Source organism: Micromonospora sp. WMMD729, assembly GCF_049315225.1.
Classification (GTDB): domain Bacteria; phylum Actinomycetota; class Actinomycetes; order Mycobacteriales; family Micromonosporaceae; genus Micromonospora.
In genome coordinates, this window is sequence record NZ_CP186059.1 from 230,014 (window position 1) to 286,929 (window position 56,916).

A 56,916-nucleotide genomic window follows, 5' to 3' on the forward strand; every position below is an offset into this window, starting at 1 on the left:
CACCAGCCGTCCGGCCGGACGGCCCCGGCCCAGCGGCCGGTCCTGGCGGCGGCCCAGGGCGCGCAGCGCGCGGGGGACACGCTCGGGCGGTTCCGAGTCCGCCTTCGGCGGCAGCCGCAGCGAGATCACCATGCCGATCAGGAAGATCACCGATGCGACGCGCAGCGGCCACTGCGGCCCGAACCAGAAGGCGGCCAGCCCGATCGGGGCCACCAACGCTCCCGCCACCGTCCCGTAGACGCTGGCCCGGGCACCCACCTGGGAGAGGCCCAGCCCTTCCGGCAACAGCCGGGGTACCGCCGCCGAGCGGGCCACGCCGTAGGCGCGCGACAGCGCCAACACGCCGAACGCGGCCGGATAGAGCCCGAAGCCGTGGATGTAGTCGGAGATCAGCCAGGCCAGGAACGCCCGGCCGAGCATGGTGGCGGCCAACGCGTACCGCCGGCCGTGCCGGAAGTGGTCCAGCAGTGGGCCCACCACGGGTGCGAGCATCGCGAACGGGACCATGGTCACCAGCAGGTAGAGGGCGACCTTGCTGCGGGCCTCACCCAGCGGCACGTTGAAGAAGATCGTCCCGGCCAGGCCGATGGCGATCAGGGTGTCGCCCGCGCAGGAGAGTGCGTGCAGGTCGAACAGCCGGACCATGCCGGCCTCGCCGCCGGCACCCCGCGCCCGGGCGTGACCGGCCCGCCGGGTCACCCAGCGGCCGCTGCCCACCGAACCGCGCAGGAGCAGACGGATGGCCCGAATGCCGGTGCCGACGGTCCGCCCGAGGAGGGAACGCCCGGAGTGGGAGTACGGCGGCATGTGCACCATCCTCGCCCATCCGACCCAGGTGTGCCGCATCAGTCGCGGCGAAAGGTTCCCCGGGAGTCCCTGTCACCCCTGCGGGGCGCATGGGGAACAATGGTGAGGTGACCAGGCCCGCCTCCACCCGTGCCGCCCGTCTCGACCAGGTCTGCGCCGCCGCCGTCGAGGTGGCCCGCGCCGGCATCACCGAGGTGGACGCCGACGACGTCGGCGACCACCTGCAGGTCGTGGCCGAGGGCGAACGGCTGGTCACGCACTACTTCGAGTGCCGCCTCGCCGGCTACCGCGGTTGGCGGTGGGCGGTCAGCGTCACCCGCGTCCCGCGCAGCCGTACGGTGACGATCTGCGAGACGGTGCTGCTGCCCGGCCCGGACGCGCTGCTCGCGCCCGGCTGGCTGCCCTGGCAGGAGCGGCTCAAGCCCGGTGACCTCGGCCCGGGTGACCTGCTGCCGACCGCCCCGGAGGACGAGCGGCTGGCCCCCGGTTACCTGCTCTCCGACGACCCGGCGGTCGAGGAGACGGCCTGGGAGTTGGGTCTCGGTCGCGCCCGGGTGCTCTCCCGGGAAGGTCGGGCCGACGCGGCGCAGCGCTGGTACGACGGTGACCACGGCCCGACGGCGGCCATCTCCACCGCCGCCCCGGCCGCCGCCCGCTGCGGCACCTGCGGCTTCTACCTTCCGCTGGCCGGTGCGATGCGGCAGGCGTTCGGCGCGTGCGGCAACTTCTACGCGCCCGACGACGGTCGGGTGGTCAGCGCCGACCATGGTTGCGGCGCGCACTCCGAGACGCTTATCGAGGCCGCCGAGACGGCGGTCGAGGACCTGCCGACCGTGTACGACGACAGCGCGGTGGAGGCCATGTCGGTCAGCCGGGCGCCGGGTTCGGTCGAGGCGGGGGAGCCGGCGGAGCCGTACGGGCACCCCTGATCGCCCGTGCCGGGTCGGGCCGGTGTGCTCAGTTCGCCGCCCGGCGTCGACGTCGGTTGGCGTCGTGACGCAGCATGACGGCGAGGCCGGGGAAGCCCCACAGGAAACCGGCCAGGCAGGTCCAGAGCCAGTTCTCGTGGTGGTGCTCGGTGAGCCAGCCCCGGAAGAACACCAGCAGCACCAGGCCGACGACCGCCCACGCGATCAGACCGGCGACGGCGAACGGCACCATCGGCGGGTCCAGCGGCGCGGGGCGCGGTGGCTGGTCGTTCGGCATTGCGCCAGCGTACGCGATCCACTTCCCCTGCCCGCCGGCGATCTGGGACGATGCGCGCGACAACCGGAAGATCACCTGTGAGGTCCTCATGGCAGTAGCGCCGCCCGAGAACGACACACCTCCCAATCCCGCTCAACCGCGTAACGGCTTCGACCGGTTCTTCGAGATCTCCGCCCGCGGCTCGACGCTGAGTCGTGAGGTACGCGGTGGCCTGGCGACCTTCTTCACGATGGCGTACATCGTCGTGCTCAACCCGCTGATCCTCGGCGGCGCCGTCGACGGTGACAACAAGACTCTCCCGATTCCGGCACTGGCCGCCGCGACCGCGCTGGTCGCCGGCCTGATGACCATCCTGATGGGTGTCGTCGGCCGGTTCCCGCTGGCGCTCGCCGCCGGTCTGGGCGTCAACGCCCTGGTGGCGTACGAGATCGCTCCCGAGATGACCTGGGCCGACGCGATGGGCCTGGTGGTGATCGAGGGTGTGATCATCGCGGTGCTGGTGCTGACCGGACTGCGTACCGCGGTGTTCCGGTCGGTGCCCACGCAGATGAAGACGGCGATCGGCGTCGGCATCGGCCTCTTCCTGACCATCATCGGCCTGGTGGACGCCGGCTTCGTCCGGCGGCTCCCGGACGCCGCCAACACCACCGTCCCGGTCGGCCTGGGCGTCGGCGGCAAGCTGGTGAGCTGGCCGCTGCTGGTCTTCGTGGTGGGCCTGCTGCTCACCCTGGTGCTCGTGGTCCGTCGGGTGCGGGGCGCGATCCTGATCGGCATCCTCGCGTCCACCGTGCTGGCGGTGATCGTGGAGGCGATCGGCAACATCGGCCCGTCGTTCGTCGACGGTAAGCCCAACCCGAAGGGCTGGGCGCTGAACGTGCCGGAGCTGCCCAAGACGGTGGTCGACGTGCCGGACCTGTCGCTGCTCGGCAAGTTCAACGTGCTCGACTCGTGGGGCCGGGCCGGCTGGGTGGTCGTCCTGATGTTCATCTTCACGCTGCTCATCACGGACTTCTTCGACACCATGGGCACGATGGTGGCGGTCGGCCAGGAGGGTGGCCTGCTGGACGAGAAGGGCACCCCGCCGAAGGCCAAGGAGATCCTGCTGGTCGACTCGATCGCGGCGGCGGCCGGCGGTGCGGCCAGCACGTCGAGCAACACGTCGTACATCGAGAGCGCCGCAGGCGTCGCGGAGGGTGCCCGGACCGGCGTGGCCAACCTGGTCACCGGCGCGCTCTTCCTGCTGGCGATGTTCCTGGCGCCGCTGGTGGTGATCGTGCCGTTCGAGGCGGCCTCGACGGCGCTGGTGGTGGTCGGCTTCCTGATGATGACCGCGGTACGGACGATCGACTGGTCGGACTACGAGATCGCCATCCCCGCGTTCCTCACCATCGTGCTGATGCCGTTCACCTACTCGATCTCGAACGGGATCGGCGCCGGCCTGATCACCTTCGTGGTGGTCAAGCTGGCCCGGGGCAAGGCCCGGGAGATCCACCCGCTGCTGTACGGGGTCGCCGCGCTCTTCGTGCTGTACTTCCTGCGCGGGCCCATCGAGTCGCTGGTGCTCTGATCGGCGTCGCCCGGGCGGGGGGTCGAGGGTGATTCCCCGCCCGGAACAGCACAAACATCCCCGTGAGCCTGGTCATAACGGATGTCGTTAGCCAGGCTCATTAGTTAAGCTAACTAACGTGACGGAGCGGACGGTGACGGCGGAACGCGTGCCACCGGCGCAGCTGGCTCCCCAGCTGCGAGATGCGATCACCCGACTCAACCGGCGGGTCCGACGGGCCCGGCCGGTCGGCGACCTCACGGTCACCCAGGTCTCCGCGCTCACCAGCCTGCGGCTGGCGGGCGCGATGACGCCCCGGGAACTGGCCGAGATCGAACGGGTGCAGCCACCGACGATGACCAAGATCGTCGCGAAGTTGGAGGACCGTGGCCTCGTGCGACGGACCCCCCACCCGACCGACGGCCGGCAGGTCATCCTCGCGGCGACCGAAGGAGGGCAGGCCGTGCTCGACCAGTTCGAGCGGGCCCGCGACGAATGGCTGGCCCACCGGCTGGCCGCGCTCGACGAGGACGAACGGGCGACCCTGCACCGGGCCGCCGAGATTCTCCAGCAGCTCGCTCGCGCCTGAGCTCGCGCCCGTGCCACCGGGCCGTGCCGTCACCTGTCGATGACGCGTACGTCCTTGAGGAGGCGCACCGAGAGTGCAGGCCAAGCTGAGCACGATGTTCCAGTCCCTACAGGTCCGCAACTACCGCCTCTTCGCATCCGGGCAACTGATCAAACTGATCGGCGTCTGGATGATGTTCATCGCCCAGGACTGGCTCGTCCTCGAGCTCTCCGACAACTCGGCCACCGCGCTCGGCGTGGTCACCGCCTGTCAGTTCACGCCGGTGCTGCTGCTCACCCTCTTCTCCGGTCGCCTCGCCGACCGGTACGACAAGCGGGTCCTGCTGTTCGCCGCGAACACCTTCTGGACCGTGCTGGCGCTCGTCATGGCGCTGCTGGTCCTCACCGACCTGGTGCGCCTCTGGCACGTCTTCGCCTTCGCCGCGCTGCTCGGTGTGGCCAACGCCGTGGAGACCCCGGTCCGCCAGGCGTTCGTCTCCGAACTGGTCGGCACCCCGCTGCTGCCCAACGCGCTGTCGCTGAACGCCGCCGTGTTCAACTCCGCCCGGATCGTCGGCCCGGCGGTCGCCGGCCTGGCCATCGCCGCCTTCGACGTGGGCCCGGTCTTCCTGTTCACCGCCGTCAGCTCCATCGCGCCGCTGGTCAACGTGGTCCGGATGCGGACCGCCGACCTACACCGCGACGCGCTGCCACCGCGGGACGAGCGGGCCTCCGCGAAGGTCGTCGACGGGCTGCGGTACGTGTGGCGGCGGCCGGACCTGCTGCTGCCGATGGCGGTGATGTCGGTGATCGGCATGTCGCTGTTCAACTTCCAGCTCACCCTGGCCGCGCTGGCCAAGACGGTGTTCAACACCGGTGCCGCCTCCTTCGGCCTGTTCAGCACCGCCCTCGCCGTCGGCGCGCTGGGCGGCGCGCTCAGCGGCACCGGCCGGCGTAGCCGACCGTCGGTGTGGCTGGTGCTCGGCGCGGCGGTCGGCTGTGCCAGCTTCGGCACCCTGGTCGGCTTCGCGTCCACGTACTGGCTGGTCGTGGCGTTGCTGGTGCCCACCGGCTTCTTCATGGTGTTCTTCGCGCAGGCCGCCAACCAGCGGGTCCAGTTGGGCGTGGACGCCGCGTTCCGGGGACGGGTGATGGCCCTGTGGGTGCTGGTGTTCCTGGGTACCAACCCGGTCGGCGCACCGCTGATCGGCTGGGTGGCCGAGCACTTCGGCGCCGGTGCGAGCATCTGGATGGGCGGGCTGATCTCGCTGGCCACCGCGCTGATCGCGCTCACCTGGCAACTGCGCCGCTCCGGTGCGCGACTGCGCTTCCGGGTGCTGCCCATGCCGCGCTTCTACGTCACCTCCACCGACTGCTGACCCGCCCGCTCGGGCCCCCGCCGATCGGCTCGGGGGCCCGGGGCGGGTCCCGATCGACGGATGGCGCGGATGCGGCCAAATCGCTGGCGAGGTGGCACGACGGGGCTTAGCGTCGATATGTGGGAGTCGGACGCGCGCTGATGCTGGCCCTGGCGTTCCTCGCCGTGGCCAGTGTCCCGGCGGTGTTCGCCCTGCTCTTCTGCTACGACGAGATCCTCGACCGGGTGGTCTGCGGCTTCGCCGAGTGGCGTGAGGGTCGGCGGGAACGGCGCACGATCGCCCGCCTCGACCGGGCCATCGAGGCCGACGCGCTGACCCGGGACATCGACCTCAGCGAGTTCGATCGTGCCGACCGTCGTCCCCTGGAACAGCTCGCCGCCGACCTGCGCCGCCTCGGCGGTCAGCGGCTCGGCGGCATCGGCCGGCCAATGGTCTGGCACGGCGCGGTGGTCCAGGCGTACGACGACCGGCTCCGGCTGGCCTGTCGCGCCCTCGGGATCGCCGAGCACCTGGCCGAGCTGACCGGCGTGGACCAGGAGATCGAGCGGGTACGCGTCGAGGGCGTGCTGCACGCCGCCGGCCTGGCCCTGCCCGCCGCCCGGGCCGGGCACCGGCAACGGCACCGCTGACCGGCCCCTGGATGCGGCTCTTCGTGGCGGTCTGTCCGCCCGTCGAGGCGGTCAACCACCTCGGCGCGCAGATCGCGCGGCTGCGGGTCGGCGCGGCGGCCGCCGCCGGCGCCCGGGTGCGGCTCGTCGACCCGGCGGACCTGCACCTCACCCTGGCGTTCCTCGGCGACGTCGAGACCGTCCGGCTGGTCGACGTGGAGAGTGCGCTCGGGCTCGCCGCTGAACATTTCCGAGACGGTCGGTCCGCCGCGCCCCGGCTGAGCCTCGGCGGTGGTGGTCTGTTCGGCCAGGGACGGCGCACGGTTCTTTGGGTGGACGTGCGCGGCGACGTCGAGGCGCTGCACGAGTTGGCCCGGCTCGTTCGGGAGCGGCTAGATGAGGCTGGACTGCCGTGCGACGAGAAGCCGTTCCGCCCGCACCTGACCGTAGCCCGGGCCGGCGACCGCCTTGACCTGGCTGATGCCGAGGCCGATCGGGTCACCCTGGGCGACTACGCGGGCCCGGAGTGGCCGGCGACCGACCTGCTGCTGATGCGTAGCCAGCTCGGGGCCGGACGCCCGCGTTACGAGCGGCTCGCCGCTTGGCCGCTCTGATTCGTCGAGCCGGCTTGAACGGCGGCTGGCGGTAAAACCCTCGGTCGTCTAGTCCGCCTCGATGCCGGCGGCCCTCAGGATCTGGCGGACCCGTTCGCGGCTGTAGCCGGTCCGCTTGACGAGATCGACTTGCCGGGCGCCGGCTCGGAACTCCGCCACCATCGTCCTGTGCAGATCGGCACGGGCCCGCTCAACTCGGTTCCGAGCATCGGCCTTGATCTGCCGAGCGGCATGGGCGGCCTGCTCTTCGGCTTGAGGTAGCGCTTCCTCGGCGGCCCTCAGCGCGCGCATAGCCCCTTCGAGATCCACTTGGCCATCTTTGCTGGCGATCCCCTAGGCCAAATCAGTCGGGCTAGCAAGTAGGCCAACCTGCCATTGATGATGCTAGGCCAAATGCCTTACCATGGCGTTGGGCATAATGAGGCTCGAAGTCCTCCGGGGCCGTCATCTTGTAGGGAAGGTGGGATCCGTGACGGATCTACCATTTCAGCTGGTCAACTGCGCAGAGCGGGCAGTCGTCCGCATCGAGGTCTACACGGCGTTCAGCGAATCAGGCGAGGGGTCACTGGACGGCGCGGTCTACGTCTGCTCCGCGCATCCGCAGACGGCGTCTGACGCGATCGCCATGGCTGGTTTTGCCTCGTCAACAACACCGTTGGGTGAAGATGTCGACCGGCCCTGCGGCTATGTGCACATCTACCCCACCGGCTTGTTGGCCGCCAGCGCCCATCCATCTTGGTGTGATCGGGAGGGCTGCGACGCTCGTGGCGAACATCGGTCCCGCTTCTTCCTGGTCGAGTCACCTCGCCAGGAAGCGTCCATCATCTCGCTATCGCTGGCGCAGACGCGTCAACCGCCAGCCGAGCCGGTGGTGGTGTTGTCGGTCGCCGATCGCACGGCGACTCAGCGAGTGGTGTTCTCTGCCCGCGAGGCGCGGAACCTGCGTCACCGGCTGGGCGATTTGCTTACTGCCTGAGGCGTGATCGACTCGGGTTCGCGGAAACCGGGGTGTCCGGCACGCGTTGACAGCGCGACTTCCGTGAACCCGAGTCGATCACGCAGCGACCGCCCCGCGGAACGTCAGGAGGACTCGCGGGCGGCCGGACCGCTGCCGAAGAGCACGTCGTCCCAGCTCGGCAGGCGCTTGCGCGGCTTGCCGCCGGCCTCGGTGGTCTCGCCACCGGCCGCCGCCGCGGCCGTACCGGTCCGCCGGGGCCGCAGCACCGCGAGCGACGGCACGGCCGGGACCTCCTTGGGCGCGTCCGAGTCGTCGTCGAAGGCCGACCCCTGGCCGCCGCCGAGCAGCGCGGCAGCGCCGCCGCCGACCGGCCGCTGGCGGGGCGCGTCCGGACCGGCAAGAGCAGCCGGGGTACGCGGTTCGAGCCCGCGACCCGACGAGGACCCGAGTGGACGGTCCAGCGAGGCGAGCAGGGCGTCCCGGCCGGCCCGGATCGGATCACGGCCCGGGCGCGGGTGCTCGGACGCCGCCGGCAGTCCGTGCCCGCCCCGACTCGGCTCACCACGCGACGGACCGGGCAGGCCGTGGCCGCTCCGCTCTGGCGCCGGCTCCTGGCCGAGGATCGGCGTGGGCCGCTCGGCGCACAGATATTGCGCCATGTCGTCGTGCGGGGTGACCGCCTGCCGGGTCTTGTCGAGATCCCAGATGGCCTGGGCGGTGGCCTTGCCCGACGGCCAGGTGGCGATGATCCGCCAGGTGCCGTCGTCGCGCCGGTACGCGTCCCAGGAGATCTTCTCGGTGTCGATGCCGTGCTGGCTCAGCCGACCGTTGACCACCTCGGCCAGCGGGGTGGGCTTCTCCGCGCCCTTGAGCCGGGTGCGGCGGGCGTGCTGGGCGAGCATGGCCCGCTCCTGCAACACCGGCCCGGCGTAGCGCAGGACCCGGTCGACCGGCACCCCGGCGATCCGGGCGACGTCCTCGGCCGACTCACCCGAGCGGATGCGGGCCTGGATGTCCCGAGGAGACAGGGAGGGAACGGGATCGGCGGCGGTCGGCGCCACCGCGAGCGGCGTCGCGCCGGGCTCCGCGTGCAGCGCACCGGCGATCCGCTCGTCGATGGGAAGGGCGAGCAGCCGCCCGACCTCGTCGGCGAGAACCAGAGCATGGCCGTCCTCGGAGAGGGCGACGAAGCGTACTGGGCGCATAACGTTGCCTCCGTCCCGCTTCGCTGGCCGCACGCCACGAGTCGGCCACCCAGGCGTCTCGGACCACCGTACGCGCATCTGTCTCAGGGTGGGGGAAGCGACACCCCGCAAGTCGTGACTGAGCTGCGGCAATGATCACGGTGGGTGTCCATCGAGGCGTTGACGGACACCCACCGTGACGAAGCTCAGAGGCGCTCGACCACGTAGTCGATGGACGCGGTCAGCGCCTCGACGTCGGCCGGCTCGACGGCCGGGAACAGCGCCACCCGCAACTGGTTGCGGCCGAGCTTGCGGTACGGCTCGGTGTCGACGATGCCGTTGGCGCGCAGCGCCTTGGCGATCGCGGTGGCGTCCACCCCGTCGGCGAAGTCGATCGTCGCGACCACGTTGGACCGCAGCGCCGGGTCGGTGACGAACGGGGTGGCCACCGTGGACCGTTCCGCCCAGCCGTACACCGTGGCGGCGCTCTCCGCCGTGCGCTTCGCCGCCCAGGCCAGGCCGCCCTGCGCGTTCATCCAGTCGGTCTGCTCGGCGGCCAGGAAGATGGTGGCCAGCGCCGGGGTGTTGTACGTCTGCTCGAGCCGCGAGTTGTCGATCGCGGTGACCAGGTCCAGGAAGGCCGGGATGTACCGGCCGGACGCCTTGATCTCGGCGGCCCGGTCCAGCGCGGCCGGCGACATCAGGGCCAGCCAGAGGCCACCGTCCGAGCCGAAGCACTTCTGCGGCGCGAAGTAGTAGACGTCGGTCTCGCCGACGTTGACCTCCAGGCCACCCGCGCCGGAGGTGGCGTCGACCAGGAGCAGCGAACCCTCGTCCGCGCCGGCCACCCGGCTGATCGGCACGGCCACGCCGGTCGAGGTCTCGTTCTGCGGGGTCGCGTACACGTCCACGCCGGCCTCGGCGACCAGGCTCGGGGCGCTGCCGGCGTCGGCCTTGCGGACGGTGGGCTCGCCCAGGAACGGGGCGTCCTTGACCGACTTGGCGAACTTCGCGCCGAACTCGCCGAAGCTGGCGAACTGGGCCCGGTCACGGACCAGGCCGAAGGTGGCGACCTCCCAGAACGCCGTGGTGCCGCCGTTGCCGATCACGACCTCGTAGCCCTCGGGCAGGGAGAAGAACTCGGCGATGCCGGAGCGCAGCCGGGCCACCTGGTCGCGGACCGTCTTCTGCCGGTGGGACGTACCCAGGTAGCTGGTCGCCACCTCGGCGAGCGCGGACACGGCCGCCGGACGGACCTTGGACGGGCCGCAGCCGAAACGGCCGTCGGCGGGCTTGATCTCGTCGGGAATCCGGATGATCGGTGCGTCAGCCACGGTTCTGAAGATCCTTCCGCAAGGGCGAGGGCGGGCCCGGCGACACTGCCGGCCCTCATCCTCGCACCCTGGGTCGGCGGCGACGGCCGGGGTCCCGACCGGCGGTCTGAGTCCTTCGCCACACCGCCGTGCCCGGGCGGGCCAGCACGCACAAGGGCCCCGACCCGACGTCGTACGTCGGACCGGGGCCCCGGTGAGCAGCTCAGACGCCGTGCGGGACGGCGCCCCAGCCCTCGACGTCGGACGGCTTGCGGGTCTCCGGACCCACGTACCGGGCGGACGGCCGGACCAGCCGCTGGAGGCGCTTCTGCTCCAGGATGTGCGCGCTCCAGCCGCCCATCCGGGCGCAGGTGAACATCGACGTGAACATGTGCGCCGGTACCTCGGCGAAGTCCAGCACCACGGCCGACCAGAACTCGACGTTGGTGGCGAGCACCCGGTCCGGGCGGCGGGCCTGAAGCTCGGCGAGGGCGGCCTTCTCCAGCGCCTCGGCGATCTCGAAGCGCGGCGCGCCCAGCTCCTTGGCGGTGCGCCGGAGCACGCGGGCGCGCGGGTCCTCGGCCCGGTAGACGCGGTGGCCGAAGCCCATCAGCCGCTCGCCGCGGTCCAGGACGCCCTTGACGTACCCCTCGGCGTCGCCGCTGCGCTCCACCGCCTCCAGCATGCTCAGCACGCGCGACGGCGCGCCGCCGTGCAGCGGGCCGGAGAGGGCGCCGATGCCCGACGAGATGCAGGCCGCCGCGTCGGCGCCGGTGGAGGCGACGATGCGGGCGGTGAAGGTAGAGGCGTTCAGGCCGTGCTCGGCGGCCGAGATGAAGTACGCGTCGACGGCCTTGACGTGCCGCGGGTCCGGCTCACCCCGCCAGCGCTTCATGAACCGCTCGACGATGGTCTGCGCCTTGTCGATCTCCTTCTGCGGCACCGCCGGCAGGCCGAGACCGCGAGCCGACTGGGCGACGAAGGAGAGCGCGGTCACCGACACCCGGGCCAGGTCCTCGCGGGCCTGCTCGTCGGAGATGTCCAGCAGCTGGTTGAGACCCCAGTACGGGGCCAGCATGGCGACCGCCGACTGCACGTCGACCCGGATGTCGCCGGAGTGCACCGGCACCGGGAACGGCTCCGCCGGCGGCAGGCCCGGCCCGAAGCGGCCGTCGACGAGCAGCGCCCAGACGTTGCCGAACGAGACCTGGCCGATCAGATCCTCGATGTCGACCCCGCGATAGCGCAGCGCGCCACCCTCGCGGTCTGGTTCGGCGATCTCGGTCTCGAAGGCGACGACGCCCTCCAGACCGGGTTTGAAGTCGGCCATGTCGCTCTCCTGGATCTGGTCGGTACGCCCGATCAGCTGATCCGGCCCGGTCGGCCGAGCGCCTTAGGCGACCCTCAGGGATGTGTTCGGAACATCTTGCCTGCTGTGTAACCGGATACGCGACCCAGTGCGACTGTGCTGCACGCGACATCTCCGGGCGCGCATTCTCCGCGCCGGTCGGTGAGACTGGGCGCAGCGGTCTGGCCAGCGCGGGAGGGCGCCGGTCGGCACGCCGAGAAGGAGTGGGTACGTGACGGGCGACACACCGACCCCGGCCGCGATGCGTAACGAGTACGCCGCGGACCTGGGCCTGACCGAGGCTGACCTGGCCGCCGACTGGTACACCCAGTTCGACAGGTGGTTCGCCGACGCGGTGGCTCACGGGCTGCCCGAACCCAACGCCATGGTGGTGGGCACAGCCGACGCCGCCGGCCGGCCGAGTGGGCGGACGGTGCTGCTCAAGGGGTACGACCCGGACGGCTTCGTCTTCTTCACCAACCACCTGTCCCGCAAGGGCGTCGAGGCGACCGAGAACCCGTACGCCAGCCTGGTCTTTCCGTGGTTTCCGATGCAGCGGCAGGTGGTGGTCGCGGGCTCGATCGCCCCGGTCGACCCGGCGGTGACCGAGTCGTACTTCGCCAGTCGGCCGCGCGGGTCGCAGGTGGGCGCGTGGGCCAGCCCGCAGTCGTCAGTGGTGCCGGACCGGGCCACCCTGGAGGAGCGCTACCGCGAGGTGGCCGAGCGGTACGCCGACGAGAGCGCCATCCCGCCGCCGCCGCACTGGGGCGGCCTGCGGGTCCGGCCGGACTCGGTGGAGTTCTGGCAGGGCCGGGCCGGCCGGCTGCACGACCGCCTGCGTTTTCGTCGCGTCGACGAGGGCGACTGGATCGTCGAGCGGCTGGCGCCGTGACCGGTGTGCAGGAGGCCCGGCCGCGCGGAGCGCGCCGCTGGGCGATCGACGTCCGCCCGCTGCGCGTCCCGGCGTACCGGCGGTTGTGGCTCGGCAACACCGTGGCGATGTTCGGCTTCCAGTTCACCGCCGTCGCGGTCCCGGTCGAGATGTACGCGCTCACCCGGGACTCGTTCTGGGTCGGTCTGCTGGGTGTGGCCGCGTTCGTACCCCTGCTGGTCTTCGGGCTCTGGGGTGGCGCGGTCGCCGACGCCCGCGACCGCCGTGCCGTGCTGCTCGGCGGCTCATTGTTGCTCTGGGCATCCACCCTCGGGCTGCTGGTCCAGGCGCTGCTGGACGTGGGCAGCCCGGTGCTGCTGCTGGTGTTGATGGCGGTGCAGTCGGTGGCGTTCGCGATCACCTCGCCGGCCCGCAGCGCCATGCTGCCCCGGCTGGTCCCGGACAACCTGGTGCCGGCCGCCAGCACCCTCAACTACACGACCTTCACCGCCGCGTCGGTCGCCGGCCCGCTCGCCGCCGGCCTCATCCTCTCCACCTCGTCGGACACGCGGGTGGCGCTGCCCATCGCGTACGGGTTGGACGCGGTGCTGTTCACCGCGATGCTCTGGGCGGCGCTGCGCCTGCCGGCGCTGCCGCCCGAACCGAGCGCCGACGGTCAGGTCCGCCGGGCCGGCCTGGCCAGCGTCATCGACGGCTTCCGGTACCTGGCCACCACGCCCGTGCTGCTGCTCTCCTTCGGCGTGGACCTGATCGCGATGATCCTGGCCATGCCGAGGGCCCTGTTCCCGGAGATCGCCAACGAGCGGTTCGGCGGGGGTGGCTCGGTCGGCCTGCTCTACAGCGCCATCGCGATCGGTTCCATGATCGGCGGGCTGACCTCCGGTTGGATCGGTCGGCTGCGGCGGCAGGGGGTCGGCCTGGTCGTCGCGGTGGTCGGTTGGGGCATCGCGATCGCCGCCGCCGGACTGGCCCAGCAGCTCTGGCTGATGGTCCTGCTGCTCGCCGTGGCCGGCGCCGCCGACCTGGTCAGCGCCGTGCTGCGCCAGTCCATGCTGCTGGTGTACGCGCCGGACCGGATGCGCGGACGACTCCAGGGCGTCAACACGGTGGTGGTGGCCGGTGGGCCGCGCCTCGGTGACCTGCGGGCCGGCACCATGGCGGCCGGGTTCGGCGGCGGGGTGGCCTGGGTCGCCGGCGGACTCGCCTCGGCGGTCCTCGTGGTGGTGCTCGCGGTCGCCTTCCCGGCGCTGCTGCGCTACCGGGCGACCACGGCGTCGAGCGGCGACCGGCCGTGACCGGTTAGGGTCGCCGGCATGGAAAGCCCCGAGCCGCGCCCCTTCTCCGGCGCACAGTGGACCATCGCCGCCGCGGGCCACGAGGCCGTCATCGTCGAGGTGGGCGGCGGGCTGCGGACGTACCGGCACGACGGCGTCGACCTGGTCGACGGGTACGGCGTCGACGAGGTCTGCCCCGGCTGCGCCGGCCAGGTGCTCGCGCCCTGGCCGAACCGGATCCGGGACGGTCGCTACGCGTACGGCGACCGCACGCACCAGCTCGCGCTGACCGAGCCGGCCCGGCACGTCGCCATCCACGGCCTGGTCAACTGGGTGCCGTGGCGACTGTTGGAGCAGTCCCCGGACGCGGTGACCCTCGGCTACGACCTGCCGCCGCAGCCCGGCTACGAATGGCCGCTGCGGCTGGTCAGCCGGTGGAGCGTGAGCGCGGACGGGCTGCGGGCCGAGCACGAGGTGACGAACGTCGGCACCGAGGTGGCCCCGTTCGGCTTCTCCGTGCACCCGTACCTGCAACTGCCCGGTGTCGCCGTGGACGACCTGGTCATGCGGCTACCGACGCGTACCCGGGTGATGGTGGACGGCCGGTTGCTCCCGGTCGGCGTGACGCCGGTGACCGGTACCGAGTACGACTGGACCAGCCCGCGCCGGATCGGCGACGCCGAGCTGGACCTGTGCTTCGGCGAGGTCATCCGGGACGCGGACGGCGGCTCCTCGGTGAGCCTGGCGGCGCCGGACTCCGCATCCGGGGTGAGCATCTGGGCGGACGCGGAGTTCGGCTGGTGGCAGGTCTTCACCGGTGACGCCCTCACCGGTGAGCGGCACCGCCGGTCGGTGGCGATCGAGCCGATGACCTGCCCGCCGGACGCGTTCCGGTCGGGCCGGGACGTGCTCGCGCTCAAGCCCGGCACGACCTGGCGGGGTGCCTGGGGCATCCGTCCCGGGGCCTGATGGAGTTCGCCGAGGTCGTCCGCCGTCGGCGGATGGTCCGCAACTACGACCCGGACCGTCCGGTCCCGCCCGACGTGGTGGACCGGCTGCTCGACCACGCCGTACGCGCCCCATCGGCCGGCTTCGCCCAGGGCTGGGGATTCCTGGTGCTGGAGGAGGCGGCCGACCGGGAGCGGTTCTGGGCGGCCACCACGCCGGACGGCGGCGGACGGGAGCGCTGGCTGGCGGGGATGCGCCGCGCGCCGCTCATCGTGGTGCCGCACGCCAACGAGTCGGCCTACCTGACCCGGTACGCGGAGCCCGACAAGGGCTGGACCGACCGGTCGACGGACCGCTGGCCGGTGCCGTACTGGTACGTCGACACCGGCTTCGCCGCGCTGCTCATGCTGCTCACCGCGGTGGACGAGGGGCTGGGGGCGTGCTTCTTCGGGATCCCGCCGCAGCGGCTGGCCACGTACCGGGAGAGTTTCGGTGTGCCGGCGGAGTACCAGCCCATCGGTGCCGTCACAATCGGTTACCGGGCACCCGACCATCGGTCACCGTCGTTGCGTCGTGGTCGTCGTGGAATCGACGAGGTGGTGCGGCGCGGCCGGTGGAGTTGAGCACGCCGTCCCGTTCGTCCGGTTGAGGATCGGACGAGCGATGGCGAAACTGACATCAGGGAGCAGAACGTCGCGTGCGCGGGGCCGCTAGGCTGGCACGGTCATCGGTGCCGCGCCGCGCGGTGCCCGCCGCGGCCCGGCTCGGCGCCGTCGGTCGGCCCGGTCACGGGGAGGGGAGCGTGCCGTCGTGATCTTCAGAGCGGTCCGGGACGGGCGTCCCTACCCGGAGCACAACCTGACGCTCAAGCAGTGGGCGGAGATCCCGCCGCGTCCGCTGCGCCTGGATCAGTTGATCACCACCAAGCGCGAGTTGGCGCTGGACAAGCTCCTCGCCGAGGACTCGACCTTCTACGGCGACCTCTTCCCGCACGTCGTGCAGTGGAACGGCGGCCTCTACCTCGAGGACGGGCTGCACCGCGCGCTGCGCGCCGCGCTGCAACAACGCAACCAGATCCACGCCCGGGTGCTGGTGCTCTCCGAACCGATCGAGTGAGCGGCGCGGCCGTCGAGCGTGCGACGCCGGCCGTCGAGTGAGCGGCGCGGGCTGAGGCTTCACTAAGGTGGCGGCATGACTGCCCTCGATCTGCTCGACCTGGACCCGTCGCTCACCGAGGAGGAGCGGCAGATCCGCGACGTCGTCCGCCGCCTCGTCGACGACCGGGTCCGCCCGCACGTCGCCGACTGGTACGAGGAGGGCCGCGTGCCGGCCCGCGAGTTGGCCCGGGAGTTCGGCAAGCTCGGGCTGCTCGGCATGCACCTGAGCGGGTACGGCTGCGCGGGCGCGTCCGCCGTCGCCTACGGGCTGGCGTGCCAGGAGTTGGAGGCCGCCGACTCCGGTGTCCGCTCGCTGATGTCGGTGCAGGGCTCGCTGGCGATGTACGCCATCTGGCGCTACGGCAGCGAGGAGCAGAAGCAGCGCTGGCTGCCGCCGATGGCCACCGGCGAGGCGATCGGCTGCTTCGGCCTCACCGAGCCCGACCACGGCTCCGACCCGGGGTCCATGGCCACCCGCGCCCGCCGCGACGGCGACGACTGGATGCTCACCGGCGGCAAGATGTGGATCACCAACGCGCCGATCGCCGACGTGGCCGTGATCTGGGCGCGTACCGACGACGGGGTACGCGGTTTCGCCGTACCCATGGACACGCCCGGCGTCACGGCGCGCGAGATCCGCCGCAAGATGTCCCTGCGCGCGTCGCTGACCGGCGAGATCTCGCTCGACGACGTCCGGCTCCCGGCCGCCGCCCAACTGCCCGAGGCCGTCGGGCTCAAGGCCCCGCTGAGCTGCCTGACCGAGGCCCGCCACGGCATCGTCTGGGGTGCCGTCGGCGCGGCGCGCGACTGCCTGGAAACCACCCTGGCGTACGCCACCACGCGCACCCAGTTCGGTCGGCCGCTCGCCGGGTTCCAACTCACCCAGGCCAAGCTCGCCGACATGGCCGTCGAGCTGGTGAAGGCCCAACTGCTCGCGCTGCACCTGGGCCGGCTCGCCGACGCCGGCCGGCTCCGCCCCGACCAGGTCAGCGTGGGCAAGCTGAACAACGTGCGGGAAGCCCTGGCCATCGCCCGGCAGTGCCGCACCATCCTCGGCGCCAACGGCGTCTCCGGCGAGTACCCGGTGCTGCGGCACGCGAACAACCTGGAGAGCGTGTTGACGTACGAGGGCACCTCGGAGATCCACCAGTTGATCGTCGGCCAGCGCCTCACCGGGCTTTCCGCCTTCGCCTGACCTGCCCGTTTACGCATTCCCGCCGCTCGCCGCGCGCCTGTCGTACGGGGGCCGTACCGTCATTGACAGACGACGTGTCTGACGAGGACGGTGAGTGTGATGGCTCGCGACGCTGACATCAACGAGCCCACGAGGGAGTTCCCCGGTTACCCGACCGGTGACGACCTCCGGGAGCGCTCGGCCGCGACACCCGACCCGACTCCGGGCGGGCCGGATGGCCCCGACGGTCGCGGCACCGGCGGGGGTGCGGGTGGGGGTGCGGCCCGTGGGCTGCTCCTGCTGCTCGGTGCCGCCGCGCTGGCCGTGGTGGTGCTGCTCGGCGTGCAGGCGACCGGTTTCCTGCCCGACTTCCGCAACCCGTTCGCCAAGGAGCAGACCGACCGCAGCCAGCCGCCGCTGCTGAAGTCGATCCAGGATCTGAGCCGTTACGTGGCGGCCGAAGGCAACTTCCAGGTCGTGGTCGACACCCAGAACGACCGGCGCAACGTCCCGGACTTCCTGCTCAACGAACGCACCCTGTTCGTCGGGGCGGGCAGCGTCGAGGCGTACGTCGACTTCACCAAGATCGGTGAGGGGGCCATCGTGCAGTCCGCCGACGGCAAGTCCGTCGAGATCAAGCTGCCCGCCCCGCAGCTCGGTGAGACCAACCTCGACATGGAGAAGAGCTACGTCTTCGCCGAGCAGCGTGGCCTGCTCAACCGGATCGGTGACCTGGTCGGCAACGACCCCAACCGGCAGCAGCAGATCTACCAGTTGGCCGAGGAGCGGATCACCGCCGCCGCCCGGGACAGCGGGCTCTCCGCCCGCGCCGAGGCCAACACCCGCAAGATGCTGGAAGGGCTGCTGCGCTCGTTGGGCTACCAGCAGGTCACGGTCACCTACACGGCCCCCTGACCCAGCCCTCTTACGCAGCGCTCCGGCGCTCTGGTCTGAAGCGGCGCCCGCCCCGACGATGGTCGAGGCGGGCGCTGCCCCGTCCGCCGCCCCGGCTGCCCGGTCCGCCTCCGCTGCCCGGTCCGCCGGGCCGCCGCTGCGCGGTCCGCCGGGCCGTCGATCGGGATGATCCACTCCACTTCGCCGATCTCGGGGTATCACCGCCCCCCGGAAAGCCCGACATCGGCGATGTCGAGTGGATCAAGGGCAGGGCGAGCGATGGGCTGCCAAGATCCGCGCAACTTCGGGGATCCTGCTGCCTCCGACGGTGGGGAAGCAGCAGTATCCCCGAAGTTGTGATTGGCTGCGGCCGGCCGGCCGGCCCCGACGCCAGGGGGTGGGGTCAGTGGCCGGTGGAGGCCAGGTAGCGGTCCTCGTTGGGCATCAGGATCCAGAGGATCAGGTAGACGACCACCTGGGTGCCGGGCAGCAGCAGGGACAGCAGGAACAGCAGCCGGACCATCCCGGCGGACATGCCGAACCGCTGACCGAGGCCGGCGCAGACACCGGCGAGCATGCGCCCCTGGCGGGGCCGAACCAGTTTGCGACTCATCGTCGTACTCCCACTCTGCGGCGGTGCGCCGCGTCTGCAATCCACGGTAGAAAGGGGCAGCCGCTCCGCCCTCGGTCCCGAGGAGGATCGGCGACCCGTGGACCCGTAGGTACTTACCCGTGCGGCACCCGCTCGACGCCCGGCCGGCCGGGCCGCCATGATCGGGTGGCCGGGCTGCCGTGCTGGGGTAAGGGGTGAGCTGGGCAGGTAGGCTGACAGGTCGGGCACCCACACCCCGGGTGACCGGCGGCCACCCGACCGGGCGGCCACGAGCGGGGCTGCCGACCGGCGGCCACGACAGGGCGGAATCCCCACCCGGGCGGACGCCGAGGAAGCGCAGCCATGATCAGTGTTTTCGACCTCTTCAGCGTCGGCATCGGGCCGTCCAGCTCGCACACCGTGGGGCCGATGCGGGCCGCAAGGACGTTCGTCGCCGGGCTCAAGGCCGACGGTCTGCTCGCCGACACCGCACGGGTGCAGGCGGAGCTGTTCGGGTCGCTGGGCGCCACCGGGCACGGGCACGGCAGTGGGCCGGCGGTGCTGCTGGGGCTGGCCGGCGAGGCCCCGGAGACGGTCGACACGGACACCGTCGGTCCGCGCGTCGAGCGCATCCGTGCCGAGCGGCGGATCAGCCTCCTCGGCGCGCACGAGATCGACTTCGACCCCGATCGGGATCTGACGCTGCACCGCCGGCGGTCGTTGCCGTACCACCCGAACGGGATGACCTTCGCGGCCTTCGACGCCGCCGGGGAGCAGGTCCGGGCCCGCACCTACTACTCGGTGGGCGGCGGTTTCGTGGTGGACGAGGAGGCGGCGGGCGCGGACCGGATCAAGCCGGACACGACGCGGGTGCGGTACCCGTTCCTGACCGGGGCGGAACTCCTCGACGTCACCACCGCCACCGGGCTGTCGATCAGCGAGGTGATGCTGGCCAACGAGCGATCGTGGCGCAGCGAGGCGGAGATCCGGGCGGGCCTGCTGGAGATCTGGCGGGTGATGCGGGAGTGCGTGCAGCGGGGTTGCGAGCGGGACGGCGTACTCCCGGGGGGTTTGAAGGTCCGGCGGCGCGCGGCGGAGCTGCGGCGCGGCCTGGAGGCGGACGCCGGGACGGCCGATCCGCTGCACGCGATGGACTGGGTGACGCTGTTCGCCTTGGCGGTGAACGAGGAGAACGCGGCCGGGGGTCGGGTGGTGACCGCGCCGACGAACGGCGCGGCGGGGATCATCCCGGCGGTGCTGCACTACTACAGCCGGTTCGTCGACGGGGCCGACGACGACGGGGTGGTGCGGTTCCTGCTGGCGGCCGGCGCGATCGGGGTGCTGTTCAAGGAGAACGCGTCGATCTCCGGTGCCGAGGTCGGCTGCCAGGGTGAGGTCGGCTCGGCGTGCTCGATGGCGGCGGCCGGGCTGGCCGAGGCGCTCGGCGGCACTCCGGAGCAGGTGGAGAACGCGGCCGAGATCGGGATGGAGCACAACCTCGGGTTGACCTGTGACCCGGTGGGTGGCCTGGTGCAGATCCCCTGCATCGAGCGGAACGCCGTGGCTAGCATCAAGGCGATCACGGCCGCCCGGTTGGCGCTGCGCGGCGACGGTGTGCACGCGGTCTCGCTGGACAAGGTCATCAAGACCATGCGGGAGACGGGCGCCGACATGAAGGTCAAGTACAAGGAGACGGCGCGTGGCGGTCTGGCCGTCAACGTGATCGAGTGCTGAAGCTGGTCGATTCAGGGCATTCGTTCACCGACTGCTAACCTGGCGTCCGTTTTCAGGAGGCGGGAGGCGGCGGTGACCTCTGGCGTCGCGGCCCTGTGGTCGCACCGCAACTCGCTGCGCATCCTGGTCCGACGGGACCTGGCGGTGAAGTACCAGCAGTCGGTGCTGGGGTACCTCTGGTCGCTGATCGAGCCGCTCGGCATGGGCGCGATCTACTGGTTCGTCTTCGGGGTGCTCTACTCCCGCGACACCGGTCGGCACCTCGGCGAGGCGGCCGGGTCGTACCCGCTGTTCCTGATCACCGGCATCTTCGCCTGGATGTGGACCAGCTCGGCGCTGAGCGAGGCGACCAACGCGTTGACCGGCCAGTCCCGGCTGATCACCACCATGAACGTGCCCCGGCAGGTCTTCCCGATCGGCCGGGTCAGCGGTCGGTTCGCCGAGTACGCGGCCGGCCTGCCGATCCTCGCCGCCATCGCGGTGATCTACGCGGCGCACGGGCGGATCCACCCCGGTTGGTCGCTGCTCGCCCTGCCGCTGGCGGTGGCCGTGCAGGCCGTGCTGTTGATCGGGCTGGCCCTGCTGCTGTCGGCCTGGAACGTGCTGATGCGCGACGTGGAACGGCTGATGCGGCTGATCATCCGGGTGCTCTTCTACGCCACGCCGATCATCTATCCGCTCAGCCTGGTCCGGGAGTCCGGCCTGCCGCACTGGCTGAAGGTGGTGTACGAGTTGAACCCGCTGGTCGGGATCTTCCAGCTGCACCACGCGATCTGGTACCCGGACGAGTTCCCGGACGCCCGGCTGCTCGTCACGACGATCGTCGGCAGCCTGCTGGTGCTGGCCGCCGGCTGGTGGTCGTTCCGCCGGTTGGAGCCCGCCGTGCTCAAGGAGCTGTGACGTGGCCGCGCCGATCATCGAGGCGGACGGGCTGGGCATCCGGTTCGTCCGCAACCGTCGCCGTCAGCTCCGGCTGCGGGAGCTGTTCATCCACCGGGGTGGGCGCGGCGCACTGCCCGGCCAGTTCTGGCCGCTGCGCGACGTGTCGTTCACCGTCGAGCCGGGCGAGACGGTCGGGGTGATCGGCCGTAACGGCACCGGCAAGAGCACCCTGCTGCGGCTGATCGCCGGGGTGCTCATCCCGGACGAGGGCGACATCCGGGTACGCGGCGCGGTGGCGCCGCTGCTGGAGTTGTCGGCCGGTTTCTCCAACGACCTGACCGGCCGGGAGAACCTGCACCTGGTCGGCGGGCTGCACGGGCTGTCGACGAGCTACCTGAAGCGGCACTTCGACGAGATCGTCGAGTTCGCCGGCGAGCAGGTGGAACGGGCCATCGACACGTCCGTGCGGCACTACTCGTCGGGGATGAAGGTGCGGCTGGGCTTCGCGATCATCTCGCACCTGCCGCACCCGATCCTGCTGATGGACGAGGTGACCGCGGTCGGGGACGCGGAGTTCCGCAAGAAGTGTTACGCGACGATTGACCGTCTGCTCGGGGAGGGGCGCACGCTCGTGCTGGTGTCACACAACGAAAAGGACCTGACCCGGTTCTGCCGTCGGGGGTTGTACCTCGACGCGGGCCGGTTGACGCTCGACGGCACCATCGCCGAGGCGCTCGACGCGTACCACGCCGCGGTCCCGCGGTGACGCTCGCGATCGTGCTCGCCGCCGGGACGTCCGCGGCGGGCCTCACCACCTCCAGCGGCGAGCCGCTGGCCGACCGGCTCGCCGACCAGTTGCGCCGGGCCGGGGCGACCGAGGTGCGCTTCGCCGCCACCCTGGACGAGCTGGCCACGGTGGCCGACGCCGCCGACGGTCCGCTGCTGATCACCGGCACCGACCTGGTGGCGCACACCGCCGTGCTGCGGCACCTCGCCACCAGCCCGGTGGGACCGACCGTGGCGCTGGTGCTGGGTGACCCGCCGGTGCCCGGCCGCACGGCGGTGCGGGAGGAACGCGGCCAGGTGGTCGACGCCGGACCGCTGGACGCTCTCGACGGCGACGCCACCGGCGTGTTCGGTGGCGCGCTCCGGGTCGGCGTGGACGACCTGCCGACGCTCGCCGCCGCCGCCCGGGCCGCCGCCGTCGGCGCGCGTCCCGTCGCCCCGGTCGGCCCGGCCGGCGACGTCTCGCCGCTGCCGGCGAGCGGGTCGGCCGGCCCGCACGACCCGGGGTCCGCCGTGGACCGGCTCGTCGCGGGTCTCGCGGCCCTCGGCACCCTGATCTTCGCCCAGCGGGTACGTCTGCTCGTGGCGCACCGGGTCGACGACGAGGCCGCGCTGGTCGCCGCCGAGGCGGCGGTGACCGCCGTCGACGAGGACCGGGCCGAGTTGCGGCTCTCGGTGAAGGAGCGGGACGACTTCTTCTCCACCTACTTCGTCAGCACCTGGTCGCCGTACGTGGTGCGGTGGGCGGCCCGACTGCGGCTCACCCCCACCGGGGTGACGGTGATCTCGGTGCTCTTCGCGCTGGCCGCCGCGGTGCTGTTCGGGGTCGGCGGGCGACCGGCGCTGGTCGGCGGCGCGGTGCTGCTGTACCTCGGCTTCGTGCTGGACTGCGTGGACGGCCAGTTGGCCCGCTACACCCGGCACTTCAGCGCCTGGGGCGGCTGGCTGGACACGATGGCCGACCGGGCCAAGGAGTACCTGGTCTACGCCGGGTTGGGTTTCGGGGTGAGCCACGCCGGGCTGGGCAACGGCTGGGCCCTCGCCATCGCCGCGATGACGTTGCAGACCGTCCGGCACATGACCGACACCTGGTACGGCGTGCTGCACGACGAGGCGGCCCGCCGGCCGCGTACCACGACGGGCGGCAGCGGCGGGATCGGTGACCGGTTGAACGCCGCGTCCACCCGGGTGCAGGCGGACACCGGCTCGGTGTCGTACTGGCTGAAGCGGACCGTCGTCTTCCCGATCGGCGAGCGCTGGGCGCTGATCGCGTTGACCGTGGCGCTGTTCAACCCGCTGGTCAGCCTGATCGCGGTGCTGGTGTGGGGTGGGCTGGCGTTCGCGTACACCGGTGCCTTGCGCACGCTGCGGGCCCGCTGGATGTGGGTGCCGGTGCTGGACACGGTCGACGCCACCCTGCACCGCGACGACGGTCCGTTGGCCCGTCGGCTGCCGGTGGTCCGCCCGATGGGGCCGCTCACCCTGGCGGTGATCGCCGCGCTCGGCCCGGCGGCTCTGCTGGTAGCGGCCCTGCTGGGGGACGCGCCGGACGGGCTGCGCTGGGCGGTGCCGGTGGCGTTGCTGGTGCTGCTGGTCGGCGGCCTCGGCGCCGGGGCCGCGCACAACGGGCCGCTGGACTGGCTGGTGCCGGCCGCGTTGCGGGCCGCCGAGTACCTGTTCGCGATCGCGGTCGGGGTGGTCGGTGGTGCACCGGGTTGGTTGATCTTCGGGTACGTCTTCGTGCTCACCGTGCACCACTACGACCTGACCGCCCGGTTGGAGAAGCGCCAGACGGCACCTCCGCTGCACCCCGCCACGCTGGGCTGGGAGGGACGATCGGTGCTGTTGGCCCTCCTGGCGATTGCCGGCACCGTGAGTATCGGCATGGCTACACTCGGTGCGTACCTTCTCGTGGTTTTCGTGGTGAGCGTCGTCCTGGCCTGGTTCGTCCGGCCGGCCCGTCGCGTGCGGGCGTCGGCCGCCGCGCCGGTGGGCGCGGGAGGTGCCGCGCCGCGCTGACGTAAGGGACGGCCGGATGACCTTGATCAGCTTCGTGGTGCCGGCCTTCAAGGTGCAGGGTTATCTGCGCGAGTGCCTGGACTCGATCCTGGGCCAGCCGGAGACCGACCTCGAACTGATCGCGGTCGACGACTGCTCGCCCGACGCCAGCGGCGAGATCATCGACGAGTACGCGGCGCGTGACCAGCGGGTCCGGGCCGTCCGGCTGGCGGAGAACGTCGGTCTCGGTCCGGCCCGCAACATCGGGCTGGACCGGGCCGTCGGCGAGTACGTGTGGTTCCTCGACGGGGACGACTGGCTGGCGCCGGACTGCCTGTCGGAGGTGGCCGAGCGGCTGCGGGCGACCCGGCCGGACGTGCTGCTGGTGGACCACGTCCGGACACACTGGAACAACACCGCCACCCGCAGCGCGATGGCCGAGGTGTTCCCGGAGTCGCCCGGTCCGGAGACGTTCGGGCTGCGGGAACGGCCCGAGGCCATGCGGCTGCTGCACACCGCCTGGAACCGGTTGGTCCGCCGGGAGTTCCTGGTCAACCTGGGCCTGCGCTTCTCGGCCGGGTGGTACGAGGACGTCTCGTTCAGCTACCCGGTGCTGATGGCGGCGCGTCGGATCGGCGTACTCGACCGGGTCTGCGTGAACTACCGGCAGCGCCGCGCCGGCGCGATCACCAAGACCCGAGGGGACCGGCACTTCGAGGTCTTCGCCCAGTGGCACCGGGTCTTCCTGTTGATGGATGCCTGGTCGCCGACGGTGGACGCGCTGCGCCCGGCGGTCTTCGAGCGGATGATCTGGCACTACCTGACCGTGCTCGGCAACGGTCAGCGCATCGCCCCCGAGCTGCGGCCGGCGTTCTTCGCGCAGATCAGCGCGGACTACGCGCGGTGGCTGCCGGTCGGCGGGTACCCCGTGCCGGAGGGTGTCGAAGGGGTGAAGCACCGGCTGGTCGCGAGTGGCCGGTGGCGGACGTTCAGCGCCCTGCGGGCCGCCAGTCGGGCCCGCGACACGGCCCGCCGGCAGGCGCGGACCGCCCGGCGTCGGGTCGGTCCGGTGGCCCGGCGTGGCGCCCGGCTGACCCGCGACGGCCTGCTGCGCGAGTACTACCGGGCGGAGCTGCGCCGGCCGGTGGACCCGACGCTCGCGGTGTACGCGGCGTACTGGTTCCGGGGTTACTCCTGCAACCCGGCGGCGATCTACGAGGCCGCCCGCCGGCTGGCTCCCGGCGTACGCGGGGTGTGGATCGTGCGCCGCGACCGGGTGGACGCCGTGCCGGACGGGGTGGAGTACGTGGTCGCCGGCACGCCGGCCTACTACCGGGTGCTGGCCCGGGCCCGGTGGCTGGTCAACAACGTGAACTACCCGGACTTCGTCCGCAAGCGACCGGAGCAGGTGCACGTGCAGACCCACCACGGCACCCCGGTCAAGGTGATGGGGTTGGACCAGCAGCGCTACCCGATCGGCGCGGGGCGGATGGACTTCCCCGGCCTGCTGCGCCGGGTGGACCGCTGGGACTACAGCGTCAGCTCGAACAGCTTCTCCACCCAGATGTGGGATCGGGCCTACCCGGCCACGTACGCCACCCTGGAGGTGGGTTACCCGCGCAACGACCGGCTGGTCACCGCCGGTCCCGACGAGGTACGCCGGCTGCGCGCCGAGTTCGGGCTCGCCCCGGACGAGCAGGTGGTCCTGTACGCCCCGACGCACCGCGAGCACCTGCCCGGTTACCGCCCGCCGTTCGACCCGGACCGGTTCGTCGAGGCGCTGGGTGACTCGGGTCGGCTGCTGATGCGCAGCCACTACTTCCACGACCGGGAGCGCCGGCCCGGCCGTCCGGCGGCGTTCCGCCGGGTCCGCGACGTCAGCGGCTACCAGCGCGTGGAGGATCTCTACCTGATCGCCGACGTGCTGGTCACCGACTACTCGTCGGCGATGTTCGACTACGCGGTACTGGACCGGCCGATCGTGCTCTACACACCGGACTGGGAGGCGTACCGCCTGGCCCGCGGTGTCTACTTCGACGTCACGGCGGAACCGCCGGGTGCGGTGGCCGCCACCTTCGCCGACCTGCTCGACCTGTTCCGCACCGATGCCGTGCGCTCGGACGCGGCCGGCAAGGCCCGCGAGCGCTTCCGTAGCCGGTTCTGCGGGCTGGACGACGGGCGGGCCGCCGAGCGCGTGGTGCGCCGGGTATTCCTCGGCGAGCCGCCCGACCAGCCGGCAGGCTGCTGACAGCTCCACCTCTCGTACGCCGCGTAATGGTGGCGACATGAGCCGAACATGAGACGTTTACCCGATGTGCGGGACCAATGATCCTGGTCACAGTCATCAGGAGTTCGGCCGAGAGACGTGGGGGACATGACGGTGAGCACCGTCGCGCTTAAAGATGTGACAAAGGTTTTCAAGGACGGCACGCTGGCCGTCGACAGCATAAATCTCGATGTGAACGATGGCGAGTTCATGGTGTTGCTGGGGCCGTCGGGCTGCGGCAAGTCCACCGTGCTGCGCATGATCGCCGGACTGGAGGACCCGACGCAGGGCGCGGTGCTGCTCGACGGGGAGCTCGCGAACGACCTGCCGCCCCGCGACCGTAAGATCGCCATGGTCTTCCAGGACTTCGCGCTCTACCCGCACATGACCGTCGGCGACAACATCGCCTTCCCGTTGCGGCTGGCCGGGGTGGAACCGGAACCGCGCGGCGAGCGGGTCACCGACGTGGCGAGCGCTCTCGGCATCAGCGACGTGCTGGGCCGCAAGCCCGGCCAGCTCTCCGGTGGCCAACGCCAGCGGGTCGCCATGGGCCGCGCGATCGTCCGACGGCCCGGGTTGTTCCTGATGGACGAGCCGCTGTCGAACCTGGACAGCGGGCTGCGCGCCGAGCTGCGGGCGGAGATCTCCGGACTGACCCGGGAGCTGGGCGTCACCACCGTCTACGTGACCCACGACCAGGCCGAGGCGCTGACCATGGCGGACCGGGTGGCCATCATGCGTCGGGGCGTCCTCCAGGACGTGGGCACGCCCACCCAGGTGTACGGCCGGCCGGCGACGCTCTACGTGGCCGCCTTCCTGGGCAGCCCCCGGATGAACCTGCTGGAGGCGTCGGTCTACGTCCACCTCGACCGGTACATCGCGCTCAACCTCGGCGAGCAGTCGCTCTACCTGCCCTGGAACGACATCCGCAGTCGGGCCGTGGCGCACTACCACGGCGAGCGGATCGTGGTCGGGATGCGGGCCGAGGCGCTCACCCCGGTCGCCCCGGACAGCCCCGGTGACGTGCTGCGCGGCCGGATCCGCTACCTGGAGCACCACGGGCACGAGTCGCTGGCGTTCCTCGACATCGGTGCGACCGCGATCATGGTGGACGAGATGGGCGCGCCGCTGGACCCGCCCCCGGTCGGCCAGCGTGGCCTGCGCCGGTTCGGCGCGGTGATGCAGCGGCTCACCGGCAAGCCGGTGGAGCCCGAGGAGACGCCGACCGGCACGTCGCGGTCGACGAGCGTGCTGCCCGACCCGGGTCGGCACCACCGCCGCCCGGCGGAGCTGGCGGTCCGGCTCGCGCCGTACCCGGCGGTCACGGCCGGGCACCCGCTCGCCGTCTCGGTCCGGATGGACGCCCTGCACTTCTTCGACGAGCGCGGCGCACGTATCGACGTGGGGTGGCGGTGACGCCACGCCGGAGCGGGGTGGCGGGCCGTACGTCCGGTGCCCTACCGTCTGCCCACCCAGTCCATTTCGTGCCTGACCGAGAGGGGTGCCCCCGTGTCGGGTGACCGTCCCAGTCCGCTCGTCATCGAGCGCATCCTGCGGGACCGCCAGGGCATCTGGCAGCAGATCGTGGCCGAGGGCGACCTCAACGCCCTCACCGGACGGATGCTGGCCAGCTCCGCCGTCGCTCTCGCCTGTTACGGGGCGGTGCTCGGCGCGTTCCACAGCCCGCTGATGGCGTTGACGTCCGCACTGAAGCTGCCCCTGCTGTTCCTGGTGACGCTGGCCATCTGCCTGCCCACGCTCTACCTGTTCAACCTGGTGTTCGGCGCCCGGCTCTCGGTGCGTCAGTCGTTGGCACTGGTGATGGTGGCGATCACCGTCACCTCGATGCTCGCGGTGGCCTTCGCGCCGATCAGCCTCTTCTTCCTGATCACCGCGCCTGACTACGGCTTCTTCAAGCTGCTCAACGTGGCGATCCTGACGCTGTCGGCGCTGGTCGGGCTGCGCTTCCTGACCGGCGGCATGCAGGTGCTCAACGACCACGGTCTGCTCGCCCCGGCGGCGGACGCGACGGCCACGGCCAACGCCCCCGCTCAGGTCGGCGCCGCTGCGGCGGTCAGCGCTCCGGCCCAGGTCAACGCCCCGGTCGCCGTGCCCGCCGGGGCCACTGCGGCCACCGCGACGGCGGGTGCGGCCGAGCCGGTCGCGGTTCCGGCCGGCGCGGCTGTCGTCTCGACGGCGAACGGTGCCGCGCCCGACGGCACGAGCGCCACCACCACCGCGCCGAACCAGCCGGCGGTTCCGGCGCAGTGGAGTGGGCAGCAGCCCGGCGTCGCGTTCCCGCCCGGCGCGGTGCCGCCGGGCTACCCGGTGCAGCAGCGCCCGTGGGCCACCCCACCGGTCCGCCGCGGTGAACCCACGCAGCGCCCGGCCAGCATGACGCTGCTCTACATCTGGATCCTGCTCTTCGGCTTCGTCGGCACCCAGCTGGCGTGGACGCTGCGCCCGTTCTTCGGCGACCCGGGTCAGGATTTCTCCCTCTTCCGCAGCATCGACGGCAACTTCTACGCGGAGATCCTGCGCACGATCTCCAACCTCTGACCGTGGCACAGGAAAAACCCTGGTTGCCGGGCTGGTTACCGAGAAGTAGCGTCGGGTCATGACCATCGACTCCCGCCAGGTGGCGGCCGGCATCCTGCAAGCGGTGCCGTTCGCCCGCACGCTCGGCATCGAGTTCGTCGAGGTGGCGCCCGAGGCGGACGGCGGCGTGCGGGCCGTCGTCCGGCTCCCTGACACGCCGGCCACCCACAACCACGTGGGTGGCCCGCACGCCGGGGCGATGTTCACGCTCGGCGAGACGGCCTCCGGCGCGGTCGTGCTGGCCGCCTTCGGGCAGCTGCTCGACCGGGCCGTGCCGCTCGCCGTCCGGGCCGAGATCGCCTACCGCAAGTTGGCCCTGGGTGCGGTGCTGGCGACCGCGCGGCTCGGGCGCCCGGCGTCGGAGGTGGTCGCCGAGCTGGAGTCCGGCCAGCGGCCCGAGTTCGGAGTTGAGGTGGAGATCGCCACGGAGGACGGCACGCCCACGTCGGCCATGACGGTGATCTGGACCCTGCGGCCGAACTGAGCCGGCCGGACGGCGGCGCAAAACGGGTTTGCGGACCCAACGGGGTGGTTAGATTCGTACCGTGCTGGGCCTACCTGCTCATGTGACCGCCTGTCTCTTCGATCTGGACGGTGTGCTGACGCAGACCGCCCGGGTGCACAACGCCGCCTGGACCGAGACGTTCGACGAGTTCCTGCGCAAGCGCGCCACGGAGACCGGAACGCCTTTCCAGCCGTTCGATCCCGGCCCCGACTACAACCGCTACGTCGACGGCCGACCCCGTGCCGACGGCGTCCGGTCGTTCCTCGCCTCCCGGGGGATCGTGCTCCCCGAGGGCAGCCCGGACGATCCGCCGGACGCCGACACGGTCAACGGCATCGGCAACCGCAAGAACGTCCTCCTGCTGGACCGGCTGCGCACCTCCGGCGTCGAGGTGTACCCGGGCTCGGTGCGCTACCTGCGGGCGGCAACCACCGCCGGGCTGCGCCGGGCGGTGGTCACCGCGAGCGCCAACGGGCGCGAGGTGGTTTCCGCCGCCGGGCTGGCGGACCTGCTCGAAGCGCGGGTCGACGGGATCGTGGCCCGGGAACAGCAGTTGCGCGGCAAGCCGCACCCCGACACCTTCCTGGCCGGCGCCAAGGCCCTGGGCGTCGACCCGACGCAGGCCGCCGTCTTCGAGGACGCGCTCTCCGGAGTGGCCGCCGGCCGGGCCGGCGGGTTCGGGTACGTGGTCGGTGTCGACCGGGTCGGGCAGGCCGACGAGCTGCTGGCCCACGGCGCCGACATCGTGGTGCAGGATCTCGCCGACCTGCTCGACGCGGGCGACGCCGCCCCGCCCGGCCCTCGGGGGCACGCGTGATCCGGGAGCGGGCCTATCCCGTCGAGCCGTGGCACATCCGGGAGACCCGCCTGGACATGGACGTGCTGGCCCAGTCGGAATCGGTCTTCGCGCTCTCCAACGGGCACGTCGGCCTGCGTGGCAACCTCGACGAGGGCGAGCCGCACGGCCTGCCCGGCACCTACCTCAACTCGTTCTACGAGCTGCGTCCGCTGCCGTACGCGGAGGCCGGCTACGGCTTCCCCGAGTCCGGGCAGACCATCGTCAACGTCACCAACGGCAAGCTGATCCGGCTGCTGGTCGACGACGAACCGCTTGACGTCCGCTACGGCGAGCTGCTGTCCCACGAGCGGATCCTCGACATGCGGGCCGGCACCCTGCACCGGGAGCTGCACTGGCGTTCCCCGGCCGGCCGTGAGGTCAAGGTCCGCAGCACCCGGCTCGTGTCGTTCACCCAGCGGTCGGTCGCCGCGATCAGCTACGAGGTCGAGGCCGTCGACGGCCCGCTGCGGCTGATCGTGCAGTCCGAGCTGGTGGCCAACGAGTCGCTGCCCGCGCAGAGCAAGGATCCCCGGGTCGCGGCCGTGCTGGAATCGCCGTTGCAGGCCGAGGAGGAGCTGACCACCCCGGACGGCGGCCAGCTCATCCACCGTACGAAGGTGTCCGGGCTGCGGGTCGCCGCCGCCATGGAGCACGAGGTGCACGGCCCGGACCACACCACCATCGAGTCCGAGGGGTACCAGGACTGGGTGCGCACCACCATCGGCTGCGTGCTCAAGCCCGGCGAGAAGCTACGGGTGGTCAAGTATCTGACGTACGGGTGGTCGAGTCGACGTTCGTTGCCCGCGCTGCGCGACCAGGTCGGCGCGGCGCTGGCCGGCGCCCGGTTGGACGGCTGGGACGGGCTGCACCGGGAGCAGCGCGCCTACCTGGACGAGTTCTGGGACGCGGCCGACGTGCTGGTCGAGGGCGATCCGGAGATCCAGCAGGCGGTGCGCTTCGGGCTGTTCCACGTGCTCCAGGCCGGCGCCCGCGCCGAGCAGCGGCCGATCTCGGCGAAGGGACTGACCGGCCCCGGGTACGACGGGCACGCCTTCTGGGACACCGAGATGTTCGTTCTGCCGGTGCTCACGTACACCCAGCCCAGCGCGGTGCGCAGCGCCCTGCAGTGGCGGCACAGCACCCTGGAACAGGCCCGGGAACGGGCGGCGACGCTCAACTTCGCGGGCGCCGCCTTCCCGTGGCGGACCATCGAGGGGCCGGAGTCGTCCGGGTACTGGCCGGCGGGTACGGCGGCGTTCCACATCGCCGCGGACATCGCGGACGCGGTACGACGCTACGTGCTGGTCACTGGGGACACCGCCACCGAGCGGGAGATCGGGCTGGAGCTGCTGGTGGAGACCGCCCGGCTGTGGCGCTCGATCGGGCACCACGACCGGCACGGCCGGTTCCACATCGACGGGGTGACCGGTCCCGACGAGTACACCGCGGTGAAGAACGACAACATCTACACCAACCTGATGGCCCAGCGGAACCTGCTCACTGCCGCCGACGTGGTGATGCGTTACCGGGACGAGGCGTTCCACCTCGGGGTCACCGACGAGGAGGCGGCGAGCTGGCGGGACGCCGCCACGTCGATGCACGTGCCGTACGACGACGAGTTGGACGTGCACCAGCAGGTGGAGGGGTTCACCCGGTTGCAGGAGTGGGACTTCGCGCACACGCCCGCCGAGAAGTACCCGCTGCTGCTGCACTATCCGTACTTCGACCTGTACCGCAAACAGGTCGTCAAGCAGGCCGACCTGGTCCTGGCGATGCACTGGCGCGGGGACGCGTTCACCCCCGAGCAGAAGGTCCGCAACTTCCTCTACTACGAGCGTCGGACGGTGCGTGACTCGTCATTGTCGGCCTGCACCCAGTCGGTGCTCGCCGCCGAGGTGGGCCATCCCGACCTGGCGCACATCTATCTGCGCGAGGCCGCGCTGATGGACCTGCACGACCTGAACGAGAACACCCGCGACGGCGTGCACATGGCCTCGCTGGCCGGCGCGTGGCTCGCCCTGGTGAGCGGGTTGGGCGGGCTGCGCGACCACGACGGTGGGTTGTCGTTCGCGCCCCGGCTGTCCAGCCGGCTCACCCGCCTGGAGTTCTCGCTGCAGTGGCGGGGTCTGGCGCTGCGGGTGGACGTCCGCCCGCACCAGACGACGTACTCGCTGCGCCACGGCGGCCCGGACGACGTCGTGGAGCTGCGGCACCACGACCAGATCGTGCGGGTCACCTGCGACGAACCGGTGACCGTGCCGGTGCCGCCGGCCGAGCCCTCGGGGCCGCCGCCGGAACAGCCGCCGGGCCGGTCGCCCCTGCTCCGGCTGCCCGAGAACAAGGAGCAGTGACGGCCGGGGCGGGAGTGCTCCCGCCCCGGCCGTTCCGCGCGTACGTCAGACCGGCTCGCCGGTCGAGGGGCGTCCGATCGCGTCCCGCGGCGCAGCCGCCTTGGGATCGTCGGGGAGACGGGCCGAGGCGGCCTGGTCACCGAAGTCCTGGTCCCCGAAGTCCTGGTTGCGCTCGGCGTCCTGTTCACGCTGGGCGCGTTCGGCCAGCTGCTGCTGTCGGGAAATCTGCTGCTTGGCCATGGTGGTCCTCGCGATCCGTCGGGGGCGCGGCTGCGCCTACACGGTCTGCGGTCTCTCGCCGCGTACCCGGCTGCCCACCCGGCAAACGCCGCCCACCGGCCGCCGCCCGGGGCGCGTGCGACGCGACCGGCGGGGTAACCGGAGCGCAGGCGAGTACGGAGGTGCGGCATGGACGAGCAGCGCAGCACGGTGACCATCCCGGTTCGGGACGCCCAGCTCCCCGCCGACCTGCTCCTGCCGGCTCAACCGGTGGGCGTGGTGCTGTTCGCGCACGGCAGCGGTAGCTCGCGGCACAGTCCGCGCAACGTCGCGGTGGCCCGCACGCTGAACTCCCGCGGCCTCGCGTGCGTCCTGGTCGACCTGCTCACCCCGGCCGAGGAGGAGGTGGACACGCGCACCGCCGAACTCCGGTTCGACATCGGGATGTTGGCCAGCCGGCTGGCCGGGATCGTCGACTGGTTGGCGGCCGAACACCCGGCGGGTGACGTGCCGATCGGTCTCTTCGGTGCCAGCACCGGTGCCGCCGCCGCGCTGGTGGCGGCCGCGTCGCGTGCCGACCGGGTGGGTGCGGTGGTCTCCCGAGGCGGCCGACCCGACCTGGCGGGCACCGCGCTGGGCAAGGTGCGTACTCCGACGTTGCTGTTGGTCGGCGGCGCGGACGAGGAGGTGCTGGCGCTCAACGAGCGGGCGCTCGTCGAGCTGGGGGACGTGGGCGAGCTGTGGGTGGTGCCGGGCGCCACCCACCTCTTCGAGGAGCCCGGCACGCTCGACCAGGTCGCCGAGCACGCCGGCGCCTGGTTCACCACCCATCTCGCCCGGATGACGACCGCGTCCCGCCGTTGGTGAGCGGGCTCATCACTCCGTGAGGTCGGCGGTAGCGCGGCGGCGTTGGACGGTGTCGACGACGCGCCACAGCACGGCGGTGATCGGGACGCTGACGAAGGCGCCCGCGATGCCCGCGATGAGGGTGCCGGCGGTGACCGCCACCAGGATCACGGCGGGGTGCAGGCGTACCTGACGCTTCATCACCAGCGGTTCCAGCAGGTTGCCCTCGATCTGCTGCACTGCGACCACGGCGGCGAGGGTGAGCAGCGCGGTCGTCGGCCCGTTGGCGGCCAGGGCCACCAGCACCGCGACCGCGCCCGCGACCGTCGCCCCGATGATCGGCACGAAGCCGCCGAGGAACGTGATCAGTGCCAACGGCAGGGCCAGCGGCACCCGCAGCACCACCAGGGCCAGGCCGATGCCGATCGCGTCGATGGCCGCGATGATCATCGTCCCTCGGCTGTACGCGCCGAGCGTCTGCCAGCCGGCCCGGCCGGCCTCGGCCGCCACGGAGCGGTTCGGGCCGGTCATCCGGGACAGCGTCCAGTGCCACATCGACCGACCGTCCTTCAGCAGGAAGAAGAGCAGCACCAGGGCGAGCAGCGCGGAACCGACGACCTCGCTGGCCGTCCGGGCGCCGGACACGGGGTCCGGAGAGCTGCCGCTGAGCCCCTCCCGGGCCTGGTCGACGAGTTTGTCGAGTTGGGCCTCGCTGACCGGCAGGGTGGACGTCACGAAGTCGCGGCTGCGGTCGAGACCCTGGGTGAGTTCCTGGCTGAGCTGGTCGAACTGGCTGGCGGTCCGGTTCCAGACCAGCGCGCCGACGCCGACCAGGATGCCGAGCAGCAGCAGCACGGTGAGCAGCGCGGCCAGCGCGGCGGGTAGCCGCAGGCGGCGCAACCGGACCAGCACCGGGTCCAACAGCGCGGTGAGGAAGATGGTGGCGGCCAGGGCGATGGCGAGCGGGGCCAGCAGGACGGCGATCCGACCCAGCAGGTAGAGCCCGGCGACGATCACCACCAGGCAGGCGCTCCACGACACCGCGGTCCGTACCAGCCAGGGCAGCGCCGCCCACGCGTGCCGGGGCCCGGTGTCACCGGCCGGGGCCGTGCCGCCGAGTGCCGCCGTGCCGCCGGCCCGCGCCGCCGTGGTGCCCGCCTGCTGCGCGCCGCCGGTTGTCGGCGCGGCGTCCGCCCCGGGTTCGTCTGCCGTCATGTCGGCCCTCCTCGATCTCGGCGAGGTCGGTACCCGGCCGGCCGTGCGCCGACACCCGGCCGTCCGCGCGGATCGTACGCCGGCCCGGGTCCGCTGTTCGGGCCTTCGCGGTCTACGCCCCACCGGAGGCGTTTGCGCGGTCGGGACCAGGGAACGCGAAAGGGGACTACCCGAGGAGGAGGAACGCCGTGGGTGACTTCATGGACAAGGCCAAGGATTTCGCGGACAAGCACGACAAGCAGGTCGACCAGGGTATGCAGAAGGCTGGCGACATGGCCGACAAGCGCACCGGTGGCAGGTACGACGACCAGATCGACAAGGGCGTCGACCAGGCCCAGGCGCGTACCGGTGAGGGTGACCAGGTCCGCTGAGGTACCGGACGTGTCCCGGGTCGTCGAGAACTCGGCGACCCGGGACTGTCAGGTCCGGACCGTGTGTCGATCAGCGCTGCTGTTGCTCGCGTAGTTCGTCCATCGAGCTCGGCCGGTCACTGAGCGCGTCCCGCATCCGGTCGATCATCCCGGTGCCGGGGGCGAGCAGCTTGTTCGCCGGCGGGTGGTCCGGCGCGCTCGGGTGCGGGCGGGTCGGGGCGATCTTCTTGAACGCCGTCACCTTGCCGGCCAGCTCGACCAACTCCTCCCGGGCGGTGGCGGCGCGCAACCGGGGGAACAGGTCGTTCTCCTCGTCCCGCACGTGGTGCCGGATGGTGCTGGTCAGGTGGGCCAGCAACTCGTCGAAGCGGGGGTCGGACACCTCGACCGACTCCAGGTCCTTCATCGTGCGCTCGGCGTCGGCATGCTCGGTGATCTCGTGGTCGGCGATCTGGTCGCCGTCGGGCAGGACCTTGCGGGCCGTCGGATAGACGTACGCCTCCTCGGCCACGGCGTGCCGCACCAGTTCGGCGATCACCACGTCGGCGAGCTGACGACGGTACTCGGGCGTGCCCTGGCGCGTCTCCAACTCGACGAAGAGGGTCTCGACCTCGTGGTGGTCGGCGACCAGGATGTCGACGACATCCTGCTCCCCGGTGCTCTGTGGACTGCTCATCTGGGCCCCTTACCGGTTGCGGATCGGTGGGTGTGAGGCCCCTGGTACCCCCGAGCGGTCGGGCAAACCTACGAACGCCGATGGATCGCACTCCGGTGACGGCGGGTGCCGCCGGTGCCGTTGGGACGGGCGGGGCGCGGCGGCACGGTTGACCGCGCCTCCGGGGGGTAACCGCCGCCATGCCCGACGACCGTCCACCCGCCGGCCACGACCGGTCGCGGCTCGACGAGGCTGCCGAGCGCAGCGGTCAGGCGGTCGACCGGGTGCGGCACCGCGGCGGCCAGGCCGGCCGGGTCCGTGCCCGGCAGTGGGAGGTCACCCTGGTGATCGCTGCCCAGGCCGGGCTGGCGGCGGCGCTCGCGGCCCTGATCGCCAAGCACTTCCTCGGCCCGGGTTCGCACGTCTTCGCGCCGGCCGCCGCCGTCGGTACGATCGCCACCGCCATCGGGCAGCGGGCCCGGCGCACCTTCGAGCTGCTGTTCGGCGTCGGACTGGGCATCGTCATCGGCGACACGCTGCGCTTCTTCCTCGGTTCGGGACCGTGGCAGACCGGGGTGGTCGTCGGCCTGGCCATCGCCAGCGCCCTGCTGGTGGCCGGGAAGGGCGGCCCGCTGGTCGGTCAGGCCGGCGGTACCGCCGTACTGATCGCCACGCTGGCCCCGATGGACCGGAGCCTGGAGGTGCCCCGGATCTTCGACGCGCTCGTCGGTGGGCTGGTCGGTCTGGTGGTGGTCGCGCTGTTGCTGCCGGTCAATCCCATGCGGGTGCTGGACCGGGCCGCCACACCGATCTTCACGATCCTGTGTGAACAACTCGACAAGCTGGGGCATGCGCTCCGGCAGCGCGACAGCGAACGGACCAGACACGTACTGGACACGCTGCGCGGCACCGAGGGGGATCTCGGCCGACTGCACGACGCGCTGAGCGGCGCGGAGGAAGTGGTGACGATTGCGCCCGTCCGTTGGCACCGCCGCCAGCAGTTCCACAGGTACGCCCGCAGCGCCGAGAATCTCGAACGGTTGATGCTGGACAGCCGCGTCCTCGCCCGCTGGTCGACGACGGCCCTGCAGTACGACGAGCCGATCCCGACCGAGCTGCCGGACGCGATCGGCCGGCTGGGACAGGCGGTGGCGAGGATGCGGACGGAGTGCCGGCTCGGCGACGACCCGCAGTGCACCCGCAAGTTGGTCGAGGAGTGTGCCGAGTTGGCCGGCCGGGCCGCCGCGAGGGGAGTCCGGTCGTTCGGCGACGCGATCGTCACCGGCCTGCGTACCGCGTCGAGCGACCTGCTCCGGGCTGCCGGCTGCGAACCGGACGACGCCAACCGGATGGTGCGCCGGGCGGCCGGCGCCGGCGAGTCGGCCATCGCTCCGCCGGTCCGGCGTGAGCTGCACCGTGCCCGGCCGACACGGGCCGTCCGCGCGCGTCGCCGGGCACACCTGGCCAGCCGCGGACGCGACAGCAGGACCGGCCCCTCCGCCCGGGAGAGGCCGGCCCGGTGAGCATCCGATCAGGAGGAGTAGCCGCGCTCGGCGATCCAGTTGGCGACCTTCGGCAGGGTCATCCAGTACTCGCCCAGCGCCGGGTCGGCCGGGTCGGCGACCCGGACGAGGTCGCCACCGTCGCGGTAGCCGACGAGGGTCAGGTAGTGGCCGCCCTCGTACGAGTGCGGGTTGCCGTCGGTGTCCACGGTCGTGCCCTTGATGTTGGCCACCACCGGGCGGCCGGCGTCGATCGCGGCCAGCACGTCCCGGCGCAGCTGCTCGACCTGGTCGGGGCGGGCCACCGAGTCACGGATCTCGGTGGTCCGGTAGTGACCGCCGGTCAGCTCGTTGAGCACGCGGGTGGTGTCCAGGGCGGACGGGGTGCCCGCCTCGGTGGTGCCGAGCCGCTTGGCCACCTCGTCCTGGGAGAGCGCCTTGCCCTGGGCCGAGAGCGCGATGCGGGTCGCGGCCGGGCCGCAGTAGAAGAAGTTCGGCTGCGCCTGGTAGTCGACGTCGAGGACCCGCTCGGCGCTGCGGCCGGTCTGGCTCGACGAGGACGGGGTTGCCGGCGCGGGTGCGGCCTGCGCGGCGACGGCGGGGCCGAGGGCGCAACCGCCGGCGACCAGCAGGCCGACGACGGACAGGCCACTCTTCTGCACGATCGGGTTCATGGTCGAGTCTCCGTTCGGGGGTAGCCGCCTCCGTGGCGGTCTCGGCCGTGGTTACCGGGGACGTAACGGCCCTGCTCCGGGCGGCATTCCGCCGCCGGCTGCCGGTGTCGGCGTCGCGACCTGGCGTAACGACCGCCGACGGTGGGGGATTCCGCACGGCGTGTGGCGCACGGCAGCGCGGGGCTAACCCGACATAGGTGACGGGACGGACGTCAGAGACTGCCGAGCAGTTTCGTCACCGTGATCTCGATGACCACGCGCTCCGAATTCGGGCGTGGGGTCCGATAGCGCTCGGCGTACCGGCGTTCCGCCTCCGCGACGGCCGCCCGGTCCGATCGGAGCACCGCCCGGCCCTCGATCGTCAACCAGCGGCGGCCATCCACCTGGCAGACGGCCACCGGGGTGCCCTCCGCGCCGGCGGCGGCCACCTGCCGAGCCTTGCGGGACGTTCCGGAGGTGATCACGCGGGCCAGCCCGGCCGCCGGATCGAGGGTGACCCCGACGGGTACCACATGTGGGGTGCCGTCGGCGCGCAGCGTGGTCAGCGTCGCGAGGTGCCGCTCGGCACAGAAGGCGGCCACCCGGTCGTCGTGGACGTCCAGTCGATGATCACCGGCCACCTGTGTCTCCCGTCCTGCGCGCCAACCTGATCATCGTACGGAGCGGGTGCGGTCCGGGGCCGGCGGAGCATCCGGCTGCCCGGGCAGCCGACGGTCCGCCGCCCGACGCTTGTGGACGAGCCGGGTGAGATAGATCAGCGCGGCGGCCAGGACACCCATGTCGTCCAGGTAGATCGGGTCCGGGAGGATGTCCACCGGGAAGATCGTGTAGATCAATGCCCCGTAGAAGGCCACCTTGCCGCCCGCGCCGAGCCCGGTGAGCAGCCGCCTCGTACGCACCACCCGCACCGCCAGCACCACCGCACCGACAAGTGTGGCGAGCGCCAGGATGCCGGCGACCACCACGAGGACCCACGACTGTCGGGACATGCCGTCACGCTAACCCACCGACGCCGACCCGGCCCGGAACGTCCACCGCCACGGCTGCCCCGTACCGGTCAGAACGCCGGGACCGCCGCCCGGCCCCGGGCGACCACCACGTTCTCCCGGGTCTGCTCGACGGCCGGCCGGAGCACCTCGCTGAGCGGCAGTACCGAGGCCGACTCCGCCCGGCGCCGGCCCGTCGCCGCGTGGGCCTCCGTACGGAGACTGCGCGCCGCCGCCACGGCCAGCTCCGCGGCCCGCCAGGCTGCCTGCTCGGCCTGCACGGCGGCGGTGTGCCGGGCCGCCAGGTTGTCGCGGACGGCCCGTTGCAGCACGAGTTCCTGCTCCACCGGGTGCAGCCGCGGATCCCAGCCGCCGCGGTGTGCGAAGACGTCACTGAGCTGCTCCACCGACAGTTCCCGCCGCCAGTACGCGTCCAGCGCGGCCCGGTGCAGGTAGCGCTCGCGGTCCGCGTACTCGGCCGGCGTCCGGACCGTCTGCGGCAATGGCATCGCGGCTGCCGCGACGAGGCGCCGCACGCCCGCCTCGGCCACCTCCAGCGCCTGCCAGGCGGCCTCGACCGTCTCCTGCGCGGCCACCCACTCGGCCCGTCGGCGCTGGGCGGTGGCGGTGGCGCGTTCGGCGGCCACCGCGATCTCCTGCGCGTAGCGGCTCTGCTCGCGCTCCCGGAGCGCCTCTTCGAGGTTGCTGGGCATGGCCGCGTCGCGGATGCGGGCGGCCGGGTCGAGGCGGAGACGACCGGGTCGTACCAGGAGTGCGGCGACGGCGAACACCACCACCCCGAGCAGGCTCAGCCAGATGGCGGCGGCTCGGGGTACGTCGGGCAGGACGGCGGAGAGGACGGTCTGCATGATCAGCACCTCGCGGTCGGATGACGGTATCGAGGGACGGGTCCCGACCGGACCGGGCCGTCGCTCGACGCGTCGGGCTCCCGGTGGTCGGGGTGAGCTGTGCGGAGGGCTCGCCGGGGCGCAGCGCCGTCACCGAGCCGATGGGCCGGAGCGGATGCGGCTGCGCGGCGGGCACCCGGCTGCCGACCCTGCGGCGGGTCGGACGGAGCGTCGGGTGACCGGGCGGCCCGGGGTCAGCGGGTGGGCGGGCCGCGTCGGGAGGGGACGCCCCGGCCGGGCTCGCCGGCCGGCGTGTGCGCCACGCCCGCGAGGACCGCAAGGGCCGGTACGGCGGCGTTCCCGTCGGCCGGTCGGGCCGGGGCCGGCTGGCTCGTACGCTCGACGGTCGGGGCGGCGTCGGGTCGGACGGCGTCCACCCGGCTGCTCACGGCACTCGGTCGCAGTTGCGTCGCGGTGGGCGGCGGGGTGGCGGCGATAGCGCCGCCGAGGCCGACCGCGAGCACCAGCGCGGTGACCGCCAGCCGGGTCAGCTCCCGCAGCGACCGCAGCACGGCCCAGCGGGCCGGGCGGACCAGAGCTGCGGATGACACACCACCAACCTATCGCCCGGCGGTGCGCGGCGCAGCACGGCGGTGGCCACCACGGGCGTGACCACGGCCACCGCTGACACTGTGGACGGTGCTGGCCCGCTCTCTCCCGCTTCGGGGCCGACGTGCGGCGACCCCCGCCGGAGTGAATCCGGCGGGGGTCGCCATCGTCTCGGGTGCGCTGTCCGGGCGGTCAGCCGCCGGTGCCGAGCACCGGCGGCGCGGCGTCTCCGCCGTCCCGCCACACCATCTCGTCCTCGGTCAGCCAGGTCAGCCGGTCGTCGGACTCGTCGTCCTCGCCACGGCCGTGCCCGCCGAGCACCCCGGGACGACCGCTCGTCCGACCGTTGCCCGTGAGGCCCTGCCGACCGCCCGCGGCAGCCCGACCGGACTCGCCACGCCGGCCGTCGATGCTCCGCCCGACGCCGCTGGCCGACCGGCTCTCGGCTGCGGCGGCCCCACCGGTCGGCCGGGCCGACGTGGTGGGCGTACTGCTGGAACCGGCGAGCGCCGAGGTGCGCAGCACCCCACCGGCCGGTGCGCCGCCGGGTGCCCCGAAGAGCAGGCTCGGGCCGCCCGTGGCGCTCGCGGGCATGGTGGTCGGCCCGGACAGGCCGGCCAGCCCGGCCGCCCCGCCGGCGAGCAACGCCCCGCTGACCAGCGGGTCCGCGCCGGCCAGGGAGGTGGTGCCCGACGGGTCGCCGTCGACGCCCCCGGGGCCGACGGCGACGACGGACGTGCCGCCGTCGTGGCCGGGAACGGAGCCGCCACCGGTGGTCGGCACCGGGGCCACGCCGTCGGGTGTGGCGATGGTCGCGCCGCCCGGGTGCCCGGCGAGACCGGTGGCGGTCGGAGCGGCCGACGGTGTCGTGCTGGCCGGACCGCTGCGGGGCGGCGGCCGGTCGTCGTTGACCGTGCGCGGCGTCTCCGGATCCGGCGGAGGCGGGTCCACCACCCGGTCGTAGGCGGAGAGGTCGTAACCGGCGGCCAACTCGGCCACCAGGTTCACCATCCGCTGGTGGGCCTTCTCCTGCTCCTCCTTGTCCTGCTGGTGGCCCATGATGCCGCCGACCACGGCGCCGGGCAGGCCGAAGGCCGCGCCCTTGAGCGCGCCGGAGATGGCCTGGTCGTTGTCGTCGGTCTCCTCCGGGCTCTCCGCCTTCTTGTGCGCGGTGCGCAGTTGACCGGCCATCATGGTGAGACCCTGCTTGACGCCGGACATGCCCTCGCCGAGGGCGTCGGAGTGGTTGACGATCAGCGTCAACCGGCGCTGGAACTCCCGGCCCGCCGAACCCGTCCAGGTGTTGCCGAGCTTCTCGAGGTCGCCCTTCAGCTCGCGGCCGAGGCCGTCGAGGATGCCCTTGAGCGAGGCCCACTGGGCGGCGATCCCCTCGATCTGCTCGGGCTTGCCGGCCATCACCGCGTCGTACAGCTCCTGGTGGCTCCGGCCCTGGTAGCGCTGGGTGTACTCAGACACGCCCATCCCCCTTCGGCTGCAACGCCCGGTCGACCCCGGTCAGCGCCGCGGTGATGTCGGTGGCGTTGGCCGCGTTACGCGCCTCGGCGGTGCGGTAGTTGGCGAGGATGGTGCCGGTCGCCTGCTGCGCCGCCAGCACCGCCTGCCGCAGCCGCTCGGCCTGCTCCACGTACGACTGATGAACCTCGCTGTAGCGGCGTGAGTTCTGTGTCGCGTCGGCGAACGAGCCCAGAGCCGGTGGACTGCACTGCATCTCGGTGTTGAGCTTGCGCAGCACGGACTCGGCCTGACTCAGCCGCAACGCGAGGTGTTGGTGGAAGTCCTCAAGGGACAGCAGGTCGACTTCCGTACGCCCGGTCATGGCAACATCCCCGTCGTTCTGGTTGACAACCGTCAGCGGACCCAGGTTAGTCCACCTCGGCGACCCGGGGCGACCCGTCCGACCCGCTCAGTCGTCGGCGCCGGTCGATCCCTCGGGGACCCCGCCACCAGTGCCGTCACCCGCCGGGGCGCTCGTGCCGGGCGTCGGTGCGGTCGGCTGCGCCGTCGCCGCGGCCGCCGCCGTGTCGCCGGGCGCGAACTGGGTGAGCGCGGTCTGCTGGTCCAGGGTCGGCCCGGTGGGAATCAACGCGAGCAGCGAACCGGGCACCGCCAGCGGGGTGACCCCTTCGTAGCCGAGGGCGGCCAGCGTCTCGGGCGACCCGAGCGGGTACCGGACCCCCTGCGGGCTGATCAGGTAGACCGTCGCGCCGGCGGCGCCGGACCCGCTGGTGCCGGCGCCGGGCGCCGCCTGGGCCAGTACGCCCTTGCCGCCGGGCAGCAGCACCGACTCGGCCGTCCGCACCGCGTCCCGGGCACCCTGTCGTACCGGTACCGAGCCCGGCTCGTCGCCCGCCAACTCCGCCGGCACCCGGTCGAAGACCTCCACGGTGGTGGTCGGCGGTCCACCGGCGGTGCCCTCCCGGTAGGTGGCGCAGAGCAGCGTCTGTCCGGCCCGGGCCGGATACAGGGTCGGCAGCGTCCGCGGCATGCCGTCCGGGTCCAGGCGCTGCTCGGTCAGCAGCCGCCCGGCCTGATCGGGGGTGATGTCGGTGATCCGACCGCCGCCACTGATCAGCAGCAGCGCGGTGATCTCACTGATCGAGACGAGACCCTCGCGCGCCAGCACGTAGTGCTGGCCGGCCGCCTGGAAGACCTGGCCGATGGCGGCGGGCCGACCGGCCACGCTCAGGCCGCTGCGCTCACCCATGTCGGGCAGCGCCGGCTTGCGCAGCGGCGGTCCGGCCGGTACGGCGTTGAGGAGCTGCTGCCCGACCGGCAGCGGCGCCGTACCCGTCATCCGCAACGCGGCGACGACCTGGTCACCGCCACGCATCTCGAGCCGGGAGTTGCCGGCCAGCAGATGCCGCTGACCGTCCACGGTCACCAGCACCGCGCGCTCGCCGAGCGGCGTGCCGCCGGGCAGCGCCCGGTTGATCACCACGCGGGTGGTGGAGTGGCGCGGGTCGACCGGGTCGGGCACGTCGCAGACCGACCAGGGCAGGCCGGTCAGCGACTTACGGTCCGGCAGCGCGTCGGGTGCGCCGACGATGCCGACGGTCCGGCCCCGGGGTCGGTTCCGCAGCGACGCCTGCGACATGGTGCGCACCGTGGGGTCCGGCTCGTTCAGGATCAGCCGGGCGGAGGTGTAGTTCAGCGTCGGGTGCAGTTGCCCCTGGGCGTACACGTAGGTGGCGCCGGTCTCCCGCTCGATGACCAGGGTGTTCTCGTCCAGCGGAGCGGTGTTGCCGGTCAACTGGCCGTACGCGCCCACGCCGCCGAGGACCACCGCGGCGGCGATCACGCTGCCGAAGACCGCCATGCCGAGCCGTCGCATGGGCAGGTTGGTGGTCTCCGGGTCGCCCGACATCAGCGCGGAGACGATCCGGCGGGTGACGAAGCGGTACGCCTGCACCTGATCGCGGCGGGTCCGCATGACTTACCTCCGGCGGGGTGGATCCGCGACGATGTCCTCGGGGTGCCGTCGCGGGCTTCCCTACGATAAGGGGCCGACGGCCGGTCCTCGGGGCCACCGCCGGACCACCCGGCACAGGAGCCGTACCGTCCAGGAGGGACAGTCAGCGATGACGCAGGTTCAGGCGCCACCCGCGGATGCCGTCGCCAGGCCGTCGGGTCCGCCGGCACGGGTCACCCCGGCGGCCGACCGACCCGGTCGGGGTCGCATCGGTCCGGTGCTGGTCGGCCAACTCGTCGTACTCGAGGTCTGTGCCGTCGCCGTCTGGGCCGCGACGGCCGGTCCGAGCTGGCTGCTCGCGACGGTGGCCGTCGTGGCGGCGGTGGTGGTGCTGTCCGTGTTCGCCCGCCGGGGTGGTCGCTGGTGGTACGAGGACGTGCTGCTGCGCCGCCGGCTGCGCCGTCGCCGCGAACGGGCCGCGGTGATCCTGGAGAGCGGTTCGGCGGCGGAGCCCCGGCTGGCCGCGCTGGCATCCGAGCTGGGCGTGATCGAGCTGACCGACCGGGGCACCCGGCTGGGCATCGGGCAGGACGACCAGGGTTGGTTCGCGGCGGTGGCGTTGCAACCGGCCAACGGCGCCGCGGTCGGCTCGGTGGACGCGTCGACGGTCGACCGCGCGTTGCGGGTGCTCGCCGACTTCTCGGCGCCGATCTCCCGGGCTCAGGTGGTCGCGCACACCCTGGTCTGGTACCCGGCGGCGGGCGCGCCACCGGCGGCGCACCGTACCGTCTGGGTGGCGCTGCGGCTCACGGTCCGCGACGCCCGGGTCGAGACGGTGACCCGCGGTGGCGGGCTGCCGGGCGTCCACCGCACGCTGGCCGCCGGGATCGGCCGGTTGGGCAAGGCGTTGACGGCCGCCGGTCTGTCCCACCGGCCACTGGGCCGCGACGAGCTGCGTGCCGCGGTGGTCTCGGCCGCCGGCCTGGACCTGGTGCCGGAACCGCCGACGGAGACCTGGTCGGGGCTGCGGGGCGGCGGCTGGACGCACCGCTGCCTGACCCTGCGGGGTCGGCCGGACGCGCCACTCGGTCCGCTGGTGGACGCGATCACCGCCACCTCCGCGCCCTCGCACACGGTGGCGGCGGCGGTGTCGCCCGACGGGCGCGTGGCGGCCCCGCTGCTGCGGGTCGCGGCCATGGACAACCACGTCGAGGCGCTGGTCAAGGTCGTCCGGGAGGTGGCGCAGCGCGCCGGCACGCCCGCCCGGCCGATGGACGGCCAGCACGGGCCGGGCGTCTACGCCAGCGCGCCGGTCGCCTCGGCGTTCGGCGGCGTCGGCCGGCGGCAGCCCCGCTGACCGTCCCGTCAGGGACGCAGGTTGACGATCCAGTCGTACATGCCGCAGACCCAGACGGCGAGCGGCACCAAGGCGATGATCAGCAGGATCTCGACGATGTCGAGCAGCCGACCCCACACCGGTGAGATCCGCTTACCGGCGACGGAGAGGCCGTAGATCAGGCTGACCACGGCCGCCAGCAGCAGGCCACCGAGAACCAGGCCGAGCCGGACCGCCAGCGCGCCGCCGGCGAAGGTCGCGGCGGCCGCCAGGCCCAGCCCGACGGTGCCGGCGAGCAGCACCGGGACGCGCTGCGCCCGGCCCAGCAGCGGACGCGCCCGCAGCAGCGACAACAGTGCCAGCACCAGGCACAGCAGCACGGCCGCCAGCCTGCCGTCCAGGGCCAGCACCAGCTCCGCGCCGAGCACCAGCAGTGACACCGTCCACAGCAGAGCGGTGAGGAACGAGTCCGCGCGATCGCTGCGCTCCAGCACCCGCCGTCCGTCCACCGTCTCGCTGTCGGTCTTCAGGTCGTCCGGGCCGGTGGGGATCGACGGCACCGGCAGCCGGGCCAGCCGGTAGGCGACCATCGGCAGCGCCGGCACCATGCCGAAGGCGACCGCCGCCACCACCGCCGCGCCGGCCGCCGCGTCCAGGTCGAGGAGCAGGCAGAGCAGCGCGCCCACGCCGGTCCCAGCGGCCAGGCCGATCGCCGCGAAGAAGAGCGGGTACCGGTCGTCACCGACGGCCAGCACGGCCACCGCCCCGGCGACCACCACGGCGGTGGCCGCGAGCAGGACGTGCGGGCTGGCCAGCTCGGTCAGCTTCCGGTCACCGGCGAGCAGCAGCAGGCCACCGGTACCCGCGTAGAGCAGCCCGGCCAGCGCCAGCACCGAGCCCGTCCGGCTGTCGCCCACGGCCCGGGCGAGCACCGCCGCGCCGACCAGCAGCGCCACCGCGACGAGTTGGGCGGCCAGCGCCGCGGGCAGGTGCGGAGGGCCGGTGAACAGGGCCGCCACCGCGCCCGCGCCGAGGGCCGCCGCCGCGAACAGCACGGCGAACGACCGGGTCGCGTCGACCTGCCAGGAACCGGGCCGCTGCGTGGTGGCGGTGGCGACCGCGTCCACCACGTCGTCGAAGACGATCTCCGGGGCGGCGGCCGACCGTGGGTTGAAGTACAGCACCTCGCCGTCGCGGACACCGAGCTGAGCGGCGGTACGACCACCGTCCAGCGGTGCTGCGCCCAGGCGGGACAGCGCCCAGCCGCCGTGCCGCACCCCGTCGTCGGCCAGGTCCTCCCCCGCGTAGCGCAGCAGGGTGGGCAACAGGTCGGCCAGCGGTACGTCCGACGGCAGCGCCAGGTCCATCCGGGTACGGGGGGCCACAATGGTGATCCGGCTCAGACCGCCGGTCGCCGACTTCGTAGCCACAGTGGCCTCCTGGTGTCCATCTACGATCAGCGGGCCGCGGTGCCACGGTGCGGGTGCACCGCGCCCACGGGAGATTACCTACGATGACGGGCACGTACAGTGCCCACCCGCGAGCTTCGCGCCGCGCCGGCACGACGGCAGGGCCGCTTCTGGGGAGGAGACAGCCGTGAGCACGGTGGTGTTCCGCCGACCTCCGCGCCAACCGGGGCCGGCCTTGCCGCGCGGTGAGGTGGTGCTGGAGTCCCCGCCCGAGCTGCCCGAGCCGACACCGCGCGGGATGGGGCAGCTGCTCATGATCCTGCCGATGGTCTGCGGCGTCGGCGCGATGGCGTTCCTCTACGCCGGCCGGGGCGGCGGCATGATGACGTACGTCGCGGGTGGACTGTTCGGTGTGTCGATGCTCGGCATGGCCATCGGCTCGCTCAGCAACGGCGGCAACGACAAGGCCGAGCTGAACGCCGACCGCCGCGACTACATGCGCTACCTCGCGCAGATGCGCAAGCGCACCCGGCGTGCGGCGGCCCAGCAGCGCGACGCGATGGACTGGCGGCACCCCGAGCCCGACGCGCTCTGGTCGATCGCGGCGTCGCGCCGGTTGTGGGAACGGCGGATCACCGAGCCCGACTTCGGCGAGACCCGGATCGCGTTGGGCCCGCAGCGGCTCGCCGTGGAGATCGTCCCGCCGGAGACCAAGCCGGTCGAGGACCTGGAACCGATGAGTGCCATCGCGCTGCGGCGGTTCGTCCGCGCGCACACCACCGTGCCCGACCTGCCGACCGCGCTGTCGCTGCGCGCGTTCAGCCGGGTGGTGCTGCGCGGTGACCGGGATCCGGTGCTCGACCTGACCCGGGCCGCCCTGGGCCAGTTGGTGACCTTCCACGCCCCCGACGACCTGGTGGTCGCGGTGGTCGCCGCGCCCGACCGGCAGCCGGCCTGGGAGTGGGTGAAGTGGCTGCCGCACGCCCACCACAGTGGCCGGACGGACGCCGCCGGAGCCCGTCGTCTGGTCTTCGCCAGCCTGGCCGAGGCCGAGGACTCCCTCGCGGCGGATCTGGCCGGGCGACCCCGGTTCGCGGCCGAGGCGAAGCCGCTGACCACCGCGCCGCACCTGGTCGTGGTGGTCGACGGTGGCGAGATCTCGCCGACCTGCCAACTGGTGGGTCAGGGTCTGCTCGGCGTCACCATGATCGACCTGTCCGGGACGGTGCCGCGCGACGCCGGCCGCTGGTTGCTCTGCCTGGACACGGGCGACGGCCGTGCGCTCGACCTGGTCCGGGGCAACTCGACGTCACGGCTGGGCCGGCCGGACCGGCTCTCCGTCGATGCGGCCGAGGGGCTGGCCCGACAGATCGCGCCGTACCGGCTGTCGCAGCAGCAGACCAGCAATGAGGAGCCGCTGGCCCGCAGCATGGAGTTGCCGGACCTGCTCGGCGTCGGCGACGCCGCGGCGGTGGACGTGCACCAGACGTGGCGACCACGCGGTCACCGGGACCGACTGCGCATCCCGCTGGGTGTCGGCCCGGACGGCAACGTGGTTGAGTTGGACTTCAAGGAGTCCGCGCACGAGGGCATGGGTCCGCACGGCCTGGTCATCGGCGCGACCGGTTCCGGTAAGAGCGAGCTGCTCCGTACGGTGGTGGCCGCGCTGGCGGTGACCCATTCGTCGGAGGAGCTGAACTTCGTCCTGGTGGACTTCAAGGGCGGCGCCACGTTCGCCTCGTTGGAGGCGTTGCCGCACACCAGCGCGGTGATCACGAATCTGGCCGACGAGTTGCCGTTGGTCGACCGGATGCGCGACGCGCTGGCCGGCGAGATGGTGCGCCGGCAGGAGTTGCTGCGGGCGGCGGGCAACTACGTCTCGCGGTTCGAGTACGAGAAGGCGCGGGCGGCGGGTGAGCCGCTGGCGCCGATGCCGAGCTTGCTGATCATCTGTGACGAGTTCAGCGAGTTGTTGGCGGCGAAGCCGGACTTCATCGACCTGTTCGTGATGATCGGCCGGCTGGGCCGGTCGCTGGGTGTGCACCTGCTGCTGGCCTCGCAGCGCCTCGAGGAGGGCAAGTTGCGGGGTCTGGACACGCACCTGTCGTACCGGATCGGCTTGCGGACCTTCTCGGCGGTGGAGAGCCGGATCGTGCTCGGCGTGCCGGACGCGTACGAGCTGCCGAGCGCGCCGGGCCACGGCTACCTGAAGACCGACACCAGCACCATGCTGCGGTTCCGGGCCGCGTACGTGTCCGGGCCGTACCGGGCGCCCGGTCAGCAGGCCACCGCGTCGCAGGCCCTCGTGCAGCGGCGGATCGTGCCGTACGGCGTCAACTTCATCCCCGCCCAGGTGCCGCAGGTGTCGGTGGACACCGCGCCGGAGCCGGAGCAGTCCTCCGACGGCAAGGCCGTGGCCATGCTGGACGTGCTGATCGACCAGCTCAAGGGGCGCGGCCGCCCGGCCCACCAGGTGTGGCTGCCGCCGCTGGCCGACCCGCCGGGCCTCGGCGAGCTGCTGGGTCCGCTGGCCGTCGACCCGACCTACGGGTTGTGCACGGCGTCCTGGCCGGGCCGTGGGCGGCTGACGGTGCCGGTCGGCGTGGTGGACCGCCCGTACGAGCAGCGCCGCGATCCGATGATGGTCGAGTTGGCCGGCGCGGGCGGCAACGTGGTGATCGTCGGCGGTTCGCTCAGCGGCAAGAGCACCATGCTGCGGTCGCTGCTGGCCTCGCTGGCGCTCACCCACACCCCCCGTGAGGTGCAGTTCTTCTGCCTGGACTTCGGTGGCGGCGCGCTGCGCAGCCTGGAACGGCTGCCGCACATGGCCGGGGTGGCCGGTCGACGGGATGTCGAGGCGGTACGCCGCACGGTGGCCGAGGTGGTCGCGGTGCTGGACGAGCGGGAGACGCGCTTCGCCCAGCACGGCATCGACTCGGTGGCGAGCTACCGACGTCGGCGGGCGGCCGGCGAGTTCGCCGACGACCCGTTCGGCGACGTGTTCCTGGTGGTGGACGGCTGGAACACGCTGCGCCAGGACTACGAGGAGCTGGAGCAGACCATCACGACGCTCGCCAACCGGGGCCTCGGCTTCGGGGTGCACGTCGTGCTCACCGCGGTCCGGTGGGCGGAGATCCGGATCAACATGCGGGACCTGCTCGGCACCAAGCTGGAGCTGCGCCTGGGCGACGCCGCGGAGTCCGAGATCGACAGGCGCTCGGCGATGAACGTGCCGGAGAAGTCGCCCGGTCGCGGCCTGACCCGGGACAAGCTGCATTTCCTCACGGCCATCTCGCGGATCGACGGTCGCCGCGACATCGAGGACCTGAGCGAGGCGTCGGTCGCGCTGGCCGGGCACGTCGCGGCGAACTGGCCGGGGCGTCCCGCGCCGAAGGTACGGCTGCTGCCGCGCCGGCTGCCGGTGTCCGAGCTGGCCCGCATCATCGACCGTTCGGCGCCCGGCCTGCCGATCGGTGTCAACGAGTCGGCGCTCGCGCCGGTCTACCTGGACCTGGCGAACGAGCCGCACCTGACCGTCTTCGGCGACGCCGAGTGCGGCAAGACCAACCTGCTGCGGCTGATCGCCCGGGGCATCGCCGAGCGGTACACGCCGGCCCAGGCCCGGCTGGTGATCGCCGACTACCGGCGTGGCCTGCTGGGCGCGGTCGAGGGTGATCACCTGCTCGACTACGCGCCGTCCAACCAGGCGTTCGCGCAGGGGCTCGGTTCGATCCGCAGCGCGCTCTCCAACCGGCTGCCGGGCCCGGACGTGACCACCGCCCAGCTGCGGGACCGTAGCTGGTGGAAGGGCCCGGACCTGTACATCCTGGTCGACGACTACGACCTGGTGGCCTCCGGCGGCAGCAACCCGCTGAGCGCCCTGCACGAGCTGCTGCCGCAGGCGCGCGACATCGGGCTGCACCTGATCATCACCCGTCGGGTCGGCGGGGTGGCCCGGGCGCTCTACGAGCCGGTGCTGCAACGGCTGCGTGAGCTGGACTCGCCCGGCCTGCTGATGTCCGGCAACCGGGAGGAGGGCGCGGTGTTCGGCACGTTGCGTCCGAGCCCGCAGCCACCCGGTCGGGGCACGCTGGTCCGGCGGCGGGACGGCCAACAGCTCATCCAGACCGCCTGGTCCGAGCCGGCCTGATCGAGCCACTCGGCTGGTCCGTGTCCGCCGGTACGGGTCGAGCCGCCGGTCCGATCCACCACCATCCATCGAATGGCCCCGGTCAGGGCTGCGGTGGCTGGACCGGTTCCGCTACCGTCTCTGGTGGAGTGTCCGTCGGTGGGGTGTTGCTGCCTTGCCGCGGGGGAGGGGCGCGGCAGAGCCGACGCCACACAACATGACGGAAGGGTGTGAAGCATGGCGTTCGAGGTCGAAGCTGCGACTCTGCATACCGCCGCGAGTGACGTGCGGTCCACGCGCAGCGAGGTCGACGGCGAGCTGAAGAAGCTGTGGAACGTGGTCGACGACCTGGCCATGGCGTGGAAGGGTCAGGCGTCCACGGGGTTCCAGTCGCTCATGACTCGCTGGAACGAGGACACCGTGAGTCTGCTGACCGCGATGGACAACATCGCGGACCTGCTCGACAAGTCGGGTACGACGCACCAGGTCAACGACGAGGAGCAGCAGCAGATGCTGGACAAGTTCCACTCTGCTCTCAACCCGTGATCCGTAGCCAGCAGAGGAGGAAATCGTGACGATCAAGGTTGACTACGCGGTCCTCGAGAGCAGCAACCAGCAGATGCAGGCCATCTCGAAGACCATCGACGAGAAGCTGGACACGCTGCGGTCGATGCTGTCCAAGCTCCAGTGGGAGGGCGAGGACCGCACCGCCTACGAGCAGCACCAGGCAAAGTGGGACTCGTCGGTCCGGGACATCAACCGGATCCTCAACGAGATCGGTGGTGCCGTCGGCATCGCCCGCGAAAACTACGTCTCCACCGAGATGAGCAACTCCAAGGTGTGGGGCTGACACAATCACCGATGCGGCTCCGGTCCGGCTCGACCGGGCCGGAGCCGCATCGTGTTGGCGTCGGCGAGATACGGGAGAGCGATGCGTACGGGGAAGCCTTTCCGATCGGCACGCGCCGTGGGTGCGGCCGCGCTGGCGCTCTGCGCCGCGCTGACCCCCGCGGTGACCGTCGCGCCGGCGTCGGCCCGGGCCGCTGACACGGTCCGTGGCCTCCAGTGGTACCTGGACTACCTCAAGATCCCGGCCGCACACCAGATCACCAAGGGTGCGGGCGTCACGGTCGCCGTCGTCGACAGCGGAGTCGAGGCCAGTCACCCCGACCTGCGCGGCCAGGTGCTCGCGGGGCACGGCACCAACGCCACCGCCGCCCGGGACGGCCGGCGGGACGACGACAACGAGAAGGGGCACGGCACCTCGATGGCCGGCATCATCGCCGGGCGCGGCGGTGGCGCGATGCACGAGTTGGGCATCGCCCCGGCCGCGAAGATCCTCCCCGTCTCGACCGGCGCCAACTTCGACAGCCAGGACGTGCTCCTGGGCGTCCGGTGGGCCGCCGACAACGGCGCCGACGTCATCAACCTCTCGCTCGGCGACGAGAGGGCGGCTTCGCCGGAGCTGGTGGACGCCATCAACTACGCGCTGAGCAAGGACGCCGTCGTGGTCGCCTCCGCCGGCAACGTCGAGCAGGGCGATCGGGAAATCATCGCGCCGGCCAACATCCCCGGCGTCGTCGCGGTCACCGGATTCGACAAGCGGGGCGGCTTCTTCTCCGGCTCGGTGCAGGGCCCGGAGGCCGTCATCGCCAGTCCGATGGAGAGCATCATCGCGCCGGCGCCCAAGGCGGTCTCGCCGAATGGTTACACGGTGGCCAGTGGCACCAGTTCGGCGGCGGCCATCATCTCCGGCGTGGTGGCGCTGATCCGCGCGAAGTACCCGAAGCTCGACGCGCCCAACGTCATCAGCCGCCTGATCGAGACCGCCCGCGACGCCGGGCCGGCCGGCCGGGACCCGCAGTTCGGCTTCGGCCGGGTCGACCCGGTCGCCGCGCTGACCCGCTCGGTGCCCGCCGTGACGGCGAACCCGCTGCTCAAGGGCGAGGCCGCCGGGCCGACCCGCGCCGGCGGCGCGACCCGACCGGGCGACGACGGCGGCCCGGCGGTCGAGTTCGGCGTCTCGAACAAGACCGGCGCGATCGTCCAGGCGGGACTCTGTCTGGGTGTGCCGGTCATCGGGTTGATCGTGCTGATCGTGGTGCTGCGACGCCGCAAGCGGCGCACCCCACCGGCGGCCGTCGGCCCGTACCCGGGCGCACCCGGCGTGCCGCCACCCGGCTGGCCCGCCACCCAAACGCCACCGGCGGGTTACGGCCCGCCGCAGCAGCCCGTCTCCGGGTACGGCCCGCCACCGGGCCAGCCTGGGTACCCGCCGCCCGGTCAGCCGCCCGCGTCGACCGGGCCGGGCCAGTCCGGCTGGCCGGGCTCGGGCCCGCCGTCGCCGGGCCCGCATCAGCAACAGTGAGCGCACACCACCAGTCAGGGTTTCGGGGAGGGGACCGATGACGGACGACAGGACCACCCAGCCGGAACGGTACGTGAACGACGACCTGTACATCCCGGTCCCGGTGGGCGGGATGCCGACGTCGGGTCTGGCCGTGACCGGCCTGGAGATCGACAACGTCAACCACGCCGCCACGCCGGAGGGCCTGATCGCCGCGCCCGGTGAGGCCGGCGTCAAGACCGAGTGGGACGCGACCAGCCTGGACTCGGCCATCACCTGGTTGGAGACCCACGCCGCGTATTTGAACAAGCTCTCCTACGACATGGTCGACATCCAGGACCTGATGGGTGGCGCGGCCAGCGGCGTGGCGGGTGGGGCCGGCGGTCAGCCGAGCCCGCTCGGCGGGTTCGACTGGGCCAACCGGTTGGCCGCCAAGCACCAGGGGCTCTACCAGGGCACCGAGTCCGGTGTCCGCAAGCTCTCGCAGAGCCTGTACGACGCGGCGGAGGCGCTGCGCCAGGTGAAGCAGAACTACGAGACGGCGGAGGAGCAGAACAGGATGTCCGCCGCCGACATGCAGCGTGTCTTCGGCGACGTGGCCGGCAACGGCGACGGACGCTAGGACGGGGGAGGGCGACAGATGGGCCTGAGCTGGGAAGAGATGTGCCAGAAGGTCGTCATCGACGGCCGGCCGGGCGACGTGGAGAGCGCCGCCCTCGGTTGGGAACAACTGCTCAAGAATCTCAACCACGTCAAGGAGAGCCTCGACAAGAACATCAAGGACCTGGGTACGACCTGGAAGGGGCCAGCGTACGAGGCGTTCAAGGGTCACATCGAGCAGATCTCCAAGGACACCGGGCAGATCGTGGCGGACGCCGAGAAGGGCAACGGCATCGTCCAGTCGCTCAAGTCCGCCGCCGCCGACCTCACCGCGGCCCAGCGGGACTTCCCGATCCCGGCGACCTGCGTGAACGACGTGCTGGAGGCGCGCAACGCCAAGCTGACCCTCGGGGTCGGCTTCTTCGAGGCGAAGGTCTCGCCGGATTTCCTCGGCTGGTTCGACCCGGTGACCGCCATCGCCGACTGGATCAACGACCAGTCGGAGGACGCGGCCCGAGTCTACGAGAAGGTGAGCGGCGACTACCAGGCCACCGCGCCCGGCACCCCCGGCGAGGCTGACGGCTCCCAACGAAAAGCTCCGACAACCGAGATCCCCAACCTGGACAACGGTGGCGGCGGGGGCGGCGGTGGTGGTGGCGTGCCTAAGCTCGGCGGTGGCGGCGGCGGTGGTGGCCTGGGTGCCACACCCTCGATCGGCACCGGCGACATGCCGGGCACCGGCAACCTGCCCAGCGGGTCCGGCACCCACCCCGACCTCTCCGGCGGGTACGACACCGGCACCGGTGACTACCCGGGCACCGGGGGCGTACCCGGCGTGGACGACGGGTACAGCAGCGGCCTCGCGGGCGCGGGCGGTGGCGGCGCTCCCGGGCTCGGCTCCGGTCTGGGCGGCGGCCTCGGCTCCGGTGGCCTGGGATCTTCTCCCGGACTGGGCGGCGGTGGCGGCCTGGGCAGCGCCGGGGGAGGCGTGGGCGCTCTCGCGGGCGGCGGCGCGCTCGGTCGGGCGGTCTCCCCGGGCATGGGCCCGATGATGGGCGGCGGCGCGGCGGGCGCGGGTCGCGGTGGCGGCCGCGGCGCCGGTGGTCGACTCGGCGCGGGCGGCAAGCTGGCCGGTGGCATGGCACCCGGTATGGGCGGCGTCGCCGGTGGCGGCGGTGCCGGCCGGGGCGGTGCCGGTCGCGGCGCGGCAGGCGCCGGTGGGCGTGGCGCGGGTGCGCGCGGCGCCGGTGGTGTGGCCGGGACGGGTGGCGGCGCCGGCTACGGCGAAGAGGAATCCGCTCGCAACACCTGGCTGGAAGAGGACGAGGACGTGTGGGGCGCGGACGGCGGCGGCACCTCCGGCATCCTGCGTTGAGCGACGCGGCACGGCGCTGGTGCGCGACCGCGCCAGCGCCGTGCGCGCGATGACCGGGCTCAGCCGGTGACCGGTTCGTCGGTGCGGTGGTCGGTACGCCAGCTGCGTCGGCGGCCCCGCGCCACGATCGGTCGGGTGATCAGCAGCAGTACGGTGAGCAGGGCGCCGACCACGGCCGCCCAGATCGCCGCGGTGCGCTGCCAGCTCAGCGGATCGGCTTCGGGAGCGGGTGCGGCGAGCGCGCCGATCGGCGGGTTGGTGCGGGTGCCCAACAGACTCGACACCGCCCGGTACGGGTTGACCACCCCGTAGCCGACCTCGGCGTTGCGCCCCTGCGGCGGGTTGTCCGCCGTACGCTCCAGCCGGTCGGCGACCTGCTCCGGGGTGAGGTCCGGGTAGGCGGCCCGGACCAGCGCCGCCACCCCCGAGACGTACGCGGCGGCGAAGCTGGTCCCACCGGTCGGTTCGGCGCGGTAGCCGGATCCACCGGGCGCGGGACCGACGATGTTCAGGCCCGGCGCGGCGACGTCGACGTAGCTGCCACTGACCGAGGTGCCGACGTGCCCGCCCTGCTCGTCCACGCCGGCGACGGCGATGACGCCCGGGTAGGCGGCCGGGTACGCCGGCTTGTCCTCCTGTGTCTCCTGCCGGTTGCCGGCGGCGGCGACCAGGATCACCTTCTTGGCGAGGGCGCGTTCGACGGCCCGGGCCAGTTCGGGTCGGGGCAGGGTCACCAGGGACAGGTTGATCACGTCGGCGCCGTTGTCGACGGCCCAGTCGATGGCGGCCGCGATCTGCCCGGGCAGCGCCTCGTCGTTGGTGCCCTTGGCGTCGGGCAGCACCCGGATCGGCAGGATCCGGGCACCCGGAGCGACACCGCTGAACGGTGCTCCGGTGCCGTCCTGGCCGGCGATGATGCCGGCGACCATCGTGCCGTGACCCGCCAGGTCGCACTGGCCCTGGTTGGCGGGCAGGTTGTTGAAGTCGCGCCCGGGGAGCACCCGGCTCTTCAGGGTGGGGTGGATGGCCGAGACCCCGGAGTCGATGACCGCCACCGTCACCCCGGCCCCTCGGGAGATCGGCCAGGCCGAGGCCGGGTCCACCCGGCGCAGCGCCCACGGCATCTCCACCAGGCCGTCCTCACCGGCCGGGCCGCACACGGGCGCCGCCGCTGCGGCCGGCCCGCCGGGCGTCACCACCAGGGCGGCCCCGAGCAGGGCCGCGAGCGTTCCACTGAGGACGGCGCGGACGGTACGGCGGGGAGGCTCGGTCGCGCTCGGCGGCAGGCATTCGCGCACCCGCAGAGATTACCGCTGCGCCGCGTCGGGCAACGGCCCGGCGACGCCGGCCCGGGTCGGCTACGGCGTCGGACAGCCGCCGGCCGATGTCGCCGTGGCGGGGGCCGGTCAGGGAACATGGCCGAGGCCAGTCAGGGAGCGTGGGCGAGGGTCGGTCAGGGAGCGTGGGCGAGGCCGGTCAGGGAACATGGCCGAGGGTCGGTCACGGAGCGTGGGCGAGGCCGGTCAGGGAGCGCGGCGCAGGCCGATCAGGAAGCGTCCTCGGCGGCGGGTGTGGTGAACAGGGCGAGCAGGTCGCCGACCTGCACCTCGGCCTCGGCGGGGTGCCGGAACCGGCCGGCGGGGTTGAGGGTGTACTCGTTACGCCGCCCGACCCGGGTGCGGTGCAGGTAACCGCCGGCCTCCAGGTCGGCGACGATGGCCTGGGCGGCCCGCTCGGTGACGCCCACCTCCGCCGCCACGTCGCGGAGCCGGGCGGTCGGATCGCGGGCGATGGCGAGGAGCACATGCCCGTGGTTGGTGAGGAATGTCCAGTTCCGGCCGTCGCCGGCCGCCGTGCTCGCCATCGTGGGGTCGCCTCTCGGGGTCAACGTATGAAATCTAAATCACGCATATCTTGACGCATCTTGCGGTGCGTGTGACCGTTGA

General features: G+C 72.5%; 55 protein-coding genes (1 of these 55 only partly in view). 34 read left to right on the plus strand and 21 right to left on the minus strand.

Going from position 1 to position 56,916, the window contains the following annotated elements; translation table 11 throughout:
- A protein-coding gene (locus tag ACN263_RS01040; RefSeq protein ID WP_422737961.1) for an MFS transporter crosses the window boundary here: on the minus strand, positions 1–807 show its beginning. Its footprint begins 810 nt before the window's first position; 807 of the gene's 1,617 nt are visible here — the first part of the coding sequence; it begins with the start codon at positions 805–807; the stop codon falls past the left edge of the window.
- A gap of 89 nt (positions 808–896) precedes the next feature.
- On the opposite strand from ACN263_RS01040, the gene ACN263_RS01045 reads away from it, so the two are divergent.
- Positions 897–1,736: a DUF3027 domain-containing protein gene (locus ACN263_RS01045; RefSeq protein ID WP_422737962.1), complete on the plus strand. Its 840-nt coding sequence runs from the start codon at positions 897–899 to the stop codon at positions 1,734–1,736.
- A 28-nt stretch (positions 1,737–1,764) separates the two neighbouring features.
- Here ACN263_RS01045 and ACN263_RS01050 read toward each other — a convergent pair whose 3' ends face one another.
- On the minus strand, positions 1,765–2,013 hold the full coding sequence (locus tag ACN263_RS01050) for a DUF2530 domain-containing protein (RefSeq protein ID WP_422737963.1): 249 nt from the start codon (positions 2,011–2,013) through the stop codon (positions 1,765–1,767).
- Between the two features lie 88 nt (positions 2,014–2,101).
- On the opposite strand from ACN263_RS01050, the gene ACN263_RS01055 reads away from it, so the two are divergent.
- The 5 genes from ACN263_RS01055 to thpR all read left to right on the plus strand — a co-directional run bounded on the left by ACN263_RS01055 (position 2,102) and on the right by thpR (position 6,727).
- Positions 2,102–3,580, plus strand: a complete 1,479-nt coding sequence (locus tag ACN263_RS01055) for an NCS2 family permease (protein ID WP_422737964.1) — start codon at positions 2,102–2,104, stop codon at positions 3,578–3,580.
- 118 nt (positions 3,581–3,698) lie between these two features.
- On the plus strand, positions 3,699–4,148 hold the full coding sequence (locus ACN263_RS01060; RefSeq protein ID WP_422737965.1) for a MarR family transcriptional regulator: 450 nt from the start codon (positions 3,699–3,701) through the stop codon (positions 4,146–4,148).
- Positions 4,149–4,221: 73 nt separating this feature from the next.
- Entirely contained in the window at positions 4,222–5,505 is a 1,284-nt protein-coding gene (locus ACN263_RS01065) for an MFS transporter (protein ID WP_422737966.1), read from the plus strand.
- A 119-nt stretch (positions 5,506–5,624) separates the two neighbouring features.
- The gene (locus ACN263_RS01070; protein ID WP_422737967.1) at positions 5,625–6,134 is read left to right on the plus strand and encodes a hypothetical protein; all 510 of its coding nucleotides are present in this window, start codon (positions 5,625–5,627) and stop codon (positions 6,132–6,134) included.
- A gap of 11 nt (positions 6,135–6,145) precedes the next feature.
- Complete coding sequence (gene thpR, locus ACN263_RS01075; RefSeq protein WP_422737968.1) at positions 6,146–6,727, plus strand: RNA 2',3'-cyclic phosphodiesterase; 582 nt, start codon at positions 6,146–6,148, stop codon at positions 6,725–6,727.
- Positions 6,728–6,775: 48 nt separating this feature from the next.
- Here thpR and ACN263_RS01080 read toward each other — a convergent pair whose 3' ends face one another.
- Positions 6,776–7,036, minus strand: coding sequence for a hypothetical protein (locus ACN263_RS01080; protein ID WP_422737969.1), 261 nt, complete (start codon positions 7,034–7,036; stop codon positions 6,776–6,778).
- A 160-nt stretch (positions 7,037–7,196) separates the two neighbouring features.
- Between ACN263_RS01080 and ACN263_RS01085 the strand changes: the two genes are divergently transcribed.
- On the plus strand, positions 7,197–7,703 hold the full coding sequence (locus ACN263_RS01085; RefSeq protein WP_422737970.1) for a hypothetical protein: 507 nt from the start codon (positions 7,197–7,199) through the stop codon (positions 7,701–7,703).
- 104 nt (positions 7,704–7,807) lie between these two features.
- On the opposite strand, the gene sepH is transcribed toward ACN263_RS01085, so the two are convergent.
- From sepH to ACN263_RS01100, 3 genes are all read right to left on the minus strand, one after another.
- A complete protein-coding gene (gene sepH, locus ACN263_RS01090) occupies positions 7,808–8,890 on the minus strand; it encodes a septation protein SepH (protein ID WP_422737971.1) in 1,083 nt (360 codons plus the stop codon).
- Positions 8,891–9,075: 185 nt separating this feature from the next.
- A complete protein-coding gene (gene serC / locus ACN263_RS01095; protein ID WP_422737972.1) occupies positions 9,076–10,203 on the minus strand; it encodes a phosphoserine transaminase in 1,128 nt (375 codons plus the stop codon).
- A gap of 202 nt (positions 10,204–10,405) precedes the next feature.
- On the minus strand, positions 10,406–11,512 hold the full coding sequence (locus tag ACN263_RS01100; protein ID WP_088986659.1) for a citrate synthase 2: 1,107 nt from the start codon (positions 11,510–11,512) through the stop codon (positions 10,406–10,408).
- 280 nt (positions 11,513–11,792) lie between these two features.
- Between ACN263_RS01100 and pdxH the strand changes: the two genes are divergently transcribed.
- The 7 genes from pdxH to ACN263_RS01135 all read left to right on the plus strand — a co-directional run bounded on the left by pdxH (position 11,793) and on the right by ACN263_RS01135 (position 17,890).
- Positions 11,793–12,422: a pyridoxamine 5'-phosphate oxidase gene (gene pdxH / locus ACN263_RS01105; RefSeq protein ID WP_422740902.1), complete on the plus strand. Its 630-nt coding sequence runs from the start codon at positions 11,793–11,795 to the stop codon at positions 12,420–12,422.
- Positions 12,419–13,717, plus strand: coding sequence for an MFS transporter (locus tag ACN263_RS01110; protein ID WP_422737973.1), 1,299 nt, complete (start codon positions 12,419–12,421; stop codon positions 13,715–13,717). Before pdxH ends, ACN263_RS01110 begins: the two co-directional genes overlap by 4 nt.
- 18 nt (positions 13,718–13,735) lie before the next feature.
- Positions 13,736–14,665, plus strand: coding sequence for an aldose 1-epimerase family protein (locus ACN263_RS01115; RefSeq protein WP_422737974.1), 930 nt, complete (start codon positions 13,736–13,738; stop codon positions 14,663–14,665).
- Positions 14,665–15,267 (plus strand): nitroreductase family protein, encoded by a 603-nt coding sequence (locus ACN263_RS01120; RefSeq protein ID WP_422737975.1) that lies wholly within the window; start codon positions 14,665–14,667, stop codon positions 15,265–15,267. The genes ACN263_RS01115 and ACN263_RS01120 overlap by 1 nt, the downstream gene beginning before the upstream one ends.
- Positions 15,268–15,454: 187 nt before the next feature.
- Complete coding sequence (locus ACN263_RS01125; protein ID WP_007454850.1) at positions 15,455–15,760, plus strand: type II toxin-antitoxin system VapB family antitoxin; 306 nt, start codon at positions 15,455–15,457, stop codon at positions 15,758–15,760.
- Positions 15,761–15,835: 75 nt separating this feature from the next.
- Positions 15,836–16,996, plus strand: a complete 1,161-nt coding sequence (locus ACN263_RS01130; protein WP_422737976.1) for an acyl-CoA dehydrogenase family protein — start codon at positions 15,836–15,838, stop codon at positions 16,994–16,996.
- A 99-nt stretch (positions 16,997–17,095) separates the two neighbouring features.
- The gene (locus tag ACN263_RS01135) at positions 17,096–17,890 is read left to right on the plus strand and encodes a DUF4230 domain-containing protein (RefSeq protein WP_422737977.1); all 795 of its coding nucleotides are present in this window, start codon (positions 17,096–17,098) and stop codon (positions 17,888–17,890) included.
- Between the two features lie 382 nt (positions 17,891–18,272).
- On the opposite strand, the gene ACN263_RS01140 is transcribed toward ACN263_RS01135, so the two are convergent.
- Entirely contained in the window at positions 18,273–18,482 is a 210-nt protein-coding gene (locus ACN263_RS01140) for a PspC domain-containing protein (protein ID WP_355049178.1), read from the minus strand.
- 342 nt (positions 18,483–18,824) lie between these two features.
- On the opposite strand from ACN263_RS01140, the gene ACN263_RS01145 reads away from it, so the two are divergent.
- The 10 genes from ACN263_RS01145 (at position 18,825) to ACN263_RS01190 (ending at position 32,419) form a co-directional block, all read left to right on the plus strand.
- Entirely contained in the window at positions 18,825–20,195 is a 1,371-nt protein-coding gene (locus tag ACN263_RS01145; RefSeq protein ID WP_422737978.1) for an L-serine ammonia-lyase, read from the plus strand.
- A 72-nt stretch (positions 20,196–20,267) separates the two neighbouring features.
- Positions 20,268–21,095 (plus strand): ABC transporter permease, encoded by an 828-nt coding sequence (locus ACN263_RS01150; RefSeq protein WP_422737979.1) that lies wholly within the window; start codon positions 20,268–20,270, stop codon positions 21,093–21,095.
- Position 21,096: 1 nt separating this feature from the next.
- Complete coding sequence (locus ACN263_RS01155; protein ID WP_354973251.1) at positions 21,097–21,843, plus strand: ABC transporter ATP-binding protein; 747 nt, start codon at positions 21,097–21,099, stop codon at positions 21,841–21,843.
- Complete coding sequence (locus ACN263_RS01160) at positions 21,840–23,882, plus strand: DUF5941 domain-containing protein (protein ID WP_422737980.1); 2,043 nt, start codon at positions 21,840–21,842, stop codon at positions 23,880–23,882. The genes ACN263_RS01155 and ACN263_RS01160 overlap by 4 nt, the downstream gene beginning before the upstream one ends.
- 16 nt (positions 23,883–23,898) lie before the next feature.
- Positions 23,899–26,109, plus strand: coding sequence for a bifunctional glycosyltransferase/CDP-glycerol:glycerophosphate glycerophosphotransferase (locus ACN263_RS01165; protein WP_422737981.1), 2,211 nt, complete (start codon positions 23,899–23,901; stop codon positions 26,107–26,109).
- 132 nt (positions 26,110–26,241) lie between these two features.
- Positions 26,242–27,543 (plus strand): ABC transporter ATP-binding protein, encoded by a 1,302-nt coding sequence (locus tag ACN263_RS01170; protein WP_422740903.1) that lies wholly within the window; start codon positions 26,242–26,244, stop codon positions 27,541–27,543.
- Between the two features lie 93 nt (positions 27,544–27,636).
- Complete coding sequence (locus tag ACN263_RS01175; protein WP_422737982.1) at positions 27,637–28,686, plus strand: hypothetical protein; 1,050 nt, start codon at positions 27,637–27,639, stop codon at positions 28,684–28,686.
- Between the two features lie 58 nt (positions 28,687–28,744).
- Complete coding sequence (locus ACN263_RS01180; protein WP_422737983.1) at positions 28,745–29,209, plus strand: DUF4442 domain-containing protein; 465 nt, start codon at positions 28,745–28,747, stop codon at positions 29,207–29,209.
- Between the two features lie 61 nt (positions 29,210–29,270).
- Complete coding sequence (locus ACN263_RS01185) at positions 29,271–30,047, plus strand: HAD family hydrolase (protein ID WP_422737984.1); 777 nt, start codon at positions 29,271–29,273, stop codon at positions 30,045–30,047.
- Positions 30,044–32,419: a glycoside hydrolase family 65 protein gene (locus ACN263_RS01190; RefSeq protein ID WP_422737985.1), complete on the plus strand. Its 2,376-nt coding sequence runs from the start codon at positions 30,044–30,046 to the stop codon at positions 32,417–32,419. Before ACN263_RS01185 ends, ACN263_RS01190 begins: the two co-directional genes overlap by 4 nt.
- Positions 32,420–32,464: 45 nt before the next feature.
- Here the strand turns inward: ACN263_RS01190 and ACN263_RS01195 are convergent, their stop codons facing one another.
- Complete coding sequence (locus tag ACN263_RS01195) at positions 32,465–32,659, minus strand: hypothetical protein (protein ID WP_422737986.1); 195 nt, start codon at positions 32,657–32,659, stop codon at positions 32,465–32,467.
- Positions 32,660–32,827: 168 nt separating this feature from the next.
- Between ACN263_RS01195 and ACN263_RS01200 the strand changes: the two genes are divergently transcribed.
- Positions 32,828–33,505 (plus strand): dienelactone hydrolase family protein, encoded by a 678-nt coding sequence (locus ACN263_RS01200; RefSeq protein WP_422737987.1) that lies wholly within the window; start codon positions 32,828–32,830, stop codon positions 33,503–33,505.
- A 9-nt stretch (positions 33,506–33,514) separates the two neighbouring features.
- Here ACN263_RS01200 and ACN263_RS01205 read toward each other — a convergent pair whose 3' ends face one another.
- Positions 33,515–34,699: an AI-2E family transporter gene (locus ACN263_RS01205; RefSeq protein WP_422737988.1), complete on the minus strand. Its 1,185-nt coding sequence runs from the start codon at positions 34,697–34,699 to the stop codon at positions 33,515–33,517.
- Between the two features lie 200 nt (positions 34,700–34,899).
- Here ACN263_RS01205 and ACN263_RS01210 point away from each other — a divergent pair, with 200 nt between their 5' ends.
- The gene (locus tag ACN263_RS01210) at positions 34,900–35,070 is read left to right on the plus strand and encodes an antitoxin (RefSeq protein ID WP_422740904.1); all 171 of its coding nucleotides are present in this window, start codon (positions 34,900–34,902) and stop codon (positions 35,068–35,070) included.
- Positions 35,071–35,140: 70 nt separating this feature from the next.
- Here ACN263_RS01210 and ACN263_RS01215 read toward each other — a convergent pair whose 3' ends face one another.
- Positions 35,141–35,746 carry a hemerythrin domain-containing protein gene (locus tag ACN263_RS01215; RefSeq protein ID WP_422737989.1) on the minus strand — a complete coding sequence of 202 codons (606 nt, stop codon included), beginning with the start codon at positions 35,744–35,746 and terminating at the stop codon, positions 35,141–35,143.
- Positions 35,747–35,925: 179 nt separating this feature from the next.
- On the opposite strand from ACN263_RS01215, the gene ACN263_RS01220 reads away from it, so the two are divergent.
- Positions 35,926–37,248, plus strand: a complete 1,323-nt coding sequence (locus tag ACN263_RS01220) for an FUSC family protein (protein WP_422737990.1) — start codon at positions 35,926–35,928, stop codon at positions 37,246–37,248.
- 8 nt (positions 37,249–37,256) lie between these two features.
- On the opposite strand, the gene ACN263_RS01225 is transcribed toward ACN263_RS01220, so the two are convergent.
- From ACN263_RS01225 to eccB, 8 genes are all read right to left on the minus strand, one after another.
- Complete coding sequence (locus ACN263_RS01225; protein ID WP_422737991.1) at positions 37,257–37,901, minus strand: C39 family peptidase; 645 nt, start codon at positions 37,899–37,901, stop codon at positions 37,257–37,259.
- 212 nt (positions 37,902–38,113) lie between these two features.
- Positions 38,114–38,521, minus strand: coding sequence for a pyridoxamine 5'-phosphate oxidase family protein (locus ACN263_RS01230; RefSeq protein WP_422737992.1), 408 nt, complete (start codon positions 38,519–38,521; stop codon positions 38,114–38,116).
- 30 nt (positions 38,522–38,551) lie between these two features.
- Positions 38,552–38,890: a hypothetical protein gene (locus ACN263_RS01235; RefSeq protein ID WP_422737993.1), complete on the minus strand. Its 339-nt coding sequence runs from the start codon at positions 38,888–38,890 to the stop codon at positions 38,552–38,554.
- A 68-nt stretch (positions 38,891–38,958) separates the two neighbouring features.
- The gene (locus ACN263_RS01240; protein WP_422737994.1) at positions 38,959–39,756 is read right to left on the minus strand and encodes a hypothetical protein; all 798 of its coding nucleotides are present in this window, start codon (positions 39,754–39,756) and stop codon (positions 38,959–38,961) included.
- 233 nt (positions 39,757–39,989) lie between these two features.
- A complete protein-coding gene (locus ACN263_RS01245; RefSeq protein ID WP_422737995.1) occupies positions 39,990–40,346 on the minus strand; it encodes a hypothetical protein in 357 nt (118 codons plus the stop codon).
- A 190-nt stretch (positions 40,347–40,536) separates the two neighbouring features.
- On the minus strand, positions 40,537–41,820 hold the full coding sequence (locus ACN263_RS01250; protein WP_422737996.1) for a WXG100 family type VII secretion target: 1,284 nt from the start codon (positions 41,818–41,820) through the stop codon (positions 40,537–40,539).
- Entirely contained in the window at positions 41,813–42,181 is a 369-nt protein-coding gene (locus ACN263_RS01255; protein ID WP_422737997.1) for a hypothetical protein, read from the minus strand. Before ACN263_RS01255 ends, ACN263_RS01250 begins: the two co-directional genes overlap by 8 nt.
- A gap of 87 nt (positions 42,182–42,268) precedes the next feature.
- Positions 42,269–43,795 carry a type VII secretion protein EccB gene (eccB, locus tag ACN263_RS01260; RefSeq protein ID WP_422737998.1) on the minus strand — a complete coding sequence of 509 codons (1,527 nt, stop codon included), beginning with the start codon at positions 43,793–43,795 and terminating at the stop codon, positions 42,269–42,271.
- A 148-nt stretch (positions 43,796–43,943) separates the two neighbouring features.
- Here eccB and ACN263_RS01265 point away from each other — a divergent pair, with 148 nt between their 5' ends.
- The gene (locus tag ACN263_RS01265; RefSeq protein ID WP_422737999.1) at positions 43,944–45,131 is read left to right on the plus strand and encodes a type VII secretion protein EccE; all 1,188 of its coding nucleotides are present in this window, start codon (positions 43,944–43,946) and stop codon (positions 45,129–45,131) included.
- Positions 45,132–45,139: 8 nt separating this feature from the next.
- Here the strand turns inward: ACN263_RS01265 and eccD are convergent, their stop codons facing one another.
- Entirely contained in the window at positions 45,140–46,540 is a 1,401-nt protein-coding gene (gene eccD, locus ACN263_RS01270) for a type VII secretion integral membrane protein EccD (RefSeq protein WP_422738000.1), read from the minus strand.
- A 166-nt stretch (positions 46,541–46,706) separates the two neighbouring features.
- On the opposite strand from eccD, the gene eccCa reads away from it, so the two are divergent.
- The 6 genes from eccCa (at position 46,707) to ACN263_RS01300 (ending at position 54,970) form a co-directional block, all read left to right on the plus strand.
- Entirely contained in the window at positions 46,707–50,669 is a 3,963-nt protein-coding gene (gene eccCa / locus ACN263_RS01275) for a type VII secretion protein EccCa (RefSeq protein WP_422738001.1), read from the plus strand.
- Between the two features lie 216 nt (positions 50,670–50,885).
- Positions 50,886–51,194: a WXG100 family type VII secretion target gene (locus tag ACN263_RS01280; protein WP_355049151.1), complete on the plus strand. Its 309-nt coding sequence runs from the start codon at positions 50,886–50,888 to the stop codon at positions 51,192–51,194.
- Between the two features lie 25 nt (positions 51,195–51,219).
- Positions 51,220–51,498: a WXG100 family type VII secretion target gene (locus tag ACN263_RS01285; protein WP_354855539.1), complete on the plus strand. Its 279-nt coding sequence runs from the start codon at positions 51,220–51,222 to the stop codon at positions 51,496–51,498.
- A 117-nt stretch (positions 51,499–51,615) separates the two neighbouring features.
- Entirely contained in the window at positions 51,616–53,016 is a 1,401-nt protein-coding gene (locus ACN263_RS01290) for a S8 family serine peptidase (protein WP_422738002.1), read from the plus strand.
- A 37-nt stretch (positions 53,017–53,053) separates the two neighbouring features.
- Positions 53,054–53,617, plus strand: coding sequence for a hypothetical protein (locus ACN263_RS01295; protein WP_422738003.1), 564 nt, complete (start codon positions 53,054–53,056; stop codon positions 53,615–53,617).
- 18 nt (positions 53,618–53,635) lie between these two features.
- Positions 53,636–54,970: a WXG100 family type VII secretion target gene (locus tag ACN263_RS01300; RefSeq protein WP_422738004.1), complete on the plus strand. Its 1,335-nt coding sequence runs from the start codon at positions 53,636–53,638 to the stop codon at positions 54,968–54,970.
- 59 nt (positions 54,971–55,029) lie between these two features.
- On the opposite strand, the gene mycP is transcribed toward ACN263_RS01300, so the two are convergent.
- Together mycP and ACN263_RS01310 are read right to left on the minus strand one after the other, a co-directional pair.
- Positions 55,030–56,268: a type VII secretion-associated serine protease mycosin gene (mycP, locus tag ACN263_RS01305; RefSeq protein ID WP_422738005.1), complete on the minus strand. Its 1,239-nt coding sequence runs from the start codon at positions 56,266–56,268 to the stop codon at positions 55,030–55,032.
- A gap of 248 nt (positions 56,269–56,516) precedes the next feature.
- Positions 56,517–56,834, minus strand: coding sequence for a helix-turn-helix transcriptional regulator (locus tag ACN263_RS01310; RefSeq protein ID WP_422740905.1), 318 nt, complete (start codon positions 56,832–56,834; stop codon positions 56,517–56,519).
- Positions 56,835–56,916 lie beyond the last annotated feature (82 nt).

Coding starts and splice junctions, on each gene's coding strand:
- ACN263_RS01045 (WP_422737962.1), top strand. CDS start 897: ATGGGGAACAATGGTGAGGTGACCAGGCCCGCCTCCACCCGTGCCGCC.
- ACN263_RS01050 (WP_422737963.1), bottom strand. CDS start 2,013: ATGCCGAACGACCAGCCACCGCGCCCCGCGCCGCTGGACCCGCCGATG.
- ACN263_RS01055 (WP_422737964.1), top strand. CDS start 2,102: ATGGCAGTAGCGCCGCCCGAGAACGACACACCTCCCAATCCCGCTCAA.
- thpR (WP_422737968.1), top strand. CDS start 6,146: ATGCGGCTCTTCGTGGCGGTCTGTCCGCCCGTCGAGGCGGTCAACCAC.
- sepH (WP_422737971.1), bottom strand. CDS start 8,890: ATGCGCCCAGTACGCTTCGTCGCCCTCTCCGAGGACGGCCATGCTCTG.
- ACN263_RS01100 (WP_088986659.1), bottom strand. CDS start 11,512: ATGGCCGACTTCAAACCCGGTCTGGAGGGCGTCGTCGCCTTCGAGACC.
- pdxH (WP_422740902.1), top strand. CDS start 11,793: ATGCGTAACGAGTACGCCGCGGACCTGGGCCTGACCGAGGCTGACCTG.
- ACN263_RS01115 (WP_422737974.1), top strand. CDS start 13,736: ATGGAAAGCCCCGAGCCGCGCCCCTTCTCCGGCGCACAGTGGACCATC.
- ACN263_RS01120 (WP_422737975.1), top strand. CDS start 14,665: ATGGAGTTCGCCGAGGTCGTCCGCCGTCGGCGGATGGTCCGCAACTAC.
- ACN263_RS01130 (WP_422737976.1), top strand. CDS start 15,836: ATGACTGCCCTCGATCTGCTCGACCTGGACCCGTCGCTCACCGAGGAG.
- ACN263_RS01135 (WP_422737977.1), top strand. CDS start 17,096: ATGGCTCGCGACGCTGACATCAACGAGCCCACGAGGGAGTTCCCCGGT.
- ACN263_RS01140 (WP_355049178.1), bottom strand. CDS start 18,482: ATGAGTCGCAAACTGGTTCGGCCCCGCCAGGGGCGCATGCTCGCCGGT.
- ACN263_RS01145 (WP_422737978.1), top strand. CDS start 18,825: ATGATCAGTGTTTTCGACCTCTTCAGCGTCGGCATCGGGCCGTCCAGC.
- ACN263_RS01165 (WP_422737981.1), top strand. CDS start 23,899: ATGACCTTGATCAGCTTCGTGGTGCCGGCCTTCAAGGTGCAGGGTTAT.
- ACN263_RS01180 (WP_422737983.1), top strand. CDS start 28,745: ATGACCATCGACTCCCGCCAGGTGGCGGCCGGCATCCTGCAAGCGGTG.
- ACN263_RS01195 (WP_422737986.1), bottom strand. CDS start 32,659: ATGGCCAAGCAGCAGATTTCCCGACAGCAGCAGCTGGCCGAACGCGCC.
- ACN263_RS01200 (WP_422737987.1), top strand. CDS start 32,828: ATGGACGAGCAGCGCAGCACGGTGACCATCCCGGTTCGGGACGCCCAG.
- ACN263_RS01205 (WP_422737988.1), bottom strand. CDS start 34,699: ATGACGGCAGACGAACCCGGGGCGGACGCCGCGCCGACAACCGGCGGC.
- ACN263_RS01210 (WP_422740904.1), top strand. CDS start 34,900: ATGGACAAGGCCAAGGATTTCGCGGACAAGCACGACAAGCAGGTCGAC.
- ACN263_RS01215 (WP_422737989.1), bottom strand. CDS start 35,746: ATGAGCAGTCCACAGAGCACCGGGGAGCAGGATGTCGTCGACATCCTG.
- ACN263_RS01220 (WP_422737990.1), top strand. CDS start 35,926: ATGCCCGACGACCGTCCACCCGCCGGCCACGACCGGTCGCGGCTCGAC.
- ACN263_RS01225 (WP_422737991.1), bottom strand. CDS start 37,901: ATGAACCCGATCGTGCAGAAGAGTGGCCTGTCCGTCGTCGGCCTGCTG.
- ACN263_RS01235 (WP_422737993.1), bottom strand. CDS start 38,890: ATGTCCCGACAGTCGTGGGTCCTCGTGGTGGTCGCCGGCATCCTGGCG.
- ACN263_RS01240 (WP_422737994.1), bottom strand. CDS start 39,756: ATGCAGACCGTCCTCTCCGCCGTCCTGCCCGACGTACCCCGAGCCGCC.
- ACN263_RS01255 (WP_422737997.1), bottom strand. CDS start 42,181: ATGACCGGGCGTACGGAAGTCGACCTGCTGTCCCTTGAGGACTTCCAC.
- eccB (WP_422737998.1), bottom strand. CDS start 43,795: ATGCGGACCCGCCGCGATCAGGTGCAGGCGTACCGCTTCGTCACCCGC.
- ACN263_RS01265 (WP_422737999.1), top strand. CDS start 43,944: ATGACGCAGGTTCAGGCGCCACCCGCGGATGCCGTCGCCAGGCCGTCG.
- ACN263_RS01280 (WP_355049151.1), top strand. CDS start 50,886: ATGGCGTTCGAGGTCGAAGCTGCGACTCTGCATACCGCCGCGAGTGAC.
- ACN263_RS01295 (WP_422738003.1), top strand. CDS start 53,054: ATGACGGACGACAGGACCACCCAGCCGGAACGGTACGTGAACGACGAC.
- ACN263_RS01300 (WP_422738004.1), top strand. CDS start 53,636: ATGGGCCTGAGCTGGGAAGAGATGTGCCAGAAGGTCGTCATCGACGGC.
- ACN263_RS01310 (WP_422740905.1), bottom strand. CDS start 56,834: ATGGCGAGCACGGCGGCCGGCGACGGCCGGAACTGGACATTCCTCACC.